We start from the raw sequence: 55,675 nt of genomic DNA, 5'->3' as shown, positions 1-55,675 counted from the left end.
GACGGGCCATCTGACCCTCCCTCCCCAGACCGTCCCCGCCGCCTCCTCGAGCGGATGCCCGCCCGCGTCCGCCGCCCGCCGTCCCGTCTGGGAGAATCGAGCCGTCATGTCCTCTCCGACCCTCACCCCCGTGCCCTCCGCGGCCGACGTCCCCGGCGCGCCCGCGGCCTCCGCCCGGCCCGCCCTCCGCATCGGCGGCATCCCGCTCGACGTGCCCGTGGTGCTCGCGCCCATGGCGGGCATCACCAACACGGCCTTCCGCCGCCTCTGCCGGGAGTTCGGGGCCGGCCTCTACGTGAGCGAGATGATCACGAGCCGCGCGCTCGTCGAGCGCACCCCCGAGTCGATGCGCCTGATCACGCACCACCCGTCGGAGAAGGTCCGCTCCATCCAGCTCTACGGGGTCGACCCGAAGACCGTGCGCGAGGCCGTCACCATGCTCGTCGCGGAGGACCGCGCCGACCACATCGACCTCAACTTCGGCTGCCCCGTGCCCAAGGTCACCCGGAAGGGCGGGGGAGCGGCGCTGCCCTGGAAGCTCGGGCTCTTCACCGACATCGTCGAGGGCGCGGTGAAGGCCGCGGGCGACGTGCCGCTCACGGTCAAGATGCGCAAGGGCATCGACGCCGACCACCTCACCTACCTCGAGGCCGGCCGCGCCGCCGAAGCCGCGGGCGTCGCCTCCATCGCGCTGCACGCGCGCACGGCGAGCGACTACTACAGCGGGCACGCCGACTGGTCGGCCATCGCGAAGCTCAAGCAGGCCATCACGAGCGTGCCCGTCCTCGGCAACGGCGACATCTGGGCCGCGGAGGACGCCATCCGCATGATGGACGAGACCGGCGCCGACGGCGTGGTCGTCGGCCGGGGCTGCCTCGGCCGCCCCTGGCTCTTCGGCGACCTCGCCGCCGCCTTCCACGCGCGCGCCGCCGGGTCGGATCCCGCCGACACGCCGCGCGCGCAGCCCTCGCAGGGCGCCGTCGCCGACACCTTCCGCCGCCACGTGGAGCTCCTCGCGGAGTTCTTCGAGAGCGAGGAGCGCGGCTGCCGCGACGCGCGCAAGCACGTCGCCTGGTACTTCAAGGGCTACCCCGTCGGCGGCGACCTGCGGGCGGCGCTCGCCTCGGCGTCGTCGCTCGAGGAGATCGACGGCCTGCTCGCCACCCTCGACCGCGACCAGCCCTACCCGGGTGCCGGCGCCGAGGGCGCGCGCGGCCGCCAGGGCAGCATGAAGCGCACGGCGCTGCCGGACCGCTGGCTCGAGAGCCGCGACATCGACGCGCAGGATGCGATGGACATCGCGGACGGGGAGATCCACAACAGTGGCGGTTGAGAGCACCGAGGCGCGGTCCGCGTACAGCGAGACCGACGCGGAGCGTTGGTACCCGGAGCAGCACTCCTCACGCCGCAGCGACTTCGCGCGCGACCGCGCCCGTCTCCTGCACTCCAGCGCCCTCCGGCGCCTGGCCGCGAAGACGCAGGTGCTGAGCCCCATGGCGGGCCTCGACTTCGCGCGCAACCGCCTCACCCACTCGCTCGAGGTGGCGCAGGTGGGCCGCGAGCTCGCCTCGAGCCTCGACCTGGATCCCGACGTGGTCGACACCGCGTGCCTCGCGCACGACATCGGCCACCCGCCCTTCGGCCACAACGGCGAGCGGGCGCTCAACGACTGGGCGGCCGACATCGGCGGCTTCGAGGGCAACGCGCAGACGCTGCGGCTGCTCACGCGGCTGGAGCCCAAGGTCATCGGGCCGGAGGGGCGGCCGTACGGGCTCAACCTCACGCGCGCGAGCCTCGACGCGAGCTGCAAGTACCCGTGGCCGAGCTCGCAGTCGGTGCCGGATCCCTCGGGCCGTGGCAAGTTCGGCTTCTACGACGACGACGTGGCGGCGTTCGCGTGGCTCCGCGAGGGCGCGCCCACGGGCCGCCGCTGCATCGAGGCCGAGGTCATGGACCTCAGCGACGACATCGCGTACTCCGTGCACGACTTCGAGGACGCCATCGTCGGCGGCTACGTCGACGTGCGCGCGCTCGGCGCCCGGGTCGACCACGAGGAGCTCGTCGACTCGATGGTCGCGTGGATCGGCGGGGCGCACTCGCACGAGGAGCTCATCCAGGCGTTCGACCGGCTCGACTCGCTCGACGTCTGGGTCGACGAGTACGACGGCGGCCGCGGCGCCCAGGCGGCGCTGAAGGACCTCACCAGCCAGCTCATCGGCCGGTTCGCGGGCGCCGCCACGCAGCTCACGCGCGCCACGCACACGGACCGCAGCCTCATCCGCTTCGGCGCGCACGTGGTCGTGCCGCGCGCCATCCAGGCGGAGATCGCAGTGCTCAAGGGCATCGTCGCGGCGTTCGTCATGTCGAAGAACACGCGCCAGCCCATCTACGCCCGCCAGCGCGAGGTGCTCGCCGGCCTCGCCGACGCCCTGCACGCGCGCGGCGCCGACGAGCTCGACCCGGGCTTCGCGGGGGACTGGCGCGAGGCTGCGGACGACGGGGCGCGCAAGCGCGTCATCGTCGACCAGGTCGCCAGCCTCACCGACCAGTCGGCCATCGCCTGGTACGAGCGCCTGTGCGCCCGGCCCGTCTTCTGACGCCCGCGCGGCGCATCCCGCGACCCGGGATCGCCTCCGGGGCCGGACGTAGGATGAGCCAATGGCCCTGATCCGCAAGAGCGACATCGACGAGGTGCGCTCCCGGGTCAACCTGGGCGACGTGGTGGGGGAGTACGTCACCCTCAAGTCCGCCGGCGTCGGATCCCTCAAGGGCCTCTGCCCCTTCCACGACGAGCGCACCCCGAGCTTCCACGTGCGGCCGCAGGTCGGCTTCTACCACTGCTTCGGCTGCGGCGAGGGCGGCGACGTCTACACGTTCCTGCAGCGCATGGACCACGTCACGTTCGCCGAGGCCGTGGAGCGCATGGCGCAGCGCATCGGCTACCAGCTCCACTACGAGGACGGCCAGGCCGCCACCGACCAGGGCAACCGCTCGCGCCTGCTCGGCGCCAACGAGGCCGCCGCGGAGTTCTTCGTGGAGCAGCTCGGATCCGAGGAGGCGGAGATCGGCCGCACGTTCCTCGGGGAGCGCGGCTTCGACCAGGGGGCGGCGCAGCGCTTCGGGGTCGGCTTCGCGCCGCAGAGCTGGGACGCGCTCTCCTCGCACCTCCAGGCGAAGGGCTACTCGGAGGCCGAGCTGGTGACCGCGGGCCTCCTCAGCCAGGGCGACCGCGGCGCGTACGACCGCTTCCGCGGCCGGCTCGTGTGGCCCATCCGCGACCTCACGGGAGCCACGGTCGGCTTCGGCGCGCGCCGCCTCCGCGAGGACGACAAGGGCCCCAAGTACCTCAACACCCCGGAGACGCCCGTCTACCACAAGAGCTCCGTGCTCTACGGGCTCGACCTCGCCAAGCGCGACGTGAGCCGCGGCCGTCAGGTCGTCGTGGTCGAGGGCTACACGGACGTCATGGCCTGCCACCTCGCCGGGGTCACCACCGCGGTCGCCACCTGCGGCACCTCGTTCGGCGTCGACCACATCAAGGTGCTCCGCCGCGTGCTCGGCGACGACAGCGGGCTCGGCGAGGTCGTCTTCACGTTCGACCCCGACGCGGCGGGCCAGAAGGCCGCGATGCGCGCGTTCTCCGAGGAGCGCCGCTTCGCCGCGCAGACCTACGTCGCCGTCGGGCCCGAGGGGCTGGATCCCTGCGACCTCCGCCTCACGCGCGGCGACGACGCCGTGCGCCGGATGATCCAGGGCAAGAAGCCCATGTTCGAGTTCGCGATCAAGCAGATCCTCGCCGACCACGACCTCGACACCGTCGAGGGCCGCGTCGCCGCGCTCCGGGCCGCCGCGCCCGTGGTGGCGGACATCCGCGACCCGTCGCTCCGGCCGGGCTACGCGCGCGAGCTCGCCGGCTGGCTCGGCATGGACCTCACCGAGGTCGGCCGCGCCGTCCAGACGGCGGGCCGCAGCATGCCGGCCGACGGCGCCGACCGCTCCGGCGGCACGCCGTCGGGGCGCGGCGGATCCGGCCAGCACGGTCGCGACGAGGATGGCTCCGCGGTCGAGAGCTCCCGCTCCATGTCGCTCATGGACCTGCCCACCGACCTCGCCACCCGCCTCGAGCGCGACGCGCTCATGGCGATGCTGCAGCACCCGGAGCTCGTCGGGAACGACCTCGTGATGCGGGCGGCGCAGGTCACCTTCGTGAACGAGAGCCTCGCCGTCGTCCGCGACGGCGTCATCGGCAGCATGGACGCGCTCGGCGGCGCCGACTGGCTGTCGCGTGTGGCCCTCGAGGTGCCCGAGTCGTTCGCCACCCTGGTGAAGCAGCTGGGCGTGGCGCCGCTCCCGAACCGCGGCGACGCCGACAAGCTCGCGATCTACGTGAAGGGCGTCACGGCCGAGCTCGTCGGACGCGATCTCCTGCGCCGGAAGGCCGACCTCATCGGCCGCCTGCAGCGCACCGACGCGACGCACGAACGCGAGCGCTACCAGGAGATCCAGCGCGAGCTGATGCAGGTCGAGGCCGAGCGCCGCGCCCTCCGCGAATAGGCGGTCCCGCCCGTCGGCGGCTTTGTTTCATTCGTGTGAAGAAGCGTCATCGTGTGTCCCCGGGGTCGGGACTGCTGTTTCCCGTGTGTTAGAAATCATTCACAGCACAGCGTCCGTGTCTCCCGATGCGCGGGCGCGAACCCCTTCATGAAAGAGGCACTCGGAACATGACGTCCGCATTCTCCCGGCGCTCACGCGTCCTGCTCGCCACGGCCGGGTTCTCCGCCGCGGCCCTCGTCCTCGCCGGCTGCTCCGGCGGATCCGGCGACCCGCTCGCCGAGGACGGCGCGTCTGGCGGCGGCTCCATCGTCGTCGGCACGACCGACAAGGTCCTGTCGCTCGACCCCGCGGGCTCGTACGACAACGGCTCCTTCGCGGTGCAGAACCAGGTCTTCCCCTTCCTGTTCAACAGCCCCTACGGCAGCCCGGACGTCGAGCCCGACCTCGCCGTCTCCGGCGAGTACACCTCGGCGAACGAGTTCACCGTGAAGCTCAAGCCCGACCTGAAGTTCGCGAACGGCCACGCGCTCACCTCGAGCGACGTCAAGTACAGCTTCGACCGCACCGCCGCCATCGCGGCGAACGGCGCCGACAACGGCAACGGCCCGTCGTCGCTGCTCGCCAACATCGAGTCCGTCGCGGCGCCCGACGACACCACGGTCGTCTTCACGCTGAAGACCGCGAACGACCAGACCTTCGAGCAGGTGCTCTCGAGCCCCGCCGGCCCCATCGTCGACGAGGAGGTGTTCCCGGCCGACAAGCTGGCGGACCCCGCCGACATCGTGGCCGCCAACGCGTTCGCCGGCCAGTACGTGATCACCGACTTCCAGCTCAACCAGCTCGTCGCCTACGCGCCGAACGCCGACTACCAGGGCGTCCTGCCGAAGGCCGCCAACGGCGGCGTCACCGCGCGCTACTACGCGGACGAGACCACCATGAAGCTCGCCGTGCAGAACGGCGAGATCGACGTGGCGGGCCGCTCGCTCGGCGCCACCGACATCGCCGACCTCAAGAAGGACGACTCCGTCCAGGTCATCGACGGCCCCGGCGGCGAGATCCGCTACATCACGTTCAACCTGAACACGCAGCCCTTCGGCACGACGACGGGCGAGGCCGACCCGGCCAAGGCCCTCGCCGTCCGCACGGCGGCCGCCGACCTCATCGACCGCGACGAGCTGTCGACCGAGGTCTACAACGGCACCTACACGCCGCTCTACTCCTACGTGGCCGACGGCCTCTCCGGCGCGAACCAGGCGCTGAAGGGCATGTACGGCGACGGGAACGGCGGGCCGGACGCGGACAAGGCGGCGAAGGCCCTCTCCGACGCCGGCGTGGCCACGCCCGTCGCGCTGCAGCTCCAGTTCAACCCGGACCACTACGGCGCCGGCTCGGACGACGAGTACGCGCTCGTCAAGCAGCAGCTCGAGGCGACCGGCCTGTTCCAGGTGAACCTGCAGTCCACCATCTGGGACCAGTACAGCAAGGCCCGCGTCAACGACGAGTACCCGGCGTACCAGCTCGGCTGGTTCCCCGACTACTCGGACGCGGACAACTACCTCACGCCGTTCTTCTCCCCGCAGTCGTTCGTGAAGAACCACTACGACAACCCCGCCGTGACGGACCTCATCACGCAGCAGCTGTCGGAGGCCGACACCTCGAAGCGCGCCGAGCTCATCGGCCAGATCCAGGACGAGGTCGCCGCCGACCTGCCGACCCTGCCCCTGCTCCAGGGCTCGCAGGTCGCGGTGGCCGGCAAGGACGTGAAGGGCGTGACGCTCGACGCGTCCTTCAAGTTCCGCTACGCCCCGATCACCAAGGGCTGAGCCGACCGGCGGGAGGGCGGTCGATAGGCTGACGCCCTCCCGGATGGGGCGTCCCGCTGCGGCGGGACGCCCCTCTCCTGTGTCGCCCTGGGCGGCAGCACCCGCCCGCTCCGCACCGATCCTCCGCTGACCTGAAAGGCACATCCGCCGTGACCGTCATCCCGGACGCCGTCCCCGCGTCCGCACCCCCCGGGGCGAAGCCGCCCAAGGCCCGGAAGCAGGGGATCGGGCTCGGCCAGTACATCCTCATCCGCGCCGTGCTCATCATCCCCACCGTCTTCATCCTCGTGACGCTGGTCTTCTTCCTCATGCGCATCGTGGGCGACCCGATCTCCGCCGCCGTCGGCGACCGCCTCACGCCCGAGCAGCTCCAGGAGCGCCTCGCGACCGCCGGGTTCGACCGGCCGATCGTCGTGCAGTACCTCGAGTACCTCGGCCAGATCGCGACGGGGAACTTCGGCCGCTCGCTCACCGACAACCGGCTGATCAGCGAGGTGCTGCTCCAGTACGGCTCCGCCACGCTCGAGCTGGTCGTCTACTCGCTCATCGTCGCGTTCCTCATCGGCATCCCGCTCGGGCTCGTGGCCGCCTACTTCAAGGACCGCACTCCCGACGCCGTGCTGCGGATCCTCGCGATCCTCGCCTACGCCACGCCCGTGTTCTTCGCGGGCCTGCTCCTCAAGCTCGTGTTCTCGGTCTGGCTCGGGATCCTCCCGCTGTCGGGCCGCGCGGACACGCGCGTCGAGGTCGCCCTCGGCCGGCTGGAGGACCCGACCGGCATCTACCTCATCGACGCGCTCCGCCTCGGCAGCCCCACCGCCGTGAGCGACGTGCTCGAGCACGCGGTGCTCCCGGCGCTCGCGCTCGGCCTGCTCACGGCCGGCATCTTCCTGCGGCTCGTGCGCACGAACGTCATCTCGACGCTCGGCACCGAGTACGTGGACGCGGCCCGCTCGCGCGGCGTGGGCGAGTTCCGCCTCACGACACGGCACGCGCTGAAGCCCGCGCTCATCCCGATCATCACGGTCGTGGGCCTGCAGATCGCCGTCATGCTCGGCGGCGCGGTGCTCACGGAGACCACGTTCGAGTGGCGCGGTCTCGGCTTCCAGCTGGCGCAGTACCTGGCCGCGCGCGACTTCGTGGCCGTGCAGGGCATCGTGGCGCTGCTCGCCGTGATCGTGGCCGTGACCAACTTCATCGTCGACGTCGTCGCGGCGCTCATCGACCCGCGAGTGAGGTACTGACATGACCGACACCACCACCGCCCCCGCGACCACCCCGGCGCGCCGCTCGCTCCTCTCCCGCCTCCCGCTCCTCTCGCACGTGCGGCAGAGCGTGGGACTCCAGCGCGGCATGCTCGTCGCGGGCATGGTCATCACCGGGATCTTCATCGTCCTCGCGGCGCTCGCGCCCGTCATCGCGCCCTTCGGCTTCGCCCAGGGCCAGGCCGACGGCGAGTCCTTCCCACGCCAGTCCGCGCCCGACGGCACGCACGTCTGGGGCACCACGGTCGGCGGCTACGACGTGTTCTCGCGCGTCGTCTGGGGCACGCAGACCGCGCTGTCCGTCGTCGTGATCGCCGTCGTGCTCTCGCTGTTCGCCGGCGTGCTGCTCGGCGTGGTCTCCGGCTACCTCGGCGGCTGGCTCGACAGGATCCTCGTGGTCATCGCCGACGCCATCTACCCGTTCCCGACGCTGCTGCTCGCCATCGTGGTGAGCATCGTGCTGAACGGCGGGCAGTCGAGCCTCTGGGGCGGCATCCTCTCGGCCGCCGTCAGCATCACCGTGGTCTACATCCCGCAGTACTTCCGGGTGATCCGCGCGGAGGTCGTGCGGCTGAAGGCGGAGGCGTTCGTCGAGAGCGCCAAGGTCATCGGCACCTCGGCGCCGCGGATCATGTTCGTGCACGTGCTGCGGAACTCCACCCGCACGCTGCCGTTGATCCTCACCCTCAACGCGTCGGAGGCCATCCTCACGCTCGCGGGCCTCGGCTTCCTCGGCTTCGGCATCGCGCCGACGTCGGCCGCCGAGTGGGGCTACGACCTCAACCGCGCGCTCGCGGACACCGCGAGCGGCGTCTGGTGGACCGGCGTCTTCCCGGGCGTCGCCATCGTGCTGCTCGTCCTCGGGCTCACGCTCGTCGGCGAGAGCGTGAACGACATCTCCGACCCCAAGCTGCGCGCCCGCAAGCGCGCCTCGACCAAGAAGGTGTCCGCATGAGCGACGTCGTCTCCATCCGCGACCTCGGGGTGACCTTCGCGACCGACGGCGGCGACGTCCGCGCGGTCGACGGGGTGTCCCTCACGGTGTCGCCCGGCGAGATCCTCGCCATCGTGGGGGAGTCGGGGTCGGGCAAGTCCGTCACCGCCCGCACGGTGCTCGGCCTCCTGCCCGACACGGCCGTCACCGACGGCGCCGTGCTCCTCAGCGACCGCACCGGCCAGGGCGCGGTCGACGTGCTCTCCCTGTCCGCCGACAAGCTGCGCCAGGTGCGCGGACGTGACGTCGCGATGGTGTTCCAGGAGCCGTCCACGGCCCTGAACCCCGTGCACACCGTGGGGTGGCAGATCATCGAGGGCCTCCGCGCCCACGGCCGGGTCTCCCGGAAGGAGGGCCGCGCGAAGGCGGTCGACATCCTCCGCCGGGTCGGCATCCCGGACCCCGAGACCCGCGTCGACCACTACCCGCACCAGTTCTCGGGCGGCCAGAAGCAGCGCGTCGTCATCGCGATGGCGCTCGTGCTCGACCCCGGCCTCATCGTCGCGGACGAGCCGACCACCGCGCTCGACGTGACCGTGCAAGCCGAGATCCTCGACCTGCTGCGCCGCTGCCGCGACGAGTTCGGCGCCGCCGTGATCCTCATCACCCACAACATGGGCGTGGTCGCCGACCTGGCCGACCGCGTGGCCGTCATGTACCGCTCGCGTCTCGTGGAGCAGGCCGCCGTGGCCACGCTCTTCGCGTCGCCGAAGGAGGAGTACACGCGGAACCTGCTGGCGTCCGTGCCGAAGCTCGGCGAGGGCGTCGCCGCGACCGAGGAGCGCGCCGCGGTGCGCACCCGGGCCCGGCAGGCGTCGACCACGGAGACGGCGCCCGTCGTCGTGGCGAAGGGGCTCGAGATCGAGTACCCGGGCCGCCTCGGCTCACCCGCATTCCGCGCCGTGAAGGGCGTGGACCTGCACATCGAGGCGGGCGAGGTCCTGGGGCTCGTGGGGGAGTCCGGCTCCGGCAAGACGACCATCGGGCGCGCCATCGCGGGCCTCACGAGCGTCACGGGCGGATCCCTGCAGGTGCTCGGCACCGAGATGCTCGGCGTGCGCGAGCGCGACTTCCGGAAGCGGCGCGCCGACATCGGGTTCGTGTTCCAGGATCCGGCCACGAGCTTCAACCCGCGCCTCACCATCGCCGAGTGCGTGGCCGAGCCGCTCATCGTGCACGGCCGGGCGAAGAGCCCGCAGGCCGCGCGCGGCCGGGTGGACGAGCTGCTCGAGGCCGTCCAGCTGCCCAAGGCGTTCGGCGACCGCTACCCGCACGAGCTCTCGGGCGGCCAGCGCCAGCGCGCGAGCCTCGCCCGCGGGCTCGCGCTCGAGCCGTCGCTGCTCGTCGCGGACGAGCCGACGAGCGCGCTCGACGTGTCCGTGCAGGCGCGCGTGCTGGAGCTCTTCGCGGAGCTGCAGCGCGAGCTCGGGTTCGCGGCGCTGTTCATCAGCCACGACCTGGCCGTCGTCGACCTGCTCGCCGACCGGATCGCCGTGCTCTACCGCGGCGAGCTCGTGGAGGAGGGGACCGGCGCCCAGGTGCTCGGGAACCCGCAGCACCCGTACACGCAGCGCCTCCTGGCGTCGCTGCCCGTGCCGGACCCCGCCGAGCAGGCGGAGCGCCGCGCCCGGCTGCACGCCCTCCGCGCCGCCGAGCGGGCCGACGGCTAGGCGGCTTCCGAGCGGAACGCCGCCGAGGCCGGGCATGATGGGTCGCGACCCGCACAGGCGTCCGGCCGGGCAGCGCGCCCGGCCGGACGGCCTCGCCGAGGACGGAGCAGCCGCATGACGCACATCCCCCGAGCCGCCGACCCGGACGGGCCCGACGCCGCCCGGTCCGGATCCGGCTCCGTCGAGCCCGTGCTCGACGCGCGCGACCTCCGTCTCGCCTACGCCCCGCGTCGCGGTGCCGACGCGCCGCCCGCGGTCGACGGTGTGACGCTCCGCATCCGGCCGGGCGAGGTGCTCGGCGTCGTCGGCGCGAGCGGATCCGGCAAGTCGTCGCTCGCGCGCGTGCTCGCGGGTCTCGTGCCGCCCGGCGAGGAGGGCGCCGCCGTCCCGCGGATCACGGGCGGCGACGCCTCCGTCCTCGGCCAGGGCCTCCGCCGCATGGGCCGCCGCGCCCGCACGCGCACGACCTACGCCATCGGCTACGTGCCCCAGGACGCCGGCACGACGCTGCACCCGCAGCTCACGGCGAGCGAGGCGATCGCCGAGCCGATCTTCTCCCGGGACCGCCGCTTCGACAGGGAGGTCGCCGCGCGCCGGGTGGTCACGCTGCTCACCGCCCTCGACCTCCCGCCCGGCACGCAGGACCGCTATCCGCACGAGCTCTCGAGCGGCCAGCGGCAGCGGGTGGCCCTCGCCCGGGCGCTCGTGCTCGGTCCGCGCCTCCTCATCGCCGACGAGCCGACGTCCGGCGTCGACGTGATGAGCCGCGTCGCCGTCCTCGACCTCCTGCGCGACCTGCAGGCCCGGGGCGGGTTCTCCGCGCTGGTGGTCAGCCACGACCTCGCGGTCGTCGAGCGCCTCACCGACCGGCTCGCCGTGATGCACCGGGGCACGCTCGTCGGGTACGGCGACATCGACGACGTACTCGCGGATCCGACGCACCCGTACGTGCAGGGGCTCGCCGAGTCGCGCGCCGCCGCCGACCGGGGCGCGCCCGCCGCCGCACCGGAGCCCGAGCCGACCGACCCGCCCGTCGTGATCCCGCAGATCGCACCCCCCGCCCGCGTCCCGCACCCCCGGAGGCCCCTCTCATGACCGACACCGCCGCACCCACCCCCGCCGCCCGCGTCCACCGCGCGGTCGACGGCGCCACGCCCCACCGCCTCGAGGGCGACGCGCGCCCCGAGCCCGGCCCCATCGCGATGCTGCCACGCACCGAGGACGCCTACCTCGAGGCCGTCCGCGACGGCGGCGGGGAGGTGGCCGACCTCTCACCCGAGACGCGCGGCATCGTCTGGCTCTCGATCACGCGGGCCGCCGAGCTCACGGACACCCTCTCCGCGAACCCGCAGGTGCAGTGGGTCCAGCTCCCGTTCGCGGGCGTCGACGCCTTCGCGGACACGCTGCGCGCGTGCGACCGGCCCGGCCTCGTCTGGACGAGCGCCAAGGGCGCGTACTCGCAGCCCGTGGCCGAGCACGCGCTCGCGCTCACCCTCGCCGCGCTCCGCGAGCTGCCCAAGCGCGCCCGGGCCACGTCGTGGGCCTCCGCGAGCGGCCTCTCCCTGTACGGCGCGGAGGTCGTCGTGGTCGGCGCGGGCGGCATCGCGCTGGAGTACATCCGGCTCCTGCAGCCGTTCGACGTCCGGGTCACGGTCGTCCGCCGGAGCGCCGAGCCCGTCGCGGGCGCCGCCCGCACCGTCACGTCCGACCGCCTCGACGAGGTCATCGCCGACGCCGACGTCGTGATGCTCGCCGCCGCCAGCACCGACGACACCGCCCGCCTGATCGGCGCACCGCAGCTCGCGCGGATGAAGGACACCGCGGTCCTCGTGAACATCGCCCGTGGCGCGCTCGTGGACTCCGACGCGCTGCTCGAGGCGCTGCGCTCGGGTTCGATCCACGGCGCGGGCCTCGACGTCACCTCCCCCGAGCCCCTGCCGGACGGCCACCCGCTGTACTCCGAGGAGCGCTGCGTCATCACGCCGCACACGGCCGACACCCCGGACATGGTGCGGCCGCTGCTCGCCGAGCGGATCCGGCTGAACACGGAGGCGTTCCTACGCACGGGCGACTTCGTGGGCATCGTCGCGCCGTCCTCCGGGTACTGAGACGGGGCGCCTCCCGCCGATCGTCCGACTGCCGGGCGCCGGCGCGGGGGCGCGGGGGCGTGTCGGCGGCTCCCCGTAGGGTGGTTCACGTGATGACGCCCGAGGAAGCCGCCGTGCCCGAGGTGTCCATGTGGGCGGGCGGGTACACGTCCGACTCGGGCGGATCCGGCATCGGCATCACTGGCCTGGCGGTCGACGCGGTCACCGGCGAGCCCGCGGTCGTGGGCACCGCGGTCGAGACGCCCTCGCCGTCGTTCCTCCTCGCGCGCGGCGACGTCGTCTACGCCGTGGGGGAGGCGGCCGACCGTGTCGAGGCCTTCCGCCGCGGACCCGGGGGCTCTCTCCGGTGGGCCGGCGGTCAGCCGAGCGGCGGCTCCGGGCCCTGCCACCTGCACGTCGTCGACGACCTGCTCCTCACCTCCCACTACGGCGACGGCACGGTGGCCGTCCACCCGCTCGCGGAGGACGGCGCCATCGGCGAGGCCGTCCAGCTCCTCGGCGCGGAGGGGTCCGGCCCGCGCCCGCAGCAGGACGGCCCGCACGCGCACAGCGCGCTCCACGTCGGCGACGGCGTCGTGCTCACGGCCGACCTCGGCACCGACACCGTGCACGTCCACGTCCTCCGCGACGGACGCCTCGAGCGCGTCGGCGGCGTCGACCTCCCCGCCGGCACCGGCCCGCGCCACCTGGCGCTCCTCGACTCCGGCCGCGTGCTCCTCGTGGGGGAGCTCGACGGGACCCTCCACGCGCTCGAGGGAGCGGGCACGATGTGGCGGATCGCCGCGTCCACGCCGTGCGCGGCCGAGCCCGACCCCCGCGATTCCGCGGCCGAGGTGCAGGTGTCCGCCGACCGGCGCCTCGCGTACGTCGGCCTCCGCGGGTCCGACCGCATCGCCGTGGTCGGGATCGACGCCGACGGTCGGCTCGCGCCGGTGTCCGCCTTCGACTGCGGCGGCACGACGCCCCGGCACCACGTGCTCGTGGGCGAGCGACTGCACGTCGCCAACCAGGGATCCGGCACCGTCACGACGTTCCGGCTCGATCCGGCGACGGGGCTGCCGACGGGCGCGCCGGCGGTCCTCCCGGTGCCGAGCCCCACGTACCTGCTGCCCGTCGGCTAGGGGCGCCGCCCGCGGGGGACGCGCCGTGACCGTCAGCGCAGCAGCATGGGCGCGGCCGCCCGGATCTCCTCCTCCACGCCCAGCCCGCGCCACCCCGCCGAGGTGAACGCCCGGCCGTCGACGCCGTTGCGGTCCAGGAGCGCGAAGCCGACCGCGCGGATCCCCGAGTAGGCGAGGAGGACCGGGTGCCCCGGGTCCGACACCAGCGCCACGATGCGGTCGCGACGGGCCTCGAGCAGGGGCAGGGCGTCGGCGGGAGCGTGCTCGGCCGCGGGGAGGCCGGTGACGACGACGTCCACGGGATCCGGGTCCGCGGCGCCGCCCGCATCGCCGTCGGCGGCCCCGGGAGCGGGGGAGGACGTCGGGCGGGTCGTCGCCGCGCGCTCCCGGTGGTCCTCGTCGAGCAGCGACCACAGCCGGTCCACGTCGTTCGGCCGCGCCAGCACCACCTCGAACATCCCCATGCGGCGACCGTACCCGCGGACGGGCCATCCGGGTCGCCCGTCGGGCGGCCCGACACCGCGATCCCGACGGCCGACCGCGCGCGGATCCCGCGTGCCGGACCCCGCGGACGCGCCCGGACCGCGCGAGGTGATCAGAGGCGCCCGGATTCTTTGCTACGCTTTCCAGGTTGCTCCACGTGATCCTCGATAGCTCAATTGGCAGAGCAGCCGGCTGTTAACCGGCAGGTTGTTGGTTCGAGTCCAACTCGGGGAGCGAAGGCCTCGCGGCTCCACCCGCGGGGCCTTTTACTTTTCCCGGCGCGTGGCCGAGCGGCGATGCGCGATCCGTCCCGCGTCCCGCCCCCGCCCTCAGTCCTCCAGGTGGTCGCGTCCCGGCAGCCACGAGTTGCCGGGCACGCCCCAGCCGCTCCTCCGCATCGCCTTCGCCACGGGCTTCCGGTGCTCGTGCGCGAGCCGGTCCGTGTACAGGTAGCCGTCGAGGTGGTCGAACTCGTGCTGCAGGATCCGCGCGAACCAGCCCTCCGCCTCGATCTCGAACGGCTGCCCGTCGAGGTCGACGGCGCGGAGGATCGCCCGCTCCGCGCGCACCAGCGGGAAGCGCTCGCCCGGGAACGACAGGCAGCCCTCCTCCTCGAGGTCCTCGTCGGCGTCGCGCACCGGGACGGGCGTGATGAAGAGGTCGGGGTTCACGGCCACCCCGCGGAGCGGCTCGCCCTCATCCGTCGAGTAGGAGTAGACGAACACGCGCAGCGGCACGCCCACCTGCGGCGCCGCGAGGCCCACGCCCGGCGCCTCGTCCATCGTCACGAACATGTCGGCGACGAGGGCGCGCAGGTCGTCGTCGAACGCCTCCACCTCCCGTGCGCGGGCGTGCAGGACGGGGTCTCCGGTGATCCGGATGGGGAGGACGGGCATGCTGCCGATGATAGGCGCGGCGGCGACGCGGGCCGTCCGCGGCCGAGGCGGCCGGTAGTGTCGGGGAGTGCCCTTCGACGCCGACCCCGTGCTCCAGGCAGCATCGCTGACCCCGTACCAGGCGCTCGGCATCCCGATCGCCCTCGTCGGCGCGGTCTTCCTGTCCCTCGGCGCGCAGCTGCAGTCGCAGGGCGTCACCAAGATGGAGGCCCGCGGGAAGAAGAGCACCGCCGGCCTCAGCCTCCGCCAGCTCGGCGCGCTCCTCGGCCGTCCGTCCTGGGTGGCGGGCACCGTGATGCTCGGCCTCGCGATCGTCCTGCAGCTCGTCAGCCTCCGGCTCGCCCCGCTCATCGTCGTGCAACCGCTCGGCGCCGTCGCCCTCGTGGTCACCGCGATCCTCAACTCGCGGGCCACGGGCAAGCGCCTCGACCTCAAGGCGAAGCGCGCGGTGGCGCTCTGCATCGGCGGCGTCGGGCTCTTCGTGGTCTTCGCGGCGGTGTTCGCGAAGGAGACGCCCATCCGGACGCCCGAGCTCATCACGGTCCTGGTGATCCTCGCGCTGGTGCTGGTCGTGCTCGGCGGCCTCTTCCTCTACTTCCGGCGCCGCGTGCAGGCCATCTTCTACATCATCAGCGCGGGCGTCCTCTACGGGTTCGTGGCGACGCTCGCGAAGGTGGTCATCAACCGCATCACGATCGGCGCCTTCGACGCCCTCACGGTGGTGTGCGTCGTCGCGCTCGTCGCGGCCACGCTGCTCGGCGCCTACTTCGTGCAGACCGCGTACTCGTCCGGTCCGCCGGACCTCGTCATCGCCGGCCTCACCGTCGTGGATCCGCTCGTCGCGGTCTGCATCGGCGTGACCGTCCTCGGCGAGGCGGCCGACGCTCCCGTCTACGCGAGCGTGATGTTCCTCGTCGCGGGAGCGGTCGCCGTCGCGGGCGTCTTCCAGCTGGCGAAGCACCACCCGCACGCGTCCTGACGGCCCGGGGGAGCGTGCGACCCGACCTCCGGGTGCGCGGTGCGCCGCCCGTCCGCCACGGAGCACGTGCGATACGTTGCTACGCGACACCCGGCCCCCGCCCCACGAGGGCGACGGACCCGGACGCCGACACCCCTGGAGAGACACCTCTTGCCGAACACCTCGGACGCGACACCGCACCATCCCGCGAACTCCGACCGCCCGATGCGGATCCTGATCGGCGCGGACACGTTCCCGCCGGACGTGAACGGCGCCGCCCGGTTCGCCGAGCGGCTCGCGGGCGGGCTCGTGCGTCGCGGCCACGAGGTGCACATCGTCGCCCCGGCACCGACGCGCAAGCACGGCACGTGGACCGAGGTCCACGACGGCGAGGAGGTCACCGCGCACCGGCTGCGGAGCTGGCGCTGGTACCCGCACGACTGGCTCCGGTTCGCCCTGCCGTGGAACATCAACCAGAACAGCGCGCGGATCCTCGACGCCGTCCAGCCCGACGTCGTCCACTTCCAGTCCCACATCGTGACGGGGCGCGGCCTCAGCATCGAGGCGGAGAAGCGCGGCATCCGCATCATCGGCACCAACCACTTCATGCCCGAGAACATGCTGCAGCACACGCTGCTGCCCGTGGCGTGGCAGGACAAGGCCATCAAGGCCGCGTGGCGCGCCGCACGCCGCACCTTCGGCCGCGCCGAGGCCGTCACGACGCCCACGCGCCGCGCCGCGCAGTTCCTGGAGCGGTACACGGGGCTCACCGGGGTCATCGCGATCTCCTGCGGCATCGACGCCGCCAACTACACGCCCGACTTCACGCCGCGCACGCGCAACCGCGTCGTCTTCGTCGGCCGCGTGACGGGGGAGAAGCAGATCGACGTGCTGCTCCGCGCGTTCGCGCTCCTGCCGGACTCGCTCGACGCCGAGCTCGAGATCGTCGGCGGCGGCGACCAGAAGAACGCGCTGGAGCGGCTCGCCGCGGAGCTGGGCATCGCCGACCGCACCACCTTCACCGGCTACGTCTCCGACGAGGAGCTGCGCCGCGCGTACACCCGCGCCACCGTGCTCGCGATGCCGAGCATCGCCGAGCTGCAGTCCATCGTCACCATGGAGGCGATGGCATCGGCGCTGCCCGTGGTCGCGGCCGACGCCATGGCGCTGCCGCACCTCGTGCACGACGGGGAGAACGGCTACCTGTTCCGCCCGAGCGACGTGGGGGACCTCGCCGCCAAGCTGCGGAAGGTGCTCGAGCTGCCCGAGGAGGAGTTCCAGCGGATGAAGCACGAGAGCCTCGCGGTGGTCGCGAGCCACGACATCGACCGCACGATCTCGACGTTCGAGAGCCTGTATCGTGGGGAGCCCGTGGCCGCACCGGTCACGGACGAGGCACGCGGACGCACGGACGGCTCAGGCGCCGCCTAGGCCTCCCGCCTCGGGGCGGTAGCTCAGCTGGTCAGAGCAGCGGACTCATAATCCGTCGGTCATGGGTTCAAGTCCCATCCGCCCTACTCCCGCACTGCCGGATGGGAGCTCCGGCCACCTCGCGGGGGCCGGGTCCGCGGCCGGTCCGCCCGTCGCCGGTCCGTACGTCGCCGGTCCGTACGTCGCCGGGCGGCGGTACGCTGGCGCCCCGACCGAGACGAGATCGTCATGCAGGCCATCACCCCCTTCCTCTGGCTCGACGGGCGCGTGCGGGAGGCGGCTGAGCTCTACGCGCGGGTCGTGCCGAGGTCGCGGATCGTGGAGATCCCGCACGGAGACGGTCCCGCGCCGTCGGCCACCGTGGAGGTCGACGGCCTCCGCCTCATCCTCTTCGACGGCGGCCCCGCCCACCCGCAGACGCCCGCCTTCTCGCTGTCCGTGCCCGTCGAGACGCAGGAGGAGCTCGACCGCATCTGGGACGCGCTCGTCGCCGACGGCGGCGCCCCCGGACGATGCGGCTGGCTCACGGACCCGTTCGGCGTGTCCTGGCAGATCGTGCCGACGATCCTGCCCGCGCTCCTCGGCGACCCCGACGCGGGACGCCGGGACCGGGCCGTCCGGGCGATGCTCGACATGGGCCGTCTCGACGTCGACGCGCTCCGACGCGCGGCGGACGGCGCGACGCCCGCTCCCTGAGTCGGTGTCCTCCGCGTGCGCGGCGACGGCGGGCAGCCCTCGCCGCCCGCTACGGCTCCGCGTGCAGGAGCTCGCGGTCGATGCGGTCGAGGAGCGCGGCGCTCCGCCCCGACTCGAGCTTGCGCAGGAACCACGCGGACGACGCCGCCACCTCGGGCCAGTCCGCCTCGGTGTAGACCTTGGTGAGCGACGGGTCGATGTGGTGCAGGTTCGCGTAGCGCCAGTTGCCGGCGCCCGCGTAGGGCTCGGCGCCGCCGGGGAGCGGTCCGCCCGTCTCACCGCCGCGGGCGGAGTTCAGCGCGAGCGACTGGTAGAACTTCTCCTCCGCCACGAAGATCCGGCGGGAGTACCGCTCGACCTCCGGGGTGACGGACGCCTCCAGCTCGGCCGCGAAGTCGGCGGTCATGGCGAAGTGGGTGACCCCGTGCGCCACGCGGAAGCCCGCGGGCGGCCGCAGCGGACCCGCCGCGCGCGACGCCGCCTCGAGGGCGCGGACGGCGAGGTTGCGGACCCGCCGCAGCCGCGGATCCGTGGTCCGCGTGCTGAGGAACGCGAGGTCGCGGTGGTAGCGCCGGTCGACCTGCGCGGTGTACTTCTCCTCGGACCCCGCGATCTCGAAGTACCGCAGGAACTGCCTGCCGCCCGAGGCACGCAGCATCCCGTCGAGCTCCGCGACGGGCCGGATCGGGTAGTCCTGCCCGGAGAGGAGGACGAGGTGCTCGTCGGGCCGGGCCCGGGCGATGCCGGCCTGGACGAGGCGACGGATCGCCACGACCTGCGAGTAGCCGCCCCAGTTCACCCGCACGCGGTCGGACAGGAACTCGACCCGTCCCGCATCCTCCGCGGCGAGGGCGGCGACGAACGGCGCCTGGTCCACCTTCTGGTCGACGTGCACGACGACCGGATGCGGCGCCAGACGCCGGATCGTGCGCGCCAGCAGCTCGGGCTCGCGGAACGTGTAGATCAGGAAGACGGACATCGAGCACCTGTCTGTGGGTGGTTCCCTGGGTCGGCGGGTGCGGCCCGCGGCCGCCGCGGCGCTACTCGCGCAGCGTCGTGATGTGCTCGCGGTACCACTCGACGGTGGAGCGGAGCCCCTCGTCGAGCCCGATCGACGCGGTCCACCCGGCCTCGGCGAGCTTGGACACGTCGAGCAGCTTCTGCGGCGTGCCGTCGGGCTTCGCGGTGTCCCACTCGGTGCGCCCCTCGAACCCGACGACGCGCGCGATGGTCTCCGCGATCTCGCGGATCGTCACGTCGCTGCCCGTGCCGACGTTGACCTGCTCGGGCCCGTCGTAGTGCTCCATCAGGTGGAGGCACGCGGCGGCCATGTCGTCGACGTGGAGGAACTCGCGGCGCGGCGTGCCCGTGCCCCAGTTCGTCACCGACTCCGCGCCGGACGCGCGCGCCTCGTCGTAGCGTCGGATGAGCGCCGGCAGCACGTGCGAGCCCTGCGGCGAGAAGTTGTCGCCGGGGCCGTAGAGGTTCGTCGGCATCGCGGAGATCCAAGGCAGGCCGTACTGGCGGCGCACGGCCTGGATCTGCATGATGCCCGCGATCTTGGCGATCGCGTACGCGTCGTTGGTCGGCTCGAGGTGGCCGGTGAGGAGGCTGTCCTCCGTGATCGGCTGCGGCGCGAGCTTCGGGTAGATGCACGAGGATCCGAGGAACAGCAGCCGCTGCACGCCGTGGGCGAGCGCCGCGTCGAGCACGTTGACCTGGATCCGCAGGTTGTCGCTCAGGAAGTCGACGGGGTAGGTGCTGTTCGCGAGGATGCCGCCGACCTTGGCCGCCGCCAGCACCACGTGCACGGGCTGCTGGGCGGCGAAGAAGGCGAAGACCGCGTCGCGGTCCTTCAGGTCGAGCTCGGCGGACGTGCGGCCCACGATGTCGGTGAAGCCCTCGGCCTCGAGGCGGCGGACGATGGCGGAGCCGACGAGGCCGCGGTGGCCGGCCACGTATATCCTCGCGGACCGGTCCAGCGGAGCGGGCGCGAAGGCGACGGCGTCGCGCTCGTCGGCCACGCGCGCGGCGCCGGTCACGCCCGGTCCGCCGTGGGCTCGGCCGTGCCCCAGCTGGCGAGGCGGACGGTGTCGATCCACGGGCTGCCCTCCGCCTCGAGCGCCTGGATGTCGGCGTCGACCATGATGCGCGCGAGCATCGTCGTGTCGACGGTCGCCTCCCAGCCGAGCTTCTCCCGGGCCTTCGAGGCGTCGCCGACGAGCGCGTCGACCTCGGTGGGGCGCAGGTAGCGCGGGTCGAACCGCACGTGGTCGGACCAGTCGAGGCCCGCGTGCGAGAACGCGGTCTCGAGGAAGTCGCGCACGGTGAAGTTCCCGCCGGTGGCGAGCACGAAGTCGTCGGGCTCGTCGGCCTGCAGCATCCGCCACATGCCCTCGACGTACTCCGCGGCGTAGCCCCAGTCGCGGATGCTGTCGAGGTTGCCGAGGTAGACGTGGTCCTGCTTCCCGGCCTTGATGGCCGCGACCGCGCGCGTGATCTTGCGCGTCACGAACGTCTCGCCGCGACGCGGGGACTCGTGGTTGAACAGGATGCCGTTGACCGCGAACATGTCGTACGCCTCGCGGTAGTTCTTGGTGATCCAGAAGGCGTAGAGCTTCGCGGCGCCGTAGGGCGAGCGCGGGTAGAACGGCGTGGTCTCGCTCTGCGGCGGGGGAGTGGCCCCGTACAGCTCGCTCGAGGAGGCCTGGTAGAAGCGCGTCTCGATGCCCGAGAGGCGCACGGCCTCGAGCAGGCGGATGGTGCCGGTGCCCGTCGTGTCGGCCGTGTGCTCGGGCTCGTCGAAGGAGACGCGCACGTGCGACTGCGCCGCGAGGTTGTAGACCTCGTCCGGCTGGATCTGCATCATCAGCGTCGTGAGGCGCGAGCCGTCGCTCAGGTCGCCGTAGTGCAGGAAGAGCTTCGCGCCGTCCTCGTGCGGGTCCTGGTACAGGTGGTCGATGCGCGACGTGTTGAACGTCGACGAGCGGCGGATGAGGCCGTGGACCTCGTAGCCCTTGCGGAGCAGCAGCTCCGCCAGGTACGAGCCGTCCTGCCCCGTGATCCCCGTGATGAAAGCCCTCTTGGCCATGGTCCCCCCAGATGTCGTTCGGCGGCGCCCGCGGAGTCGCCGCGGCGGCCGGCCGTCCCGTCGAATCTACTGGTCGGCGCCCGGGGCACGGGAATCGGCGAGGCCGCGGAGCGCAGGATTTACGCCTTCGAAACCTCCAGGGGTCAGAATGTCCTCATGGGGGATCTTCGAACGACCGACGCTGCGCGCACGCGCGCGGCGGAGGACCTGGGGGGCCTCGCGGTCTGCCTGGTCGGCATCAACTACTGGCCGGAGAGCACGGGCATCGCGCCGTACACGACCGCGATGGCCGAGGCGCTCACCGACGCGGGGGCGACGGTGCACGTCATCACGGGCATCCCGCACTACCCGCAGTGGAAGCTGCAGGACGCGCGGTACGAGCGCGGCCGACGGTGGGAGGAGATGCGCGACGGCGTGCGCATCACCCGCGTCCGCCACGCGATCCCCGAGACGCCCGACCTCGTCGGGCGCGCGAAGCTCGAGGCCTCCTTCCTCCAGGGGGCGCTCCGCGAGGTGCGCCGGGACGCGAGCGACATCGTGATCGCCGTGACCCCCTCGCTCGCCGGGCTCGCCGCCGGGGCGCTCGGCCACGGCAGGCGTCCGCTGGGCGTCCTCGTGCAGGACCTCACGGGCAACGCGGCGGGGGAGTCCGGCACCACGGGCGGCCGGGCGTCGCGCCTCATCGCGTCGGGGGAGTACGCGCTGCTCCGCCGCGCCGACCGCATCGGCGTCATCACCCCGCGCTTCGGCGACCTCCTCATCCAGCAGGGCGTCGCCGACGAGGGCATCGTCAGCCTCCCGAACTTCACGCACATCACCCCCGTCGACGTCTCCACGGCCGCCGCGCGCACGCGCCTCGGCTGGACCCGGGACGCGTTCACCGTGGTCCACACCGGCAACATGGGCATGAAGCAGGGTCTGGACTCGGTCGTCGAGGCGGCCCGCCTGTCGGACGCGCGCGACCTCGGCATCGACTTCGTGCTCGTGGGCGACGGCAACCAGCGGGCCGCGCTCGAGGAGCAGGGCGCGGGGATCCGCTCGCTCCGCTTCGTGCCGCCGCTCGACGGCGACGACTACCCCTACGCGCTGGCCGCAGCCGACGCGCTCCTGCTCAACGAGAAGCCCGGCGTCCGCGAGATGAGCATGCCGTCGAAGCTCACCTCCTACACGAGCAGCCGGCGGCCGATCATCGCCGCCGTCGAGGACGGCGGCATCACCGAGGGCGTGGTGCGGGAGCACGGCGCGGCGGCGATCATCCCGCCCGGCGACCCGGAGCGGCTGCTCCAGGCCGCGCAGGACCTCCGCGGCGACGCCGCCCGGGCGGCCGACCTCACGTCCGCCGCCCAGCGCATGTTCCAGAACCGCTACTCGCCCGTGAGCGCCCACGCGCGCTACGTGCGCTTCGCCCAGCAGCTGGCCGGGCTCCGGACCGGGGTCTCGGCGTGACCGCGGACGCCCCGCGCGCCGCGACCGTCCCCGTCATCGACCTCTCCCGCGCGCCGGGGGAGCGGCAGGCCTGGGACCGCCCGAAGCGGACGGTGTACCTGTGGGCGGCCGTCGAGCTCCTGCTCGTCACGAACCCGTGGCAGATCAGCTCCGCGCTCCGCATCCGGGCGCTCCGGGCGTTCGGGGCGGAGATCGGCGAGGGCGTGGTGTTCCGGCCCCGCACGCGCGTGAAGTTCCCGTGGAAGCTGCGCATCGGCGACCGCTCCTGGATCGGCGAGGGCGTCTGGTTCCACAACCAGGACCGGATCACCATCGGCCACGACGTCGTCCTCTCGCAGGAGACGATGCTCACCACCGGCAGCCACGCGCACCGGCGGGACATGGCGCTCCTCACGCGGCCGATCGTCGTCGAGCCGGGGGCGTGGATCACGTCCCGGTGCATGGTGCTCGGCGGCGCCCACGTCGGACGCTCCGCGCTCGCCCGCCCCATGACCGTGATCTCCGGGGAGGTGCCCGACGGCGCCATCGTCTCCGGGCCCGACGGCGCCGTGGTCGGCTCGCGCTTCCCCTCCTCGTGACGCGCCCGCTGCGCATCGCGCACGTCATCCCCTACGTCTCCGCGGACGGGGCGTTCGGGGGCCCGGTGTCCGTGGCCGTCGAGCAGTGCCGGGAGCTCGCCCGCCAGGGCCACCACGTCGTGCTCGTCGCCGGGTGGGACGGCGAGGTCCCGTTCGAGGTCGAGGGCGTGGAGGTGCGCCTGTTCCGGGCTCGCCCCCTGCCGGGTCTCGGCTTCAGCGGACTCCTGTCGCCCGCGTTGATCCGGGGGCTGCGCCGTCAGGTCCGGGGCTTCGACGTCGTCCACCTCCATCTCGGCCGCCACCTCCTGGCCCTCGCCGCGGCCGACGTCTGCCGCCGCGCGGGCGTGCCCTACGTGCTGCAGACGCACGGGATGGTCGCCGACGACGCCCGGGCGAAGTCGCGCGTGCTCGACGCCCTGGCCGTCCGGCGCACCCTGTCCGGCGCGCGGGCCGTGCTCGCGCTCACCGACGAGGAGGAGCGCGGGCTCGGCGTCGTGTCCCGGGGGCGCGCTCGCGTCGTCCGGATCCGCAACGGGGTGTCGCCCGCCGCGGTCGCGCGCACGCGGGATGCCGACCGGGTCCCCGAGGTCCTCTTCCTCGCCCGCCTGCACCCGCGCAAGCGCGTGATGGCGTTCGCCGAGATGGCCGCGCTCCTGCACGGACGCGGGGTCCGCGCGCGGTTCGCGGTGGTCGGCCCGGACGAGGGCGACCTGCCCGCGCTGACCGCCTTCATCGCCGCGCGCACCGGCCTGCCGCTGGCGCACGAGGGCAGCATCGCCCCCGGCACGTCCGGCGCACGTCTGGCGGGCGCGGACGCGTACGTGCTGCCGAGCGTGCGGGAGGTCTTCCCGATGACCGTGCTCGAGGCGATGGCGGTCGCCACCCCCGTCGTCATGACCCGGGACTGCGGCATCGCCGACGAGCTCGAGGCCTTCGGCGCCGCCGCGGTCACCGACGGGTCGGCCGAGGAGCTGGCGGACGCTGTGGAGGCGATCCTCACGCGGGAGGACGCTCGGGACGCGCTCGTCGCGGGGATGCGCGTCGCCGTGGCGGAGTCCTTCGGGATCCAGGCCGTGGTCGACGGCCTGACCGACGTCTACGAGGAGGGACGCGGCGATGACATCCGCCCATGAGCTCCCCCCCCCCCCGTCGTCGCGCCCGGGCCACCGGCCCGCCTCGACCGCCTGACGAGCCTCCGGTTCGTCGCCGCGCTCGTGGTGTTCGGCTTCCACGGGCTGGTGTTCTTCGAGGGCGACACGGCGAGGGTCCTCGAGGTCCTGTTCGGCCAGGGCCGGAGCGGGGTGACCTTCTTCTTCGTCCTCAGCGGCTTCCTGCTCGCCTGGTCGTCACGACCCGCGGATCGCGCGGTGCCGTTCTACCGGAGGCGCTTCGCGCGCATCTACCCGGCCTACCTCGCGTCGCTGCTGTTCGCGGCCGCGCTCTGGGCCGTGCTCGAACCCCGCTCGCTGGGGCGGGGACCCCTCACGCCGTTCCTCCTGCAGGCGTGGGCGCCGACGTCCGACTCCTACTTCGCGATCAACGTGCCGGCCTGGTCGCTCTCCGTCGAGGCGTTCTTCTACGTGGTGTTCCCGTTCCTCATCCGGGGGCTGCGGCGCCTCACGAACCGGGCGCTCGCGGTCCTGCTGCTGGCGATGGTCGCCGTCCCCGTGGCCCTCGCCGCCCTCGTGTCCGGGGACGCCGGCGAGATGGGCCTCGACGCGGACACCGTCTCGATCTGGCTCGCGTACTACTTCCCGCCGTCGCGCCTCCCCGAGTTCGTGGTGGGCATGATCCTCGGCGTGCTGGCGAAGAGGGACGCCCTCCCCGCGGTGGACTGGCACGCGGCGGTCGCGCTGGCGGCGGCCGTGTACCTCTCCGTGGGCATCTGGCCCTCGGCGTACGGCGTCGCCGCGCTCGTGGTGCTGCCGTTCGGGCTGCTCATCGTCGCGGCCGCCCAGCGCGACATCGCGGGGGTGCCGGGCGTGCTCCGGGCACGGCTCCCGGTGCGGCTGGGGGAGGCGTCGTACTGCTTCTACCTCCTGCACCACGTCTTCGTCATCCGCCTCGCCCAGCCCGGGTTCCGCGACCTCGGGATCGACGGGGCGCCGGCCTTCGCGCTCGCCCTCGCCCTCGGGCTGGTCGGCGCGTTCCTCCTGCACCGGCTGGTGGAGCTGCCCGGTGACCGGCTCCTCCGGGGGCGGCGACCGGGATCGAGGCCCGCCGCGGAGGCTGTCGCCCGGTGACCGCTGTACCCGCGACCGCGGCGCCGCCCGGGCTCGCCGGATGCGCGTGCGCGGACGCGGTGGACGGATCCCCGTCAGGGACGGTGCGACGACCCGGCGCCCGTCACGCCCGCGTGCCGCGTGCGCGCTCGGGGCGGCGGGACCCGACGCGGTCGACCAGCATCGCGTCGCGGAACGTGGCCGCGAACTCCGCGGGCGTCCGCAGGAGGATCTCCGGCATGTCGATGAGCACGGCCGGCACGGCCGAGGCGATCCCGGTCCGGAGCCCCTCGACGGACACCGGGCTGACGATGACGCCGGCCATGTCCCGCACGGACGGGGTGACACCGGCGTGCTCGCCGACGACCACCGTCAGCCCGGCAGCCAGGGCCTCGTTCACCGTCAGGCCCCACACCTCCTGGAGCGCCGGGTGCACGAGCACGTCATGGCGCGCGAACTGCTCGGGGAGATCCGCCACGGGCACGTAGCCGGCGAACGTGATGCGCGAGCCCAGGCCGAGCTCCTCGGCACGACCCTCCAGCGCCTCGCGCTCCGGGCCCGCGCCGACCACGGTGAGGGTGCACGCGGCGAGCTCGGGCGCCGCCAGCGCCTCGATGAGGCTGAGGACGTTCTTCCGGGGGATGAGCTGTCCGACGCACAGCAGTCGCGAGCCCACCGGCCCCGTGGGTCGGCCGGCGGCGAGTCGCGCCGCCCGGGTCCGCGCGTGGATGCCCTCGACGTCGACCGCGTTGAACCCGACCCGGATGCGCTGCGGGTCGATGCCCTCGGCGACGAGGCCCTCCCACGCGGCGATGCCCGGCACGACGATCTCGTCCATGCTCCGGAAGAACGCGCGGCGCACGCGCGCGACGACGCCGCCGTGGTGCTGCTGCGACAACCGGTGGGATTCGTAGAACCCCACGCGCCGCACGCCGGCGAGCTTCGCGGACCACGACGCCACCCAGTAGGCGGGGGAGTCCCACCCGCCGATGAGGATCGCGTCCTTGCCGCGGAGCGAGGAACGCGGGAGCCACCCGGTCACGTAGTGCCGGGCCTCGCCGCGCCGCACGACGCGGTTGGGCAGGAACCGCGTGCGGTACGCGGCCGCGCGGTCGCCCGCGGTCCAGTCGTCGCCCCGGTTGTTGTCGTCGCTGCGGAGGCGCTCGTCCGTCTCGAGCAGCCAGACCTCCAGGTCGACCTCGCGGGCGAGCGCGTCCCAGACGGGGACGCGGTAGGGCGGTGCCAGGTTGGTCACCCACACGACCGACGGCCGGGTCGCCGCGCTCCGGCCGGACTCGGGGAGGGCGAGCAGCGCGTCGACCGTCGCGCCGATCGAGGAGAGCTCCGGGAGGACCGCGTCCGTCCCGTCGGCGACGCGCTCGCGGAGGGCGCTGTCGGCGAGGACCACCCCGACGGCACGCGGGACGACCTCCGGCGGCGCGTCGGGGACGATGACGGGCCCGAGCTCGCGGAGGTCGTCCGGGATCCCGTCCTCGAGCGTCTCGACGAGGGGGCCGGCGTCGACGAGGCCGTCGGCGACCCGCAGCACGGTGACGTGGGCGAACCGCGCCCGCAGCGTCGCGGCTTCGTCGTCCGACCGGGCGAGGACGGCGGCCGCTCCCCGGATGGCCCGGGCGGCGGGGCCGCGGAGGCCGGACGCCGATGGCGTCCCGCCGCCCGGGCTCTCGGTCACGTGCGCCTGCATGACGTAGCGGATGCCGAGTCGCCGCGCGGTGGACGCCACCTCGAGGTGGAGCAGGTCCGGTCCCGCGTGGACGTGGAGCACGTCGATCTCCCGCGCGTGCGCGATGAGCCAGGCGCGGACGGCGGGGGAGCGCAGCACGGGTGATCCGGGGATCGCCTCCACGCGCTGCAGCACCATCCGCACGCCGGCGACGCGGAGGTCGGCGTCGCCGAGGCGCGCGACGAGCAGGATGACGTCGTGGCCGCGGCGCTCCAGCTCGCGGCACTGCGCGACGGCCTCCGGGAGGGCACCGTCGAGGGCATGCTCCGCGGGGCCCGCGGAGACGAACTGCACGATCCTCATCGGGGGAGGCGCCGGTCCTCATGGCGGGGTGTCGGCGCGGAGTCGCGCAGGACGGTGTGCGACGGCCCCCGGGCATGGGCGTGGTGGTGCTTCACTGCTCTCCCTCGACGCAGACCCACTGCGGACCCGGGTTGGTCCGTCACTGTGGGAATGGCGCGGCGGCTGCAGTCTAGGAGCGCAGGGCCCGTCTTCCGCGCGATCTCTCCACCGGGATGCCGCTGATGTCCCGCCAGCGTCGAGTCCCGACCCGCCCGGTTCCCCTCAGGCCGGTCCGAGCGCGTCGAGGATGGTCGCGCTGATGGTGCGGGCGGCGGCCTCGATGGTGGGGTGGTCGGCGGCCGGCGCGTCGGCCGGCTCCTCCTCCGCCATCCAGGCACGTGCGTAGTCCTCCGGGGTCGGCGGCACCTCGACGACGTCGACCCCCGGTCGCAGGTACTCGTGCTCGGGAGCGTGCGCGGCACCGGAGGTCGTCACCACCCGGAGGCCCATGACGAGCGCGTCGACCGCGACGAGGCCGACACGTCCGGGGTTCAGCAGGGAGTGCGACATGGCGGCGGCCGGGGCGAAGTCCGCGGGACCCGCCTGCCCCAGGAGCACGACGCGTCCCGTCTCGCGCGCCAGACGCTCCACGAGCCCGCGGGACTCCCCGTCACCCGCCACCACGAGCCACTGCGCGGGATCCGAGGCGAACACGATGCGGGCGGCCTCCACGAGCAGGTCGACGGCCTTGAAGCGGTTGAGGGCGCCGAGGAAGAAGGACACGCGCGCGTCGGCGGGCATGCCGTGCCGTTCGCGGAACGCCGCCGTGTCCGCGGGGGTGACGTCGTCCATCGCCCGCTGCAGCCGCGACGTGTCCGTGGAGTTGCGGAACGCCGACACCTGGTCGTCGCGCAGCCGTGTCGAGGCGAGCACGTGGCGACGACCGGTCTCCGTGTAGGTCAGGGCGCGGGTGGCCTGCGAGTTGAGGAGGTTCTCCGCGGCGTCGGCGAGCGGGGACTGGGTGGTCGTCGCCGAGATCCCGTGCCCGAGCGTCACGTACTTCTGACGCAGCCCGGCACGGAGCCAGGCGTTCAGGTTGGTGCCCTGCATCTCGGTCACGAGGAGCACGTCCCGGCCCCGCCAGGTGCGCGGGAGGCGCCGGAACACGAACTTCGGCACGGAGCGCACCGGCTGCAGCGTGAGGACGCCGATGCGGCTGGCCCAGCCCGGCTCGATCCCGTCGCCGCGCGCCGCGACGTCCCGCTCCTGCTCGCGGTCCCCGCCGTAGAACACCCGGCAGTCCACGTCGGCCTCGCGGAGCTCCTCGATCACGGTGGACCACAGCCGCTCCCGGTACCCCGGCACGTACGGCTGCGTCACCGCCACCCGGCGGCTCACGTCCGGCCCTCGTCTGCTGATCCCGTGCGCACGATGTCCTCCATCGTCTCCCCCTTCGACGATCGGGGGTGCCCGACGACCCGTGATGCGCCCGACGGCCCCAGCTCGTCGGTGGATCGGACCGGTGTGCGCGTCATCGCGACGGCGCCACCCCTCACAACGACCCTAGCCCGGCGTCGCCGGAGCGTCCCGGTCCCCGACGGCAGCACGGGGCGGACACCCGCACGGGGTCGGGCATACTGGTCCGGGCAGGGGGCTCGTCCCTCTCGCCGACGTCGGGAGGGGACGAGTCGCATGGGGGTACGGGCATGTCCGGAGCTGTCGTCGGAGTCCGAGCGCGCGGCCGTGCCGTGCGCACCGGACTCCCCGCGCACGACACGACCCGGGCACGCGTGCTGATCCCGGCCACCCGCGCAGCCCGGCTGCGGTCGGACGCCGAGGAGCTCCGCGCATGAGCGCCGGACGACCCGCGCCGGACGCCACCGGCGCACCCGTCCTCATCCTCGAGGGGAACGGCGACGGCCACCGCTTCTACTACGTGCGCCTCCTCGCGGACGCGATCCTCGCCGAGGGTGGGCGACCCGTGCTCGTGACCCGTCCCGGGCAGATGGACGGGCCGCATGCGGCGGAGTTCCTCGGCGGGTTGCCGTCGGCGTTCACCGTCGTCGACGTCCCCCGCGCGGACGTGGCGTCCGCCTCGCGGGTGGCGCTCCGGGAGGGCGCCCGCCGCATCGTCATCCCGGACGGCGACCGCCACCTCGTGTCGCTGGTGACGCGCCGTGGCAGGGACCTGCCCCATGTCACGGCGCTGGTGATGCGCGAACCGGTGCTGCGTCGCGACCAGGCGCTCCGTCCGCTGGCCCGTCAGTGGTCCAAGCGCGCGACGATGGCGCTGGCCGGCCTGCGCCGATCCACCACCGTGACCGTCCTGAAGTCCTCGGTCTGGGCCGGGAGGTCCCGCTTCCCCGTCGCGAACGACCCGGTGACGCTGGCCGCCGCGACCGCGGACGTCGCGGTTTTCCGCGAGCGCTTCGGCATCGACGGGGAGCGCCGGTGGTTCGGCGTGGTCGGCGCGATCACCGCGCGCAAGAACCTGCCCCTGGTCGCCGAGGCGTTCGCCCGCATCGCCGGGGAGGGCACCGGCCTGTTCGTCGGCGGCTCCGTCTACGACGGTCAGCTGGCCGCGGCCAAGCCGCATCTCGAGGAGGCCCGGCGGCGGGGTGCCCGGATCGTGGTCGTCGACCGGATGCTCGAGGACGTCGAGCTCGACGCCGCCATCGGCGCCGTGGACTGCGTCGTCCTCGCGCACTCGAACGAGGGCCCCAGCGGCATCCTCGGCAAGGCCGTCATGTCGGGCACGCGCCTGCTGCTGTCGGGGGCCGCGAGCCTCCGGAGGGATGCGGACGCCGTGCCCGCCCACGCGACCTGGACCCCGCTCACGGTCGACGCGATCGCGTCGGGGATGGCCGATGCGTGCCGCGCGGACCGTCCCGCCCCGGTCCCCGACATGGGCACCTCCCGCTTCACGTCGGCGCTGCTGTGACGGACGCGGCACCCGCTCCCGCGCCGTCCGGCGGTCTCGGACGGCAGGCCACCTTCCTGGCCGCGTCGACCGCGTTCGCGCAGATCCTCACGGCGCTCATCTACCTGTTCGCCGCGCGGGTCAGCGGCCCCACCGCGTTCGGGCAGGTGGTCACGGCCATCGCGATCGCCACGAGCGCCGTCGGCGTCCTCGACTTCGGCACCAACTCGCTCTGGATCCGCGAGACGGCGAAGGGTGCGCTGACCACGCACGACCTCGCCCGCCGCGCGCTCGCCAAGACGCTGATCGCGCTGGTCGCCTTCACGATCGGCGGCGTCCTGCTCCACGCCCTCTCACCGAATCCGTGGCTGTGGACCGCGGCGCCCATCGCCATGTTCCTGCTGATCTCGCAGACGGCCCAGGTCCCGCTCCGCGCGCATTCGCGCATCGGCGTCGTCTCGCTGTCCCTGGTCGTCGACCGCCTGGTGGGGATGCTCGTCCTCTTCGGCGGGATGCTGCTCGGCGCGGACGGCGCGGCCTCCCTGTGGCTGGCCCTCGTCTGCGGCTCCATCGGCGGCACCCTGCTGCTCGTGTCGCAGATGCCGGGGCGCCGCCGGCTCCTGGTGACCCCCGAGCTGCGGCGCCACCCGTGGCGCGGCTCCGGGTTCTACGGGCTGAGCTCGATGGCCGCCACGTCCCAGGTCCTCGACGTCGCCATCATGTCAGCCGTGGCGGGACCCGCCGCCGCGGGGATCTACGGGGCCGTCAACCGCTGGACGCAGCCCATGGGGCTCGCCGTCTCGGCCTTCGCGGCCGCGGCCGTCCCCGTGGTCGCCCGCGCACGGTCCTGGAGCGCGGCGTGGCCGCAGGTCAAGAGGGCCCTGTGGCTGCCCGGCGCCGCCCTGGCCGCGTGCCTCGTGGTGATCATCGGCGCCCCGGTGTTCGTGGACGTGCTGGTGGGCGACGCCTACGCGGAGTCCGCCACCGTCCTCCGCGTCCTCGCCTTCGGGACGCTGTTCGCCATCGTCAACCAGCCCGTCGCCGTCTTCCTGCAGAGCCTCGGCCGGGACAGGGCGGTGTCGTTCGTGACGCTCTCCCTCGTCGCCATCCAGCTCGGTCTCGTCGCGGTCCTGGCGTCGCTCTCCGGCGCGGTCGGGGCCGCGTTCGCCTTCCTGGTCACGCAGGCGTGCATGCTCCTCCTCCTGCTGCTGCTCACCCGCACGGGGCGCGCGCGGGCCGGCGGGGGAGACGCATCGTGAGGATCCTGCAGCTGCTCCTCCGGCCGCAGATCGGCGGCGCCGAGACGCTCGTCGCGAGCCTCGCCGCGGAGTGGAGTCGGCTCGGCCACACCGCCGAGCTGGCCTACCTCGATCCGGAGGGGGCCTCCACGGGCAAGGTCGCGCGCGGGCGGCGGCTGCGGCGCGTCATCCGCGACATCGACCCCGACCTGGTGGTGAGCCACTCCGCCCTCCCGAACCTCTACTCGGCCATCGTGACCCCCCGCCGCACGCCGCTGCTGTCCGTGCTGCACAGCGCGACCGACGACTTCGCCTCCCCCCTCCTGCGGCAGGCGGAGGCGCACAGCCGCCGCCGCGCGCGCGCCGTCATCGCGGTGAGCCGGAAGCAGGTGGACGAGTACGCGGCGCACTTCCCGCGGAGGGCCCGCCCGGTCCTCGTCCCGAACGGCGTGTCCGGCGAGCTGCCGCGCCGGTCCGGGGCCCCGGGTCAGCCCGCCCGCGTCATCACCATGGCGCGCGTCGCCAGCCAGAAGGAACCCGAGCTGTGGCTCGACGTGGTCGACCGGTTCGCGCGGGGTGACGCCGCCGTCGCGTTCTCCTGGCTGGGCCCGATCCTCCGGACCGACCCGAGGATCGCGCGGTTCTGGGAGGACGTGCGGGCGCGCGGCCTCGAGCGCCTGCTCCCCGGGCCCTCGGACGACGTCGGTGCGGACCTCGCCTCCGCCGACCTGTGCTTCCACCCGTCGAGCCGGGAGGCGCACAGCATCGGCGTGCTCGAGGCGGCGGCCGTCGGGCTGCCGGTGGTGTGCAGCGCGGACGTCGCGGCCACCCTCCCTTCCCACGTGCCCGCCGCGACCTTCGCGTCCGGCGACGCCTCGTCGGCGGAGGCCGCGATCCGGTCCGTCCTCTCGGACCTCCCCGCCGCGCTCGACCGGGCGGCCTCGACGAGCGCGCGCGTCCGCGCGGAGTTCAGCATCGGCGCCACGGCGGGCGCCTACCTCCGCATCGCCGGCGTCGCGGGCCCCCGGGAGGCCGACGCGGGCTGACCCGGCTCGCCGGACGCGTCCCGCGTCGTGGACCGCGAGCCGGGCCCGCTCAGTACGCCCCCTCGCGCTGCAGCACGGCGCGCGCCGTCTTCCAGAGGATCACCAGGTCGCCCACGATGGACCAGTTCTCCACGTAGTAGAGGTCGAGCCGCACGCTGTCCTCCCAGGAGAGGTTCGAGCGGCCGCTCACCTGCCACAGCCCGGTGATGCCGGGCTTCACGAGGAACCGGCGGTGCACCTTCATCTCGTACGTCTCCACCTCGCGGGCGAGCGGCGGCCGGGGCCCCACGAGCGACATGGTGCCGTTCAGGACGTTGACGAGCTGCATCAGCTCGTCGAGGCTGTAGCGCCGGAGGAACCGCCCGACCGGGGTGACGCGGGGATCGTCCTTCATCTTGAAGAGCACCGAGTTGCCGGCGTCCCGGCTCTGCTCCTGCAGGTCGAGCAGGCGCGCCTCCGCGTCCGTCACCATGGTGCGGAACTTGAGCATGGGGAACGGGCGACCGTTGATCCCCACGCGCTCCTGGCGGAACAGGACCGGGCCCGGGGTGCTCAACCGGATGGTGGCGGCGATCGCGAGGAAGAGCGGCGACGCGAACACGAGGATGAGCACGCTCGCGACGATGTCGAAGGCCCTCTTGGCGAAGAGCTTCGTGCCCTCGTAGCGCGGCGTCTCCACGTGGATGAGCGGCAGGCCGGCGACAGGTCGGGTGTGGATGCGGGGGCCGCCGATGTCGGTGAGGCTCGGCGCGACCACGAGGTGCTGCCGTCCGGGCTCCAGCGACCAGCTGAGCTCCCGGATCCGCTCCGGCGCGAGCTCGTCGTTGCTCGCGATGACGATGGTGTCGGCGTCGACGGCGCGCATGGCGGCCGGGAGGTCGTCGAGCTTGCCGAGGACGGGGATGCCGGTGCCGGGGAGGGTGGCCGCGATGACGCCCGACGGGATGCAGGCCCCCACCACGAGGTAGCCGGCGTAGGGCTGGCGGGCGAGCTCCCGGGCGAGGAAGCCGGTCGAGGCCTCGGATCCGATGAGGAGCACGCGGGAGGAGTAGCGACCCTTCGCGCGTTGCACGTTGAGCCACTGCCGCCACATCCAGCGGCTGAGCACGAGGGTCACGAGCCCGAGGGGCAGCGCGAGGATGATGTAGCCGCGCGCGAAGTCGATGCGGCCGAGGAACGCGACGATCGCGACCATGCCGAAGAGCCGGACCGTGGCCGAGAGGATGAGCCGGTACTCCTGCGGTCCCGTGCCGAGCACCCGGTAGCCGCGCGTGCCGTAGATGCCGAGGGCGAGCATCCAGCAGGCGACGATGACGATGGAGATGAGGGAGTAGCTGACGGTGACGCCGTCGTAGTCGCCGTTGAAGGCGACGTCGGAGGTCGTCACGCCGAACCAGGCGATCTGCACGCCGAATACCACCCAGATGAGCACGAGGAGGTCGGTGATCACGAGGCCGAACGCGTAGGTGCGACGCCAGTCGTTCGCGCGGGCGCCGTCGGCCGCGGTGACGGGCCCGACGTCGGGACGCGTGCCGCGCGCGGCGCGCTCCTCCGGATGCGACGGGGAGCCCGTGTCCTGAGCATCCGGTCCGTGCGTCGCCCTCTGTCCGATCACTGTCCCCCCAAGCCGATGGTGCGTCCCCCTGAGGCGTCATCGGCTCCAGGATCCGAGACTACAGGCGAACCCCTCGCATGCCCGGCGGCATGGCGCTCTCCGGACGGGAGCACAGCGATCCGCGGACGCGGATCACGGGGTCAGATGCGCGTCCACGTGCCGCCGTCGCGGCGCGTGATGCTCGCCCGCGGGACGGCGACGAGCTCCGCGGTCCGCGCCCGGACGGCTCCGGCGACGCGCTCGGCCATGGCGTCGTCGTCGGCGGTGAAGCGGACGGTGAGGCGGGCCTCGCCCCGCACGACCTGGATGTCGTTCGCCTCGAGCGTGGCGCGCGCGGCGGCCTCGCGGGCGGCGGCCGGCAGCACGTCGGCGGGATCGGCGCCCGGCCGCAGCGCTCCGACGGTCATGGTGATGCGGTAGGAGGGCACGGCCCCATGATCCCCCACGCCCGGAGCCACCCGTTAACGGGAGAACGGCTCCGACCGCATGGTCGGAGCCGTTCCCGGAAGCTCAGCGTGCGTCGCCCACCAGGGGTGGGCGGGTGGCGTTAGAGCGGGCGGATGTTCTCAGCCTGGGGACCCTTGGGGCCCTGGGCGACCTCGAACTCCACCTTCTGGTTCTCGTCGAGCGACTTGTAGCCGCCCGTCGCGATCGCGGAGTAGTGAGCGAACACATCCGCGGTTCCGTTGTCGGGAGCGATGAAGCCGAAGCCCTTTTCAGCGTTGAACCACTTGACGGTGCCTGTTGCCATGACGAAATTTCCTTCAAAAAGAGATGCATCGATCCCGGGACCCGGGACCGCAGGTCGTCTGCCCCTCTGACACGACTCCGGCGGACCGGGCGGATCTCGAGGACCTGACGACTTATGAGCAACCCTAGCGGGTACCGCGGCGCAAAAGGGGGATGCGGGCAGATTCGCGTGCGGTGTTTCCCTGCATGACGCGGTGGAGGGGCCGCATCCCGGACCGCCGCGATCCGGATCCCGCCTCCGGGGACGGCGGCGTCGGAGGCGGCCGCCATGATGGGGGAGTGCACATCCTGGTCGCGAGGACGCCCGACGGCGTGCGGCTCGTCGACCTCGACGCGACGAGCCGGGTCGTCGCCGCCCGCGACGTGGCATCCGCCGACTGGCCGCGCGTCGCCGCCGAACGCGAGCGCTCCACCGACCCGCCGCGCTGGGTCTTCGACGACACCCGCACCTGGGCGCGCCCGCTCCTCGCCGCGGGCGTCCGCGTCGCGCGGTGCCACGACCTGCGGCTCTGCCACGCGATCCTCCGCCTCTCCACCCTCACCGCGGACAGCGCCCTGGCGCGCACGCCGCCCGGCCCGTGGGACCGCCCCGCGGGCATCGAACGCGACCCGGCGCAGGGCGAGACGCTCTTCGACGACCTCGACGCGGCCGAGGGGCGATCCGCCGACGAGCTCGTCGCCGAGCTGCGTCTCCAGCTCGCGGCCGTCGCCGGCAGCGCCGCGCCCGGACGGCTGCGCCTGCTGCTGGCGGCGGAGTCCGCCGGCGCCCTCGTCGCGGCGGAGATGGAGCACGACGGCCTCCCGTGGGACACGGCCGTGCACGACGCGCTCCTCGTCGACGCGCTCGGGCCGCGCCCGGCGCCCGGCGGCACTTCTCCGGCGCTGCTGCGCCTCGGCACGAGGATCCGGGAGATCCTCCGCGCCCCGGACCTCAACGTCGACAGCCCGCCCGACGTGCTCCGCTCCCTGCGTCGCGCCGGGATCGACGCCTCCAGCACGCGGCAGTGGGAGCTGCAGGAGATCGACCACCCGGTCATCGCGCCCCTCCTGGAGTACAAGAAGCTGTCCCGCCTGCTCACGGCCAACGGCTGGACGTGGATGGAGACGTGGATCCGCGACGGCCGCTTCCACCCCGGCTACGTGCCGGGCGGCGTGGTCACCGGGCGGTGGGCCGCGAGCGGGGGCGGCGCGCTGCAGCTCCCCAGGCAGATCCGCTCGGCCGTGCGCGCGGATCGGGGGTGGCGCCTCGTGGTGGCCGACGCCGCCCAGCTCGAACCCCGGATCCTCGCCGCCCTCGCCGAGGACCGCGCGATGGCCGATGCGGGCCGGGGCACGGACCTCTACCAGGGGCTCGTTGACGCCGGCGTGGTCGACACCCGAGCGCACGCCAAGGTCGCGATGCTCGGCGCCATGTACGGGGCCACCTCCGGCGAGAGCGGCCGGTTGATGCCGCGCCTCGTCCGCGCCTACCCGCGGGCCACCGGCTACGTGGAGCAGGCGGCTCGGGTGGGGGAGAGCGGCGGCATCGTCAGCACCCGGCTCGGCCGCTCCTCCCCGCCTCCCACCGACGCGTGGCGGGACGTCCGCCAGCGCGGTCAGGGCGCCGAGGCGTCGCCGGCCGACGCCGCCCGCGCACGCACCTCGGCGCGCGACCAGGGCCGCTTCACGCGGAACTTCGTCGTCCAGGGCTCCGCCGCCGAGTGGGCGCTGAGCTGGCTCGCCGGCCTGCGTCGACGGCTCGCCGCGCTCGAACGGCCCGGGTCCCGTCCGCACCTCGTCTTCTTCCTGCACGACGAGGTCATGGTCCACGCACCCGACGACCGCGTCGACGAGGTGCGCGACGCCGTGACCGAGGCCGCCGCGGAGGCCGGGCGCCTGCTCTTCGGCGATGCGCCGGTCGACTTCCCGGTCACGATCGCGGTGGTCGACGACTACGCCCAGGCCAAGTAGCGCCTCCCCGTCCGCATGCGACGACGCCCGGTCCCTCACGGGGACCGGGCGTCGGGTGGAGCGGTGGGCAGGAATCAGCCGCCGGAGCCGACGTCGCCCTCGTGGTCCTCGCCCTCCGAGGTGTTGCTGCCCGAGCCGTCGGGCGTGGATCCCGCGGACCCGCTCTCCTCGGTGATCGAGGAGGACTCCACGTGCTCCTCGGTGTGCGTCGTCGTGCCGTCGTCGTCGGTCGAGGTGCTCTCTCGGTCTGTGCTCATGCCCCGACCGTACGCCCGCCTCCCGCGCGGGGGAACCCCGCCGACGACGACCGATTCGGCCCGCGTCGACTTGGCCGCCGACCTCCTGGCGGCGAGGATGGGGGCATGACCGATCCCGTCGCCCCCGTCGCCCCCGCGCCCACCGATCCGGCGGAGGTCCTCGCCGTCTTCCGCGCGCGTCGCGAGCAGATGGTCGTCCTCCCGCAGGGCAACCTGGCCCTCGTCAACACCCAGTGGATCTCGCACGATGCCGCGCCGCAGCCCGTCTACGGCATCCCAGGCACCTGGTCGCCGCTCGAGCCCGGGTCCTCCGGCCTGCGCGTGCACGCGTCCCCATCGGACGGGCTCATCGTGGACGGCGTGCTCGTGGACGGCGAGGCGGTCGTCCGCGGCCGCGACGACGCGGCCCCCTCCACCGTCGTCGCGAGCGACACGGTCTCCGCCTTCGTCATCGCGAGCGAGGAGGGCACCTACGCGCTCCGCGTCTGGGACGCGCAGAGCGAGGCGATCCGCGACTTCGGCGGCATCGACGCGTTCCCCTACTCCGAGGAGTGGGTCGTGACGGCGGACTTCACGCCCATCGAGGGCGGACGCGCGATGGGCTTCGAGCATCTCAAGGACGACGGGGCGACCAAGGACAAGGTGGTCCCCGGCGAGATCACGTTCACCAAGGACGGCGTGGAGTACTCGCTCGCCGCGTTCCGCGAGGGCCGCGCGCTCCTGCTCGTCTTCTCCGACGCCACGAGCGGCGAGTCGACCTACGGGGTGGGCCGCTTCCTGATGGTGGCGCCCTCGCCCGACGGCACGATCACGCTGGACTTCAACCGCGCCTACCTCCCGCCGTGCGCGTTCAGCTACAACTTCAACTGCCCGATGCCGCCGAAGCAGAACCGCTTCGCCGTGCCCATCGAGGCCGGGGAGAAGAACGTGCTGGCCAAGGACGGCGGCCTCCTGCACTGAGCCGCCCTCGGGACCTGCTCCGCGGCCCTACGGCTGCGCGGCCTTACGGCTGCGCGTCGCGTCGCGCGGGTCGACCGCGTCGCGGGGCGGCGGCGAAGCCCGTCGGTCGGGTGCCCGCGGCACCGGCGTCGAGGATCCGACGCTCGGCCGCGTCGAGCCAGGCGAGCCGCGCGGTCAGGGCGGCCTCCACCGCGTCCGCCGCCAGGGAGACGGCGAGCGGGACGTCGGTGTCGTGCGCCTCGCGGGACAGCGCGAGCTCGCGGGCGTCCGCGAGCGAGCGCTCGCGTTGGGCACGGACCAGGGCGCCCGCGTCCGCGCCGGGCAGGGACAGCGCGAGCGCGACCTTCACGAGCAGCTCGTCGCGCGTCGCCGGCGGCCCGATCGTCTCGTCCAGCCACGCGCCGACGTCCGCTCGGCCCTCGTCCGTGATCGTGTACGGCACGTGCCCGGCCTCGTCGGTCGTGCCCTTCACGACGAGGCCGTCCCGCTCCAGGCGGTCGAGGGTGTTGTAGATCTGACCGACGTTGAGGGGCGCCGCGGTGCCGGTGCGAGCGGTGTACTCCGTGCGGAGCTGGTACCCGTAGCACGTGCCCTCGGTGAGGATCGCGAGGAGGGCGTGCCGCACCGACATTCCTCCTCCGCCCCCGGCCCGGCGGGCCGCCCCCTGGAGCATAGGCATTCCCGGCATGCACGCCCGGGGGACCCGCCGCCGTCCCCGGCGCCCGATCGCCCGGATGACGTCTCCCTCGGCGCGTCGCGTCCGCGATGTTGCCGATCCCCAGGATCACCCGCCATGATGAGGACCGTCGGCGTCCGCGCCGGCCGCACCGGCAGGTGTGGAGCTCGTCCATCGCACGCAGATCGTTGGGGAAGACGCATCTGATCGGATGGAGGAGACCCATGGAAGCACCCGTCGCCAACTCAAGACCGGCTCGAGGAGTGCTCTACGTGCACTCCTCTCCTCGCGCGCTCTGCCCCCATGTCGAATGGGCAGCGGGTCGCGCGCTCGGTCATGCCGTGAACTTCACCTGGGATCCGCAGCCCGTGCTGAAGGGCGCCATGCGCGCGGAGTACTACTGGGAGGGCCCGGAGGGGTCCGGCGCCGCCATCGCCAGCGGCCTCCGCGGGTGGGAGCACCTGCGCTACGAGGTCACCGAGGACGCGGGTCCCGGCCGGGACGGGGGCCGGTGGATGCACACGCCCGACCTCGGCGTCTTCTTCGCCCAGACCGACACGGCGGGCAACACCGTCATCCCCGAGGACAGGATCCGCTACGCCCTCGACGTCGCCGGCTCCAACACCCTGGAGCTGCACCGCGAGCTCCGCCTCGCCATGGGACAGGCCTGGGACGACGAGCTCGAGGCGTTCCGCCACGCGAGCGACTTCAGCCCCGTGGTCTGGTTGCACAAGGTCGGCTGACCCGTACGCGCGGCGGGCGCCTCCTCCCGTCCGCCGCCGAACGACGCCGACCGCCCGGCCCGACGGCGCCGACGGTGCGTGATAGGTTCCACGTGAAGAGACCGGGGGGCCTCGCCGGCGATGCTCGGGGCACGCGGAGCGCAGTCCGACCGGATGGCTTCGCGGGCAATCCCTCCTACCGGACGTGCGACGAGCACAGCGAGATCGGCGACGACACCATGCGGGAACGACTCTCGACCCGAACCGCCGGCCTGGCCGGCCTCTCGAGCCCGGCCCTCGTGCTCGGCTGCGCCCTGTGGATCCTCGGGTCGACGTACGTCCTCGCCTGGGACCCGTTCGTCGGCACCGCCGTCGGGCTGGCGCCGATCGTGCTGTTCTTCATCATCCGCAACTCCGTGGTCCGGTTCCTCTTCGTCGTCGTCGGAGGCCTGCTCGTGCTCGGCTCGAGCGGCGACCTGAGCGCCAACAAGATCGTCTACGCGGGACTGCTCGTCGTGTGCGCCGCGGTGTCCGTGGTGCGCCTCATCGCCTCGCCCCCCTCGTACGCGCGCCACTTCAAGTCGCTGGTGTGGGTCGGACTGGCCCTGCTCGCGATCGTGAGCCTGAGCTTCCTCGCCTCACCCGAGGGCTCCGACCTGGGCACCTTCGGCCGGCAGGCGATCTTCTACCTCCTCATCGTGCTGGGTCCGGTCATCGGGCTCGACGCCGGACGCGACATCCCGCCCCGGATCACGTACCCCCTCGTGGGTGTCCTCGGACTCGTGGCGGCCGTCGGATTCGCCTTCGACTGGCTCGACCGGCGGGGCGTCACCGCCCTCTCCACGGGTCGGTTCATCCTCTCGAGCCTGATGCTGCCGTCCTTCGCCTTCGCGCTGGCGCTCGTCATGGTGTTCCACGCGGAGAAGCGGCTGGCGCGCATCCTCTGGCTGGTGCCCGTCGTCGGGATCCCCATCGCGATGCTGATCACGGGCACGCGCACCAACCTCATCGTGTTCGCGGCCGTCTTCGCCGTCCTGGGCCTCCAGCGGAGCATGCGCGTGCCGCCGGGCAAGATGCTCGGGCTCCTCGTGATCGGCGGTGTCCTGGCAGGTCTGGTCTTCCCGATCGTCGCCTCCGTGGCGATCGCGGATCCGGACTTCCTGCAGAGCCGCATCCGGGCGTCCCTGACCGTCCTCAACGGCCAGGGCGGTGCGGACCAGTCGTATGCCATCAGGCAGAACGCCTACGTCGTGGCCACGGGCCTCATCGACAGCAGCCCGGTGTTCGGCATGGGGCTCGGCTACACCATCCCCATCGTCCTCGACACCCCGCTCCTGACGGTCGTCCGCCTGGGCTGGCTCGGCACGGCAGCCGTCGCGGCCTTCATCGCCGCGATGGGCTGGTCGATCTGGAAGGCCACGCGCGCCATGGGCCCCTCTCCCGCCACGACCGCGTGGTGGGGCCTGCTCCTGGTGATGCTCTGCAACATCCCCTTCGGCACGCCGCTCGAGGACCGCGGCTTCGGATTCACCCTGCTCCTCGCGACGGTCGCGATCGCGAGCGGCCTGCACGCGAAGACGCTGCAGGGGACGCCGTCCGCATCCGACGAGGAACCGGCCGCCATCGCGCACCGCCTGACACCCGGTCCGGCGGGGAGCACCGGGATGCGGATGCAGGCCTGACCCGTCAGCGCGTCCCGCGAGAGTCCCGGTCATCTTCTCCGGGCACCGCACGCGAAGAGGCCCCGACCTGCTGGTCGGGGCCTCTTCGCGTGCGGTGGCGGGCTAGACGCTGCGGAACGCGATGACCGCGTTGTGCCCGCCGAAGCCGAACGAGTTGCTGATCGCCAGCAGGTCGCCGTCGCCGAGGGGACGCGGCGACGTCACGACGTCGAGCCGGATGTCGGGATCCAGCTCCGTGAGGTTGATCGTCGGGGGAGCGGTGCGCTCGGCGAGGGCCTTCACCGTGAAGACCGCCTCGATCGCGCCGGCGCCGCCGAGCAGGTGCCCGGTGGACGCCTTCGTCGCGCTCACGGGGATGCCGTGCACCGCCTCGCCGAACACGCGCTCGAGCGCCTTGTACTCCGCGATGTCGCCGACCGGCGTGCTGGTCGCGTGGACGTTGATGTGCGAGACGTCGCCGCGCGAGTAGCCCGCGCCCTCGATGCTCGCGATCATGGCGCGCGCGGCCGCCGTCCCCTCGGGGTCGGGCGCCGTGATGTGGAACGCGTCGCTGGTGACCGCGCCGCCGACGAGCTCCGCGTAGATGCGGGCCCCGCGCGCCATGGCGTGCTCCTCGGTCTCGAGCACGAGCGCGGCACCGCCCTCGCCGAGGACGAAGCCGTCCCGCGAGATGTCGTAGGGACGCGAGGCGCCCGCGGGGTCGTCGTTGCGCTTCGAGAGGGCCTGCATCGCCGCGAACGACGCGATGGGCAGCGGGTGGATGGAAGCCTCGGAGCCGCCGGCCACGATGATGTCCGCGCGGCCCGCCTGGAGGTGCGCGTAGGCGCTGGCGATCGACTCGGTGCTCGACGCGCAGGCGGAGACGACGGTCTGGATGCCGGCGCGCGCACCGAGGTCCATGCCGACCGCCGCGGCCGGTCCGTTGGGCATGAGCATGGGGACGGTCATGGGGAGGACGCGGCGCGGGCCCTTCTCGCGGAGGGTGTCCCAGGCGTCGAGCAGGGTCCACACGCCGCCGATGCCGGTGGCCCAGTCGACGGCGAAGCGCAGCGGGTCGACCTCGGGGGATCCCGCGTCGGCCCAGGCCTCACGCGCGGCCGTGAGGGCGAACTGGCTGGACGGGTCGAGGCGCTTGGTCTCGATGCGCGCCATGACCTCGGAGGAGGGCACCTTCGCCTGGCCGGCGAACGTCACGGGGATGTCCCACTTCGCCACCCAGTCCTGCTCGAGGGTGGTGATGCCCGACTCGCCGCGGAGGAGCGCCTGCCAGGTCTCCTCGGCGGTGCCGCCGAGGGGCGACGTCGCGCCGATGCCGGTGACGACGATCTTCTTGGGGGTGGTCATGCGTGGCGTCTCCTCGACGTCGGGAACAGGGGAGGGGGATGGCCGGCCCCGAGGTCGGGGCCGGCCATCCTCCGCGCGGTCAGGACTGCGCGTTGGTGATGAACGTGACCGCGTCGCCGACGGTCTTGAGGTTCTTGACTTCCTCGTCCGGGATCTTCACGTCGAACTTCTCCTCGGCGTTGACGACGATCGTCATCATCGAGATCGAGTCGATGTCCAGGTCGTCGGTGAACGACTTGTCCATCTCGACGGTGTCGGTGGCGATCCCGGTCTCGTCGTTGACGAGCTCGGCCAGGCCGGCCAGGACTTCTTCGGTGGACAGTGCCATGTGTATCTCCTCGTGGTTCGTGATGACCGGAACAGCTTATGGGGCGGGACTCAGGGCAGGACGACGACCTGCGCGCCGAACACGAGTCCGGCGCCGAATCCGATCTGCAGGGCGAGGCCGCCCGAGAGCGACGGGTCATCCTCGAGCAGGCGGTGGGTGGCGAGCGGGATGGAGGCGGCCGACGTGTTGCCGGTGGTCTCGATGTCGCGCGCGATGGCCACCGTATCCGGAAGGCCGAGCTGCTTGGCGAACTCGTCCACGATGCGCATGTTCGCCTGGTGGGGGATGAACGCGGCCAGCTGGTCAGCGGTGAGGCCCGCGCGGTCGAGCGCCTCCTTGGCGACCTTGGCCATCTCCCAGACCGCCCAGCGGAAGACCTTCTGGCCGTCCTGGCGGAGGGTGGGCCACGCGGACCCGTCGCGCATGCTCTTCAGGGTGCCGGTCATGCCGACGGCGTCCCAGTTGGAGCCGTCGGAGCCCCACACGGTGGCGGAGATGCCGGGGGTGTCGCTCGGGCCGACGATCGCAGCGCCCGCGCCGTCGCCGAGCAGGAACGAGATGGAGCGGTCGGTGGGATCGACGATGTCGGACAGCTTCTCCGCGCCCACCACGAGCACGTACTCCGCGAGACCCGAGCGGATGAAGGAGTCCGCCTGCGCGATGCCGTACGTGTAGCCGGCGCACGCGGCCGAGATGTCGTAGGCGGGCGCCGGGTTCGCGCCGATGCGGTCGGCGAGGAGCGCGGCCATCGACGGCGTCTGCACGGTGTTGCTCACCGTGGAGACGAGGACGATGCCGATCTGCTCGGGCCGGATGCCGGCCTTCGCGATGGCCTCGAGCGAGGCGGTGGTCGCGAGGTCGACGGCGTCGACGTCCGCGCCCGCGCGCTTGCGGGTGACGATGCCGGTGCGCTGGCGGATCCACTCGTCGGACGAGTCGATGGGCCCGACGAGGTCGTCGTTGGGGACGTCGAGCTCGCCGCGGGCGGCGCCGAGGCCCCAGATGCGGGTGAAGCGCTCGACGACGGGCGCGGTCTGGATGGTGGGGCGGGGCTGGGCGGTCATGTGTCCCTGTTCGGTGTCGGGTGCGGCGGGATCAGGCGTGCGCGTCGAGCATGTCGATGGCCGCCGGGAGGTCGTCGGGCGTGGAGAGCGCGAGGGTCGGCAGCCCCTTGAGGCCGCGCTTGGCGAGTCCGGTGAGGGCGCCCGCGGGAGCGACCTCGATGAGCCCGGTGACGCCGGCGGCGTCGAAGGCCTCCATGCAGAGGTCCCAGCGCACCGGGCTCGCGACCTGGCCCACGATGAGGTCGAGGTAGGCGGCACCGGAGTCGACCCGGCTGCCGTCGCGGTTCGTCCACACGGGGAAGCGGGGGTCGCGGGGCGCGAGCGGGGCGACGGCGTCTCGGAGCGCGTCCACCGCGGGCGCCATGTGGTGGGTGTGGAAGGCCCCCGCCACCTGGAGCGGGATGACGCGCGTCCCCCGGAGCGGCTCGGCCTGGAGGGCCGCGAGGGCCTCCGGCTCGCCGGCCACGACGATCTGGCCGCCGCCGTTGTAGTTGGCGGGCTCCAGGCCCAGCTCCGCGAGCCGCGCCAGGATGGCGTCCTGGTCGCCGCCCACGACGGCGCTCATGCCCGTGCGCGTGGTGGCCGCGGCCTCGGCCATCGCGTCGCCCCGCGTGCGGACGAGGGCCATGGCCTCCGTGTCGGTGAGGATCCCGGCGCCCGCCGCCGCGGTGATCTCGCCCACCGAATGCCCGGCGATGCCGGCCACGTAGGCGTCCCGGCCGTCGGCGAGGAGCGCCCGGAGGGCCATGATGCCCGCCGCGACGATGAGCGGCTGCGCGACGGCGGTGTCGCGGATGGTGTCCGCGTCGGATGTGGTGCCGTGCAAGACGAGGTCGAGCCCGGCCGCGTCGCCGAGCTCGCCGAGGAGCCGGGCGTGATCGGGGTGCTCCAGCCACGGGGAGAGGAATCCGGGCTTCTGGGAGCCCTGGCCGGGGCACACGACGATGATCATCCGTCCATCCTCCCAGCGTGCGCGAGCCGCGTCGGAGTCGAGGTCCTACAGAGGATCCTCCACGACGTTGTGACGAGGCCACACGATCGGCGGGTCACCGGGCCGCCTGGCGCTTCGGCCGCGTCCGACCGGGCGTCTGCTGCTTGGGCACGACGGTCCCCGCCTCGGCGATGCTGCCGATGATGAGCGCCGCCTGGAGGATGAGCGCCTCGCGGGCCCCCGTCGCATCCCAGCCGATGACGTCCGACACGCGCTTCAGGCGGTACCGCACGGTGTTCGGGTGCACGAACAGCTCCCGCGCGGTCGCCTCGAGCGACCGACCGGTGTCGAGGTAGCACCACAGCGTCGCGAGCAGCTCGGTCGAGTGCGCCTGGAGGGGCTTGTAGATGCGGTTGATGAGGGTCGAGCGCGCGAGCGGATCGCCGGCGAGGGCGCGTTCGGGGAGCAGGTCGTCGGCGAGCGTCGGTCGCGGGGCGTTGCGCCAGGAGCGCGCGACGGCGAACCCCGCGAGGGCGGCCCGCGCGCTGCGGGAGGCCTCGACCAGGCTCGGCACCTCGTGGCCGAGCACGAGGTGGCCGTTCCCGAACCCCGGCTCGAGCTGCGTGGCGATCTCGAGGAACGCGACCTGCGTCGCCTCCGCCTCCGGGACCTCCGGATCCGCCACCGCGGGCGACGCGCGCCCGATCACGAGCACGAGCCGGCTTCCCTGCACGCCGATGAGGACGTCGGCGTCGAGGTGCCGCGCGGTGCGCCGGAGCTGGTCGACGTCGAGCACGGGGGGCGCCGTGCCGACGAGGACGGACACCTCGCCGTGTCCGTGCCACCCGAGGGCGGCGATGCGGGACGGCAGCTCGTCGTCGTACTCGCCCGAGAGGATGCTGTCGACCACGAGCGCCTCGAGCCGAGCGTCCCAGAGGCCCCGGGCCTCGGCGGCGCGGGCGTACACGTCGGCCGCGGCGAAGGCGATCTCTCGGGAGTAGAGCAGGATCGCGTCCCGCACCGTGCGGTGGCGGTCGCGGACGCGATCCTCGACGACCTCCACGGTGACGCGGATGAGCTGCAGCGTCTGCTGCAGCGTCACCGAGCGCAGGAGCTCGCGCGGCGCCGCGCCGAAGACGTCCGCCGCGATCCAGGGCGTGGAGTCCGGGTCGTCGTACCAGTGGATGAACGACGTGATGCCGGCCTGCGCCACGAGCCCGACCGCGGACCGCCGCCCGGGCGGCATCGCGCCGTACCAGGGCAGCGTGTCCTCGAGCCGCTTGAGCGTCGCGCTCGCCAGCTCGCCCGAGAGGGACCGGAGCCACGTCAGCGTCTCCGCCTTCGTCTCCCCGGTCTCCACGTCGGTGTCGTGCCGGTCGCTCGTCGTCACGTCAGGTCGGCGCAGCTCACGCCTCGCCGCCCGCCGATCCGGTCGTGCCGGCGGTGACGTCCAGCAGGCGGTACTTGTCGATCGCCCACTTCGGCGCGTCCCGGTCGACCTTGCCCTGCTTGGCGAGGCGCTGCAGCGTCTTCACGACCATCGACGGGCCGTCGATCGCGAAGAAGCGGCGGGCCGCCGGACGCGTGTCCGAGAAGCCGAAGCCGTCGGCGCCGAGCGTCGAGTAGTCGCCGGGGACGAACTGGCGGATCTGGTCGGGCACCGCGTGCGAGAAGTCGGTGACCGCGACGAACGGGCCCTCGGATCCGCGGAGCTTCTCCTCCAGGTACGGCACGCGCTCCTCGGAGTGCGGGTGGAGCAGGTTGTGCTCCTCGGCCGCCAGGCCGTCCCGGCGGAGCTCGCCCCAGGACGTGACGGACCAGACGTCCGCGGACACGCCCCAGTCGTCGGCGAGGAGTTGCTGCGCCTCGAGGGCCCACGGGACGGCGACGCCGGAAGCCATGAGCTGCGCCTTCGGGCCGTCGACCCAGCCGTCCTTGAGCTTGTGGATGCCGCGGACGATGCCGTCCACGTCCACGCCCTCGGGCTCGGCCGGGTGGATGATCGGTTCGTTGTACACCGTGAGGTAGTACATGACGTTCGGGTCCTCGTGCTCGCCGCCGTACATGCGCTCGAGGCCGGTGCGCACGATGTGCCCGATCTCGTAGGCGTACGCCGGGTCGTAGGAGACGACCGCGGGGTTGGTTGCCGACAGGACCAGCGAGTGGCCGTCCGCGTGCTGCAGGCCCTCGCCCGTGAGCGTGGTGCGGCCGGCGGTCGCGCCGATGAGGAAGCCGCGCGCCATCTGGTCGCCCGCCGCCCAGATCGCGTCGCCCGTGCGCTGGAACCCGAACATCGAGTAGAAGACGTAGATCGGGATGAGCGGCTCGCCCTGCGTCGAGTACGTGGTGCCGAGGTTCGTGAACGCCGCCAGCGCGCCCGCCTCGTTGATGCCCACGTGCACGATCTGGCCCTGCGGGCTCTCCTTGTAGGACAGCAGCAGCTCGCGGTCGACCGACGTGTAGTGCTGGCCGTTCGGGTTGTAGATCTTCGCCGTCGGGAAGAAGGCGTCGATGCCGAACGTGCGGGCCTCGTCCGGGATGATCGGGACGACGCGGTTGCCGAAGTCCTTCGCGCGGATCAGGTCCTTGAGCAGCCGGACGAACGCCATGGTCGTGGCGATCTCCTGCGTGCCGGAGCCCTTCTTGGAGATGCGGTAGGCCGAGTCGTCCGGCAGCGAGATGGCCGTGTGCTTCGTGCGGCGCTCGGGGGAGTACCCGCCGAGCGCGCGACGGCGCTCGTGCATGTACTGGATCGCCTCGTCGTCCTGGCCGGGGTGGTAGTACGGCGGCAGGTACGGGTCCTCCTCGAGCTGGGCGTCCGTGATCGGCACGCGCATCTCGTCGCGGAACTGCTTGAGGTTGTCGAGCGTGAGCTTCTTCATCTGGTGGGTCGCGTTGCGGCCCTCGAAGCTCGGGCCGAGGCCGTAGCCCTTGACGGTCTTGGCGAGGATCACCGTGGGCTGGCCCGTGTGCTCGCTGGCCGCCTTGAAGGCCGCGTAGACCTTGCGGTAGTCGTGGCCGCCGCGCTTGAGGTTCCAGATCTGGTCGTCGGTGTAGCCCTCGACGAGCTTCGCGGTGCGCTCGTCGCGCCCGAAGAAGTTCTCGCGGATGTAGGCGCCGCTCTCGGCCTTGAAGGTCTGGTAGTCGCCGTCGGGCGTGCGGTTCATCAGCTCGAGGAGCGCGCCCTCGGTGTCGCGGGCGAGCAGGTCGTCCCACTCGCGACCCCAGACGACCTTGATGACGTTCCAGCCGGCGCCGCGGAAGAAGCTCTCGAGCTCCTGGATGATCTTGCCGTTGCCGCGGACGGGTCCGTCGAGGCGCTGGAGGTTGCAGTTGATGACGAAGTTGAGGTTGTCGAGCTTCTCGTTCGCCGCCACCTGGAGCTGTCCGCGGCTCTCGACCTCGTCCATCTCGCCGTCGCCGAGGAAAGCCCAGACCTGCTGGTCGGAGGCGTCCTTGATGCCGCGGTTGGTGAGGTACTTGTTCGCCTGCGCCTGGTAGATGGCGTTGATGGGGCCGAGGCCCATCGAGACCGTGGGGAACTGCCAGAACTCCGGCATGAGGCGGGGGTGCGGGTAGGACGACAGCCCACCGCCCTCGTGGCTCTTCTCCTGGCGGAACCCGTCGAGCTGGTGCTCGCTGAGACGTCCCTCCAGGAAGGCGCGCGCGTAGGTGCCGGGGGAGGCGTGGCCCTGCACGAAGACCTGGTCGCCGCCGCCCGGGTGGTCCTGGCCGCGGAAGAAGTGGTTGTAGCCGACCTCGTAGAGGGCGGCGGAGGAGGCGTACGTGGCGATGTGCCCGCCGACCGCGATGCCGGGACGCTGCGCCCGGTGCACGGTGACGGCCGCGTTCCAGCGGATCCACGCGCGGTAGCGGCGCTCGAGGTCCTCGTCACCGGGGAAGTCGGGCTCGTTCTCCGGCGCGATGGTGTTGATGTAGTCCGTGGTCGGGACCATCGGCACCCCGAGGTGCAGCTCCTTCGAGCGCTTGAGGAGGCTGAGCATGACGTCGCGCGCGCGACCCCGACCCTGCGCCTCGACGAGCCCGTCGAGGGACTCGTTCCATTCGGCGGTCTCTTCCGGATCGCTGTCGGTGTGGTTCACCGAGTACGGATCCTGGTCGTTGACAGTCACCCTCGACCTCTTCCTGTGGTGTGCAGACATCGTCTTCGGTGCCACGGGGCTCGAAGGGTGCGAGACCGCGCGTACGCCGAGGGCAAGCCTACCCATGCGGACCGACGGTCACCGACGGCGGCCGGGAGCGGCGCGGCGGCGGCGCTGGACATCGCGGGACCCCGGCGTAGGATCGGTCCTCGTGCCAGACAGGGGACATCTGCCGGCACGGAAGGAACCGCACCCCATGGCCCTGGCCAACGACACACAGGCTCCCGACTTCGAGCTCGCCAACCAGTTCGGCGAGCGGGTCCGGTTGAGCGAGTACCGCGGTCATCGCGCGGTCGCCCTCGTCTTCTTCCCCCTGGCGTTCTCCGGGACGTGCACCGGCGAGATGTGCCAGCTCGAGGAGAACCTCGGCATGTTCGCGGACAGCCGCGTGGAGCTCATCGGCATCAGCGTCGACAGCAAGCACACCCTGCGGGCCTGGGCCGAACAGCAGGGCATCGACTTCCAGCTCCTCGCCGACTTCTGGCCCCACGGCCAGGTCGCCAAGGAGTACGGCGTGTTCCTGGAGGGGAAGGGCTTCGCCAACCGCGCGACGTTCCTCATCGACACGCGGGGCATCATCCGCCGCAGCTTCATCACGGCTCCGGGCGAGGCGCGCGAGCTCGACGCCTACCGCTCCGCCATCCGCGACCTGGCTCTCGTCCCCGCCTGATGCCGTCGTCGCCCGCCGTCAGCTGAGGATGTTGACGGCCCGGGCGATGACGAGCGCGAGGATCACGAAGCCCGCGAACGCCTGCAGCGCCATGAGGCCCTTGGCCCGGTGCGACAGCGGCATGACGTCGGTGGGGCTGTACGCCATGGAGTTCGTCAGCGAGAAGTACGCGTAGTCGACGAAGCCCGGCACCCAGTCGGCGTGCTCCGACGACCGTCTGGCCACCTCGGAGACGGCCCCCGCGTCCTCGTCCTGGGGGAAGCGGAAGTCCGCCGGCGCGAGCGACGCCCGGGCGTGCGCCCGGCGCGCGACGGGGCCGCCGCGGTCCATCTCCCAGTAGACGAGCGCGAAGGCCAGCATGTTCGTCGTCCACACCTGCAGCGCCGTCAGGAGCAGCTCCGGACCCGCCTCCGAGGCGTCGACGAGGGCCACCACGAGCACCACGAGGCTCACCTGGTTCGCGACGAGCAGGAGACCGCCGAGGGCGAGGCCGAGCCCGCGCGACCAGGCGGTCTCCCGATCGAGGCGGCGCGGGTTGAGCACGACCAGCGGGACGAGCAGGGCGACGGCGGCGACGACCACGGCGATCCGCACGCCCGGGGGCACGGCGGTCGGCGCAACGCCGTAGAGCGCGACCGCGGCGAGGAGGCCGGCCGCAGCGGGCCAGCGGGATTCCGCGACCGTGCGGCGCGAGGGGTGGGTGGGCACGGGGGAGAGGCTACGGCGCTCCCCGTCCCCCGAGCGGGGGCGCGCCGACGCGGTCGGCTAGCATGGCGGGGCGCCGGATCCCCGGCCGCCCGGGCCCTTAGCTCAGTTGGTAGAGCGCCACGCTTACACCGTGGATGTCGTCGGTTCGAGCCCGGCAGGGCCCACCCCGGATCCCGTCTCCCGCCCGCGGAGCGACGCCAGGCCGCGCACCAGCAGGTCGATCCCGAAGTCGAAGCCGTCCCGCGCGTCGCCCCCGCGGTGCTCGTCGGCCGCGATCACCCCGAGGCGGGCGAGCTGGGTCCGCTGCTGCTCGTGGGTCACGTGGCCGAGCACGAAGTGCAGGAGCGCGTCCGCCGCGCGATCGGCGGCACCGGCGGCGAAGCCGGCACCCGCGACCGCCGCCGCGAGCGCGTCCCGGGCATCCGCCGCGCCGAGGCCCAGGGCCGTCGTGCTGGCGACGACCTCGGCGCCGTCGCGGTGCGCGAGGAGCGCCAGGCGCAGCGCGGACGCCTGGTCGCGGATGGCCGCCGTGGCGTCGCCCGGGGCGTCCGCGCCTCCGCGGTGCCGCGCCGCTCCGGCCACGATGCGGTCGGCCACCGCCGCCAGGAGGGTCTGCTTGTCCGGGTAGTGCCAGTAGAGCGCGCTCGGCTGCACGTCGAGGGCGGCGCCGAGCCGGCGCATCGTGAGGTCGGGGAGGCCGTGCTCGTCGAGGAGCCGGAGGGCCGCCGCGGCGACGTCGTCGCGGGTGAGACGCCTCCCGCCGCGCGCGTCCGCCATGCGCTCACTATAGTGAACGGCGTTCAGGAGCCGGTCCGGCTCCCGCTGCCGACGACCTGCCGTCGCGCCGATCCGAAGGATGCCCATGACCCCGTCCTCCCTCCCCGCCCGGGGCTTCGAGCGCGCGGAGCGCACGCCCCGCGTCGACGCCACCGACCTGGCCCGGGTCGCGGTCCTGGCCGCCGTGATCGCGGTGCTCGGGCTCCCCGGCGGCATCAGCGTGCTCGGCGGCGTGCCCATCACCGCGCAGACCCTGGGCGTGATGCTCGCCGGCGCGATCCTCGGCCCGTGGCTCGGCGCCCTCTGCATCGTCGTGCTCCTGCTGCTCGTCGCCGTCGGGCTGCCGCTCCTGTCCGGCGGCGCCGGCGGGCTCGGGGTGTTCGCCGGGCCGAGCGCGGGGTACCTCGTCGGCTGGATCCTGGGCGCGTTCGTGATCGGGCTCGTGGTGCACGCGGGAGGGCGACGACCCGTCGCCTGGCGCACGGCGGTCGGCATGGTGGCCGGCGGCATCCTCGCGATCTACGCGGTCGGCATCCCCGTGCAGAGCGCGGTGACCCGCCTGCCGCTCGGCGAGACCGTCCTCACGAGCCTGGTGTTCCTGCCGGGGGACGCGATCAAGACCGTCATCGCGACGGGGATCGTGATGACCCTGGTGCGCGGCTACCCGCGCGCCTTCCGCCGCCGCGCCGGCTGGACCCGGGCCCGCGACGCGCGAGCGGTGCCGACGACGTGACGCCTCCCGCCCTGCGGCTCGAGGGCGTGGGCGTCCGTCTGGGCGACGTCGACGTGCTCGCGGACGTGACCCTCGACCTCGACGCGCGGACGGTCGCCGTGGTCGGCGAGAACGGCTCGGGCAAGAGCACGTTCGCGCGGCTCGTCGGCGGGCTGGTGCGGCGGGACGCGGGCGACCTCCGCGTGCTGGGCCTCGATCCGGAACGCGACGCCCGCGAGCTGCGGCGACGCGTGGCCCTGGTGTTCAGCAACCCGGACGCCCAGATCGTGATGCCGACCGTGCGCGAGGACGTGGCCTTCTCGCTGCGGCCCGAGCGGCTGTCGCGGGCGGAGTCGGACGCGCGCGTCGACGCAGCGCTCGCGCGCTTCGGGCTCGGCGACCTGGCCGACAGGTCCGCGCACGACCTGTCCGGCGGCCAGAAGCAGCTGCTCGCCCTGACGGGCGCGTTCGTCCGGGGGCCGGAGCTGGTGATCGCCGACGAGCCGACCGCGTACCTCGACGCGCGCAACGCCCGTCGGGTCGCCGACCACCTGTTCGAGGACGGGCACCGGCTCCTCCTCGTCACGCACGACCTCGCCGCCGCGCAGCGCTGCGACGCCGCCGTGCTCTTCGCCGACGGGCGGGTGCGTCGGGTCGGGCCCCCCGCGGAGGTCGTCGCCGAGTACGAGGCGATGCTCGCATGACGGCGGGACCCTCGGCGGGACGCCTCGCCCGCATGCCCACCGGGCCCGAGCTCGTGCTCGTCGCGTTCGTCGTGCTCGGCGTCTCCGTCCTCCCGTCCACCTGGGCGGGAGCCGTCGCCGCCCTCGCCATCGCCATCGCCTGCTACGGCGCGGCCGGACTCGGCGACGGAGCGCTCGGGCTGCGGGCGCTGGGGCGCCAGGTGCGGGCGACGAGGTGGATCCTGCTGTTCACGCTGGTGAGCCAGCTGGTCCTCCTCGGCGTCGAGCCGGCGGTGTCGAACACCGCGCGCATCGCGGCGGCCATCGCCGTCCCGGGCCTCCTCATGCTGACGACCTCGACGACGGAGATCCTCGACGCGGTGGAACGGGGCCTCCGACCGGCCCGGCGGCTCGGGCTCGACTCCGAGCGGGTCGCGCTGCTGCTCGCGGTCACCGTGTCGACCGTGCCGGTGCTCGCGCGCCTCGCACGCGACGTGCGGGACGCGCAGAGGGCCCGCGGCGGGCGGACGGGCATCACGACCTCGGTCGTCCCGTTCCTCGTCCTCGCGCTGAAGCACGCCGACGACCTGGGCGACGCCCTGGCCGCGCGCGGCGTGCGCTGACCCTGCGGACGGCGGGTGCGCGGATCGTGCATCCGTTAGGGTCCTCACGGTCTTCCCCGCTACTGTTCCCCCATGAGCCCCGACACCGGCGACGACGAGGCCTCCCGGTCCGTGGTCGACGCCGCGACCCACGGATCGAGCAGGCACCCCGGTTCGTCGCAGCGCGCGCTGTGGCCGCTCGAGCCGCTCGTGCCCACCCCCGGGATCCTGCCCGAGGTTACGGCGGTGGGCGGCGGGGGCTCCGCATCGCGTGGCGGACGCCGCGGCTGAGGTCCTCCCGCGCGTCGGCGCCCGACGCCCCTTCGTTACGATGGGCGACGTGACCCACACCCTCGCCGACGCCGTCCGCGCCATCGAGGACGCCTGGCCGCCTGCGGGCGCGTCGGACTGGGACGCCTCGGGGCTCGTGAGCGGGGACCCCGCCCGCCCCGTGGAGCGGATCCACCTGGCCGTCGACGCCGTGCGCGCCACCGTCGACGAGGCCGTCGCCGCCGACGCCGACCTCCTGCTCACGCATCACCCGCTGCTCCTCCGCGGCGTCACGACCATCGCCGAGACCGGCTACAAGGGCGCCCTGCTCGCCGACCTCGTCCGCGCCGACTGCGCGCTCTACGCCGCGCACACCACGTCCGACGTCGTCGAGGAGGGCACGTCCGGGCGCCTCGCCGCCCTGCTCGGCATCCCGCCGCAGAGCCTGCGGCCCCTCGAGCCGGCCGGGGACGGCGTCCGCGGCATCGGCCGGGTCGGCGACCTGCCCGCCGCGACGACGCTCGGGCGCCTCGCCGCCGAGCTCGCACGGATCCTGCCGCCCACGGCCACCGGCATCCGTGCCGCCGGCCCGTACGACGCCCCCGTGCGACGCGTGGCCCTGTGCGGCGGGGCGGGCGACTCGCTCCTGGGATCGCCTGCCGTGAGGGGAGCCGACGTCTACATCACCTCCGACCTGCGGCACCACCCCGCCAGCGAGGCCCGCGAGTCCGCCGCGCTCGCCGGCGGCACCCCGTACCTCCTCGACACGTCGCACTGGGCGAGCGAGTGGCTGTGGCTCGACGTCGCGGCGGACGCGCTCCGCGCTGCCCTGCCCGGCACCGACGTCACCGTCAGCGACATCCGCACCGACCCCTGGGACTTCGCCGTCACCCAGTGACGCACGCGGCACGGGCCGCACCCCGCACCACCGGCCGGCGCGCACGTCGCACCGCCGCACCACGAGAGGGAGAGCATGAAAGCCGATCCGAGCGTCCAGAAGGAGCTCCTCGACCTGCAGGAGATCGACACCCGGCTGACGCACCTGCGCGGCCGCCTCGCCCAGCTCCCGCAGCTGAAGCAGATCGACGCGCTGCAGCGCGAGATGGACGGCGTCCGACGCCGCCTCAGCGAGCGCACCGGCGTCGTCGAGGACGCGCAGACGGAGCTGGCGCGGATCGAGTCGGACGTGGCCGTCGTGCAGGCGCGCATGGACCGCGACCGCAGCCGCATCGAGGCGGGCGGCAGCTCCAAGGACGTGCAGGCGCTGGAGCGCGAGCTCGAGTCGCTGTTGCGCCGCCGCGACAACCTCGAGGAGGTCGAGCTCGAGGTCATGCAGCGTCTCGAGGAGGCGCAGGCCGCGCAGGCCGAGGTGTCCGTGGAGCGCGATGCCCTCGCCGACCGGATCGCGGCCCTCGAGGCGGAGCGCGACGCCGCCGCCGTGGAGCTGCGCGTCCAAGCCGAGCAAGCGCAGCAGGACCGCGACGCCCGGGCGTCGCGGTTCCCCGAGGACCTCCTCGCCCTCTACGAGAAGCAGCGCGCCCGCTACGGCGTGGGCGCCGCGATGCTCCACCGCGGCATCTCGCTCGGCAGCAACATCGCCCTCCACCAGAGCGACCTCGACGCGCTGCGCAAGCGCGCGCCCGACGACGTCGTCATCGACCCCGAGAGCAACGCGATCCTCGTCCGCACGGACGAGTCCGGCCTCTAGGCCGACCGCCGGCCGAGCCCTGCCCTAGACTCGTCCCCGCGGATGGGTCGGCAAGACGGTCGCGCCGCGGAGGATCCCGAGAGGGGGAGACCGCGTCGAGGAACGTCCGGGCTCCGCAGAGCAGGGCGGTGGGTAACACCCACCCGGGGCGACCCGCGAGACAGTGCAACAGAGAGCAGACCGCCCGTCGCGGAAGCGGCGGGTGAGGGTGAAACGGCGGTGTAAGAGACCACCAGCGGCCCGAGTGATCGGGTCGGCTATGCAAACCTCGCCCGGAGCAAGGTCGAACAGGGGACGCACAGGCTGCTCGTCCAGTCCCCGGGTAGACCGCTGGAGGGCTGCGGTGACGCAGCTCCGAGATAGATGGCCGTCCATGGTGCCTTGTGCACCGGGACAGAACCCGGCGTATCAGCCGGCCCATCCGCACCACGCGCCAGACGCGGAAGCGGCCGGATCCCCTCGGGGGTCCGGCCGCTTCCGGCGTGCGGGGCTGCGGTCCGCGTCAGGCCTCGGGCTTCGTCTTGTCGTCGAGCTCGG

Annotated in this window: 52 protein-coding genes, 3 tRNA genes and 1 other RNA gene (1 of these 56 cut by a window edge); 36 read left to right on the top strand and 20 right to left on the bottom strand. The window is 73.3% G+C overall.

The window, feature by feature from the left end:
* The 11 genes from PED38_RS12825 to PED38_RS12775 form a co-directional block, all read left to right on the top strand.
* Positions 1–14: the 3' portion of a hypothetical protein gene (locus tag PED38_RS12825; RefSeq protein WP_063071930.1), read on the top strand. It extends 232 nt beyond the left edge of the window; only the last 14 of its 246 coding nucleotides appear in the window; its start codon lies beyond the left edge, outside the window; it ends in the stop codon at positions 12–14.
* Between the two features lie 92 nt (positions 15–106).
* Positions 107–1,333: a tRNA dihydrouridine synthase DusB gene (gene dusB / locus PED38_RS12820; RefSeq protein ID WP_081235028.1), complete on the top strand. Its 1,227-nt coding sequence runs from the start codon at positions 107–109 to the stop codon at positions 1,331–1,333.
* Entirely contained in the window at positions 1,323–2,597 is a 1,275-nt protein-coding gene (locus PED38_RS12815) for a deoxyguanosinetriphosphate triphosphohydrolase (protein ID WP_175345504.1), read from the top strand. Before dusB ends, PED38_RS12815 begins: the two co-directional genes overlap by 11 nt.
* A 61-nt stretch (positions 2,598–2,658) precedes the next feature.
* Positions 2,659–4,554 carry a DNA primase gene (dnaG, locus tag PED38_RS12810; protein ID WP_063071928.1) on the top strand — a complete coding sequence of 632 codons (1,896 nt, stop codon included), beginning with the start codon at positions 2,659–2,661 and terminating at the stop codon, positions 4,552–4,554.
* 167 nt (positions 4,555–4,721) lie between these two features.
* Positions 4,722–6,377 carry an ABC transporter substrate-binding protein gene (locus PED38_RS12805; RefSeq protein WP_063071927.1) on the top strand — a complete coding sequence of 552 codons (1,656 nt, stop codon included), beginning with the start codon at positions 4,722–4,724 and terminating at the stop codon, positions 6,375–6,377.
* 149 nt (positions 6,378–6,526) lie between these two features.
* Positions 6,527–7,621 (top strand): ABC transporter permease, encoded by a 1,095-nt coding sequence (locus tag PED38_RS12800; protein WP_063071926.1) that lies wholly within the window; start codon positions 6,527–6,529, stop codon positions 7,619–7,621.
* A gap of 1 nt (position 7,622) precedes the next feature.
* Complete coding sequence (locus PED38_RS12795) at positions 7,623–8,597, top strand: ABC transporter permease (protein WP_063071925.1); 975 nt, start codon at positions 7,623–7,625, stop codon at positions 8,595–8,597.
* Complete coding sequence (locus PED38_RS12790; protein ID WP_270981580.1) at positions 8,594–10,306, top strand: dipeptide ABC transporter ATP-binding protein; 1,713 nt, start codon at positions 8,594–8,596, stop codon at positions 10,304–10,306. Before PED38_RS12795 ends, PED38_RS12790 begins: the two co-directional genes overlap by 4 nt.
* A gap of 114 nt (positions 10,307–10,420) precedes the next feature.
* Positions 10,421–11,401, top strand: coding sequence for an ABC transporter ATP-binding protein (locus PED38_RS12785; RefSeq protein ID WP_270981578.1), 981 nt, complete (start codon positions 10,421–10,423; stop codon positions 11,399–11,401).
* A 107-nt stretch (positions 11,402–11,508) separates the two neighbouring features.
* Positions 11,509–12,414: a D-isomer specific 2-hydroxyacid dehydrogenase family protein gene (locus PED38_RS12780; RefSeq protein ID WP_333720449.1), complete on the top strand. Its 906-nt coding sequence runs from the start codon at positions 11,509–11,511 to the stop codon at positions 12,412–12,414.
* 92 nt (positions 12,415–12,506) lie between these two features.
* A complete protein-coding gene (locus tag PED38_RS12775) occupies positions 12,507–13,535 on the top strand; it encodes a lactonase family protein (RefSeq protein ID WP_270981657.1) in 1,029 nt (342 codons plus the stop codon).
* Between the two features lie 32 nt (positions 13,536–13,567).
* Here the strand turns inward: PED38_RS12775 and PED38_RS12770 are convergent, their stop codons facing one another.
* Entirely contained in the window at positions 13,568–13,999 is a 432-nt protein-coding gene (locus PED38_RS12770; protein ID WP_270981574.1) for a hypothetical protein, read from the bottom strand.
* Positions 14,000–14,179: 180 nt separating this feature from the next.
* Between PED38_RS12770 and PED38_RS12765 the strand changes: the two genes are divergently transcribed.
* Positions 14,180–14,252, top strand: a tRNA-Asn gene (locus PED38_RS12765).
* A 95-nt stretch (positions 14,253–14,347) separates the two neighbouring features.
* On the opposite strand, the gene def is transcribed toward PED38_RS12765, so the two are convergent.
* Positions 14,348–14,914, bottom strand: coding sequence for a peptide deformylase (gene def / locus PED38_RS12760; protein ID WP_270981572.1), 567 nt, complete (start codon positions 14,912–14,914; stop codon positions 14,348–14,350).
* Positions 14,915–14,981: 67 nt separating this feature from the next.
* Between def and PED38_RS12755 the strand changes: the two genes are divergently transcribed.
* From PED38_RS12755 to PED38_RS12740, 4 genes are all read left to right on the top strand, one after another.
* Positions 14,982–15,893: a DMT family transporter gene (locus PED38_RS12755; protein WP_063071919.1), complete on the top strand. Its 912-nt coding sequence runs from the start codon at positions 14,982–14,984 to the stop codon at positions 15,891–15,893.
* Positions 15,894–16,043: 150 nt separating this feature from the next.
* Positions 16,044–17,303, top strand: coding sequence for a glycosyltransferase (locus PED38_RS12750; RefSeq protein ID WP_414747951.1), 1,260 nt, complete (start codon positions 16,044–16,046; stop codon positions 17,301–17,303).
* A gap of 12 nt (positions 17,304–17,315) precedes the next feature.
* Positions 17,316–17,389, top strand: a tRNA-Ile gene (locus PED38_RS12745).
* 142 nt (positions 17,390–17,531) lie between these two features.
* Positions 17,532–17,999 carry a VOC family protein gene (locus tag PED38_RS12740; RefSeq protein ID WP_270981570.1) on the top strand — a complete coding sequence of 156 codons (468 nt, stop codon included), beginning with the start codon at positions 17,532–17,534 and terminating at the stop codon, positions 17,997–17,999.
* A 49-nt stretch (positions 18,000–18,048) separates the two neighbouring features.
* On the opposite strand, the gene PED38_RS12735 is transcribed toward PED38_RS12740, so the two are convergent.
* The 3 genes from PED38_RS12735 to gmd all read right to left on the bottom strand — a co-directional run bounded on the left by PED38_RS12735 (position 18,049) and on the right by gmd (position 21,090).
* The gene (locus PED38_RS12735) at positions 18,049–18,978 is read right to left on the bottom strand and encodes a beta-1,6-N-acetylglucosaminyltransferase (RefSeq protein ID WP_270981569.1); all 930 of its coding nucleotides are present in this window, start codon (positions 18,976–18,978) and stop codon (positions 18,049–18,051) included.
* Positions 18,979–19,039: 61 nt separating this feature from the next.
* Positions 19,040–20,041, bottom strand: a complete 1,002-nt coding sequence (locus PED38_RS12730) for a GDP-L-fucose synthase family protein (RefSeq protein WP_063071915.1) — start codon at positions 20,039–20,041, stop codon at positions 19,040–19,042.
* Positions 20,038–21,090 (bottom strand): GDP-mannose 4,6-dehydratase, encoded by a 1,053-nt coding sequence (gene gmd, locus PED38_RS12725; RefSeq protein WP_270981567.1) that lies wholly within the window; start codon positions 21,088–21,090, stop codon positions 20,038–20,040. The genes PED38_RS12730 and gmd overlap by 4 nt, the downstream gene beginning before the upstream one ends.
* A gap of 156 nt (positions 21,091–21,246) precedes the next feature.
* Here gmd and PED38_RS12720 point away from each other — a divergent pair, with 156 nt between their 5' ends.
* The 4 genes from PED38_RS12720 to PED38_RS12705 are packed head-to-tail and all read left to right on the top strand — an operon-like array spanning position 21,247 to position 25,357.
* A complete protein-coding gene (locus tag PED38_RS12720; protein ID WP_270981565.1) occupies positions 21,247–22,536 on the top strand; it encodes a glycosyltransferase family 4 protein in 1,290 nt (429 codons plus the stop codon).
* Complete coding sequence (locus PED38_RS12715) at positions 22,533–23,114, top strand: acetyltransferase (protein WP_063071912.1); 582 nt, start codon at positions 22,533–22,535, stop codon at positions 23,112–23,114. Before PED38_RS12720 ends, PED38_RS12715 begins: the two co-directional genes overlap by 4 nt.
* On the top strand, positions 23,111–24,247 hold the full coding sequence (locus PED38_RS12710; protein ID WP_270981563.1) for a glycosyltransferase: 1,137 nt from the start codon (positions 23,111–23,113) through the stop codon (positions 24,245–24,247). Before PED38_RS12715 ends, PED38_RS12710 begins: the two co-directional genes overlap by 4 nt.
* Before the next feature lie 51 nt (positions 24,248–24,298).
* Positions 24,299–25,357 (top strand): acyltransferase family protein, encoded by a 1,059-nt coding sequence (locus tag PED38_RS12705; RefSeq protein ID WP_270981653.1) that lies wholly within the window; start codon positions 24,299–24,301, stop codon positions 25,355–25,357.
* A gap of 103 nt (positions 25,358–25,460) precedes the next feature.
* Here PED38_RS12705 and PED38_RS12700 read toward each other — a convergent pair whose 3' ends face one another.
* On the bottom strand, positions 25,461–27,383 hold the full coding sequence (locus PED38_RS12700) for a glycosyltransferase (protein ID WP_270981562.1): 1,923 nt from the start codon (positions 27,381–27,383) through the stop codon (positions 25,461–25,463).
* Positions 27,384–27,644: 261 nt separating this feature from the next.
* Positions 27,645–28,760: a glycosyltransferase gene (locus PED38_RS12695; protein WP_270981561.1), complete on the bottom strand. Its 1,116-nt coding sequence runs from the start codon at positions 28,758–28,760 to the stop codon at positions 27,645–27,647.
* Between the two features lie 451 nt (positions 28,761–29,211).
* On the opposite strand from PED38_RS12695, the gene PED38_RS12690 reads away from it, so the two are divergent.
* From PED38_RS12690 to PED38_RS12680, 3 genes are read left to right on the top strand one after another with little or no spacing between them, the layout of a single operon-like run.
* Positions 29,212–30,303, top strand: a complete 1,092-nt coding sequence (locus tag PED38_RS12690; protein ID WP_270981559.1) for a hypothetical protein — start codon at positions 29,212–29,214, stop codon at positions 30,301–30,303.
* Complete coding sequence (locus PED38_RS12685) at positions 30,300–31,541, top strand: lipopolysaccharide biosynthesis protein (protein ID WP_063071906.1); 1,242 nt, start codon at positions 30,300–30,302, stop codon at positions 31,539–31,541. Before PED38_RS12690 ends, PED38_RS12685 begins: the two co-directional genes overlap by 4 nt.
* Positions 31,538–32,566 carry a glycosyltransferase family 4 protein gene (locus PED38_RS12680; protein WP_063071905.1) on the top strand — a complete coding sequence of 343 codons (1,029 nt, stop codon included), beginning with the start codon at positions 31,538–31,540 and terminating at the stop codon, positions 32,564–32,566. The genes PED38_RS12685 and PED38_RS12680 overlap by 4 nt, the downstream gene beginning before the upstream one ends.
* Before the next feature lie 49 nt (positions 32,567–32,615).
* Here the strand turns inward: PED38_RS12680 and PED38_RS12675 are convergent, their stop codons facing one another.
* The 3 genes from PED38_RS12675 to PED38_RS12665 all read right to left on the bottom strand — a co-directional run bounded on the left by PED38_RS12675 (position 32,616) and on the right by PED38_RS12665 (position 34,932).
* A complete protein-coding gene (locus PED38_RS12675; RefSeq protein WP_063071904.1) occupies positions 32,616–34,181 on the bottom strand; it encodes a sugar transferase in 1,566 nt (521 codons plus the stop codon).
* Positions 34,182–34,321: 140 nt separating this feature from the next.
* Positions 34,322–34,609, bottom strand: a complete 288-nt coding sequence (locus tag PED38_RS12670; RefSeq protein ID WP_063071903.1) for a hypothetical protein — start codon at positions 34,607–34,609, stop codon at positions 34,322–34,324.
* A 119-nt stretch (positions 34,610–34,728) separates the two neighbouring features.
* Positions 34,729–34,932 carry a cold-shock protein gene (locus PED38_RS12665; protein ID WP_012038298.1) on the bottom strand — a complete coding sequence of 68 codons (204 nt, stop codon included), beginning with the start codon at positions 34,930–34,932 and terminating at the stop codon, positions 34,729–34,731.
* A gap of 278 nt (positions 34,933–35,210) precedes the next feature.
* Here PED38_RS12665 and PED38_RS12660 point away from each other — a divergent pair, with 278 nt between their 5' ends.
* Positions 35,211–36,881 (top strand): bifunctional 3'-5' exonuclease/DNA polymerase, encoded by a 1,671-nt coding sequence (locus PED38_RS12660; protein ID WP_063071902.1) that lies wholly within the window; start codon positions 35,211–35,213, stop codon positions 36,879–36,881.
* A 74-nt stretch (positions 36,882–36,955) separates the two neighbouring features.
* Here PED38_RS12660 and PED38_RS12655 read toward each other — a convergent pair whose 3' ends face one another.
* Positions 36,956–37,138, bottom strand: coding sequence for a hypothetical protein (locus tag PED38_RS12655; protein WP_063071901.1), 183 nt, complete (start codon positions 37,136–37,138; stop codon positions 36,956–36,958).
* Positions 37,139–37,243: 105 nt separating this feature from the next.
* Between PED38_RS12655 and PED38_RS12650 the strand changes: the two genes are divergently transcribed.
* Positions 37,244–38,098, top strand: coding sequence for a DUF1684 domain-containing protein (locus PED38_RS12650; protein WP_063071900.1), 855 nt, complete (start codon positions 37,244–37,246; stop codon positions 38,096–38,098).
* Between the two features lie 43 nt (positions 38,099–38,141).
* Here PED38_RS12650 and PED38_RS12645 read toward each other — a convergent pair whose 3' ends face one another.
* Positions 38,142–38,729 (bottom strand): helix-turn-helix transcriptional regulator, encoded by a 588-nt coding sequence (locus tag PED38_RS12645; protein ID WP_063071899.1) that lies wholly within the window; start codon positions 38,727–38,729, stop codon positions 38,142–38,144.
* A 269-nt stretch (positions 38,730–38,998) separates the two neighbouring features.
* Here PED38_RS12645 and PED38_RS12640 point away from each other — a divergent pair, with 269 nt between their 5' ends.
* Together PED38_RS12640 and PED38_RS12635 are read left to right on the top strand one after the other, a co-directional pair.
* Positions 38,999–39,517 (top strand): DUF3145 domain-containing protein, encoded by a 519-nt coding sequence (locus PED38_RS12640; protein WP_012038303.1) that lies wholly within the window; start codon positions 38,999–39,001, stop codon positions 39,515–39,517.
* A gap of 218 nt (positions 39,518–39,735) precedes the next feature.
* Entirely contained in the window at positions 39,736–41,178 is a 1,443-nt protein-coding gene (locus tag PED38_RS12635; RefSeq protein ID WP_063071898.1) for an O-antigen ligase family protein, read from the top strand.
* Positions 41,179–41,280: 102 nt separating this feature from the next.
* On the opposite strand, the gene PED38_RS12630 is transcribed toward PED38_RS12635, so the two are convergent.
* The 6 genes from PED38_RS12630 to aceE all read right to left on the bottom strand — a co-directional run bounded on the left by PED38_RS12630 (position 41,281) and on the right by aceE (position 48,978).
* Positions 41,281–42,522, bottom strand: a complete 1,242-nt coding sequence (locus tag PED38_RS12630; RefSeq protein ID WP_063071897.1) for a beta-ketoacyl-[acyl-carrier-protein] synthase family protein — start codon at positions 42,520–42,522, stop codon at positions 41,281–41,283.
* 79 nt (positions 42,523–42,601) lie between these two features.
* On the bottom strand, positions 42,602–42,850 hold the full coding sequence (locus PED38_RS12625) for an acyl carrier protein (protein WP_012038305.1): 249 nt from the start codon (positions 42,848–42,850) through the stop codon (positions 42,602–42,604).
* A 50-nt stretch (positions 42,851–42,900) separates the two neighbouring features.
* The gene (locus PED38_RS12620; protein WP_270981552.1) at positions 42,901–43,914 is read right to left on the bottom strand and encodes a beta-ketoacyl-ACP synthase III; all 1,014 of its coding nucleotides are present in this window, start codon (positions 43,912–43,914) and stop codon (positions 42,901–42,903) included.
* A gap of 31 nt (positions 43,915–43,945) precedes the next feature.
* On the bottom strand, positions 43,946–44,866 hold the full coding sequence (locus PED38_RS12615; protein ID WP_063071895.1) for an ACP S-malonyltransferase: 921 nt from the start codon (positions 44,864–44,866) through the stop codon (positions 43,946–43,948).
* Positions 44,867–44,960: 94 nt separating this feature from the next.
* A complete protein-coding gene (locus PED38_RS12610; protein ID WP_270981550.1) occupies positions 44,961–46,235 on the bottom strand; it encodes a PucR family transcriptional regulator in 1,275 nt (424 codons plus the stop codon).
* A gap of 16 nt (positions 46,236–46,251) precedes the next feature.
* Positions 46,252–48,978 (bottom strand): pyruvate dehydrogenase (acetyl-transferring), homodimeric type, encoded by a 2,727-nt coding sequence (aceE, locus tag PED38_RS12605; protein ID WP_270981548.1) that lies wholly within the window; start codon positions 48,976–48,978, stop codon positions 46,252–46,254.
* 226 nt (positions 48,979–49,204) lie between these two features.
* On the opposite strand from aceE, the gene PED38_RS12600 reads away from it, so the two are divergent.
* Positions 49,205–49,678, top strand: a complete 474-nt coding sequence (locus PED38_RS12600) for a peroxiredoxin (protein WP_063071892.1) — start codon at positions 49,205–49,207, stop codon at positions 49,676–49,678.
* A gap of 18 nt (positions 49,679–49,696) precedes the next feature.
* On the opposite strand, the gene PED38_RS12595 is transcribed toward PED38_RS12600, so the two are convergent.
* Positions 49,697–50,386, bottom strand: a complete 690-nt coding sequence (locus tag PED38_RS12595; protein ID WP_063071891.1) for a DUF1345 domain-containing protein — start codon at positions 50,384–50,386, stop codon at positions 49,697–49,699.
* Positions 50,387–50,477: 91 nt separating this feature from the next.
* Between PED38_RS12595 and PED38_RS12590 the strand changes: the two genes are divergently transcribed.
* Positions 50,478–50,550, top strand: a tRNA-Val gene (locus PED38_RS12590).
* Here the strand turns inward: PED38_RS12590 and PED38_RS12585 are convergent.
* Positions 50,510–51,163, bottom strand: coding sequence for a TetR/AcrR family transcriptional regulator (locus PED38_RS12585; protein WP_081235034.1), 654 nt, complete (start codon positions 51,161–51,163; stop codon positions 50,510–50,512). The two genes, PED38_RS12590 and PED38_RS12585, sit on opposite strands and share 41 nt — an antisense overlap.
* A gap of 85 nt (positions 51,164–51,248) precedes the next feature.
* Here PED38_RS12585 and PED38_RS12580 point away from each other — a divergent pair, with 85 nt between their 5' ends.
* From PED38_RS12580 to rnpB, 7 genes are all read left to right on the top strand, one after another.
* The gene (locus tag PED38_RS12580) at positions 51,249–51,896 is read left to right on the top strand and encodes a biotin transporter BioY (protein WP_063071890.1); all 648 of its coding nucleotides are present in this window, start codon (positions 51,249–51,251) and stop codon (positions 51,894–51,896) included.
* Complete coding sequence (locus PED38_RS12575) at positions 51,893–52,579, top strand: energy-coupling factor ABC transporter ATP-binding protein (protein ID WP_063071889.1); 687 nt, start codon at positions 51,893–51,895, stop codon at positions 52,577–52,579. The genes PED38_RS12580 and PED38_RS12575 overlap by 4 nt, the downstream gene beginning before the upstream one ends.
* Positions 52,576–53,181, top strand: a complete 606-nt coding sequence (locus PED38_RS12570; RefSeq protein WP_063071888.1) for an energy-coupling factor transporter transmembrane component T — start codon at positions 52,576–52,578, stop codon at positions 53,179–53,181. Before PED38_RS12575 ends, PED38_RS12570 begins: the two co-directional genes overlap by 4 nt.
* 72 nt (positions 53,182–53,253) lie before the next feature.
* A complete protein-coding gene (locus PED38_RS12565) occupies positions 53,254–53,451 on the top strand; it encodes a hypothetical protein (protein ID WP_063071887.1) in 198 nt (65 codons plus the stop codon).
* A gap of 49 nt (positions 53,452–53,500) precedes the next feature.
* On the top strand, positions 53,501–54,328 hold the full coding sequence (locus PED38_RS12560) for a Nif3-like dinuclear metal center hexameric protein (RefSeq protein WP_063071953.1): 828 nt from the start codon (positions 53,501–53,503) through the stop codon (positions 54,326–54,328).
* Positions 54,329–54,403: 75 nt separating this feature from the next.
* Positions 54,404–55,138, top strand: coding sequence for a zinc ribbon domain-containing protein (locus tag PED38_RS12555; RefSeq protein ID WP_063071886.1), 735 nt, complete (start codon positions 54,404–54,406; stop codon positions 55,136–55,138).
* Positions 55,139–55,181: 43 nt separating this feature from the next.
* Positions 55,182–55,562: RNase P RNA component class A (rnpB, locus tag PED38_RS12550), an RNA gene on the top strand.
* Positions 55,563–55,675: the final 113 nt, after the last annotated feature.

The sequence above is a fragment of the Clavibacter sp. CT19 genome, from assembly GCF_027858075.1.
GTDB classification, from domain to species: Bacteria; Actinomycetota; Actinomycetes; order Actinomycetales; family Microbacteriaceae; genus Clavibacter; species Clavibacter tessellarius_A.
The sequence above is the reverse complement of the archived record's forward strand: the minus strand, read 5'-3'. Positions and strand labels throughout refer to the sequence as shown.

Bases quoted from the DNA above. Each gene is read 5' to 3' on its own strand.
- dnaG (WP_063071928.1), top strand. From the start codon at position 2,659: ATGGCCCTGATCCGCAAGAGCGACATCGACGAGGTGCGCTCCCGGGTC.
- PED38_RS12795 (WP_063071925.1), top strand. From the start codon at position 7,623: ATGACCGACACCACCACCGCCCCCGCGACCACCCCGGCGCGCCGCTCG.
- PED38_RS12635 (WP_063071898.1), top strand. From the start codon at position 39,736: ATGCGGGAACGACTCTCGACCCGAACCGCCGGCCTGGCCGGCCTCTCG.
- dusB (WP_081235028.1), top strand. From the start codon at position 107: ATGTCCTCTCCGACCCTCACCCCCGTGCCCTCCGCGGCCGACGTCCCC.
- PED38_RS12785 (WP_270981578.1), top strand. From the start codon at position 10,421: ATGACGCACATCCCCCGAGCCGCCGACCCGGACGGGCCCGACGCCGCC.
- PED38_RS12665 (WP_012038298.1), bottom strand. From the start codon at position 34,932: ATGGCAACAGGCACCGTCAAGTGGTTCAACGCTGAAAAGGGCTTCGGC.
- PED38_RS12655 (WP_063071901.1), bottom strand. From the start codon at position 37,138: ATGAGCACAGACCGAGAGAGCACCTCGACCGACGACGACGGCACGACG.
- PED38_RS12805 (WP_063071927.1), top strand. From the start codon at position 4,722: ATGACGTCCGCATTCTCCCGGCGCTCACGCGTCCTGCTCGCCACGGCC.
- PED38_RS12735 (WP_270981569.1), bottom strand. From the start codon at position 18,978: ATGTCCGTCTTCCTGATCTACACGTTCCGCGAGCCCGAGCTGCTGGCG.
- PED38_RS12640 (WP_012038303.1), top strand. From the start codon at position 38,999: ATGGAAGCACCCGTCGCCAACTCAAGACCGGCTCGAGGAGTGCTCTAC.
- PED38_RS12620 (WP_270981552.1), bottom strand. From the start codon at position 43,914: ATGACCGCCCAGCCCCGCCCCACCATCCAGACCGCGCCCGTCGTCGAG.
- PED38_RS12780 (WP_333720449.1), top strand. From the start codon at position 11,509: ATGCTGCCACGCACCGAGGACGCCTACCTCGAGGCCGTCCGCGACGGC.
- PED38_RS12565 (WP_063071887.1), top strand. From the start codon at position 53,254: ATGAGCCCCGACACCGGCGACGACGAGGCCTCCCGGTCCGTGGTCGAC.
- PED38_RS12775 (WP_270981657.1), top strand. From the start codon at position 12,507: ATGACGCCCGAGGAAGCCGCCGTGCCCGAGGTGTCCATGTGGGCGGGC.
- PED38_RS12720 (WP_270981565.1), top strand. From the start codon at position 21,247: ATGGGGGATCTTCGAACGACCGACGCTGCGCGCACGCGCGCGGCGGAG.
- PED38_RS12615 (WP_063071895.1), bottom strand. From the start codon at position 44,866: ATGATCATCGTCGTGTGCCCCGGCCAGGGCTCCCAGAAGCCCGGATTC.
- PED38_RS12700 (WP_270981562.1), bottom strand. From the start codon at position 27,383: ATGAGGATCGTGCAGTTCGTCTCCGCGGGCCCCGCGGAGCATGCCCTC.
- PED38_RS12555 (WP_063071886.1), top strand. From the start codon at position 54,404: ATGAAAGCCGATCCGAGCGTCCAGAAGGAGCTCCTCGACCTGCAGGAG.
- PED38_RS12625 (WP_012038305.1), bottom strand. From the start codon at position 42,850: ATGGCACTGTCCACCGAAGAAGTCCTGGCCGGCCTGGCCGAGCTCGTC.
- gmd (WP_270981567.1), bottom strand. From the start codon at position 21,090: ATGGCCAAGAGGGCTTTCATCACGGGGATCACGGGGCAGGACGGCTCG.
- PED38_RS12790 (WP_270981580.1), top strand. From the start codon at position 8,594: ATGAGCGACGTCGTCTCCATCCGCGACCTCGGGGTGACCTTCGCGACC.
- PED38_RS12740 (WP_270981570.1), top strand. From the start codon at position 17,532: ATGCAGGCCATCACCCCCTTCCTCTGGCTCGACGGGCGCGTGCGGGAG.
- PED38_RS12690 (WP_270981559.1), top strand. From the start codon at position 29,212: ATGAGCGCCGGACGACCCGCGCCGGACGCCACCGGCGCACCCGTCCTC.
- PED38_RS12600 (WP_063071892.1), top strand. From the start codon at position 49,205: ATGGCCCTGGCCAACGACACACAGGCTCCCGACTTCGAGCTCGCCAAC.
- def (WP_270981572.1), bottom strand. From the start codon at position 14,914: ATGCCCGTCCTCCCCATCCGGATCACCGGAGACCCCGTCCTGCACGCC.
- PED38_RS12645 (WP_063071899.1), bottom strand. From the start codon at position 38,729: ATGTCGGTGCGGCACGCCCTCCTCGCGATCCTCACCGAGGGCACGTGC.
- PED38_RS12570 (WP_063071888.1), top strand. From the start codon at position 52,576: ATGACGGCGGGACCCTCGGCGGGACGCCTCGCCCGCATGCCCACCGGG.
- PED38_RS12770 (WP_270981574.1), bottom strand. From the start codon at position 13,999: ATGGGGATGTTCGAGGTGGTGCTGGCGCGGCCGAACGACGTGGACCGG.
- PED38_RS12580 (WP_063071890.1), top strand. From the start codon at position 51,249: ATGACCCCGTCCTCCCTCCCCGCCCGGGGCTTCGAGCGCGCGGAGCGC.
- PED38_RS12585 (WP_081235034.1), bottom strand. From the start codon at position 51,163: ATGGCGGACGCGCGCGGCGGGAGGCGTCTCACCCGCGACGACGTCGCC.
- PED38_RS12650 (WP_063071900.1), top strand. From the start codon at position 37,244: ATGACCGATCCCGTCGCCCCCGTCGCCCCCGCGCCCACCGATCCGGCG.
- PED38_RS12630 (WP_063071897.1), bottom strand. From the start codon at position 42,522: ATGACCACCCCCAAGAAGATCGTCGTCACCGGCATCGGCGCGACGTCG.